This window comes from Priestia sp. FSL W8-0524 (assembly GCF_038005965.1).
GTDB lineage: Bacteria > Bacillota > Bacilli > Bacillales > Bacillaceae_H > Priestia > Priestia zanthoxyli.
Map to the genome: position 1 here is coordinate 749,728 of NZ_JBBOUG010000001.1, position 57,671 is coordinate 807,398.

The following is a 57,671-nucleotide window of genomic DNA, read 5'->3' on the forward strand; positions in this document are numbered from 1 at the left end:
AGAATGGATTCAAAAAGAAAATCCAACGTTTGGAGACGATATCGGAAGCCGCTTTCAATGGGCGAGCACTCTTACCTTATTAAATATGAATTATATAGAAGAAAAGCGTCGTGAACTTCGCTATTTTATGTACTCACAGCTTGGAGAAGACGGAATATTAGTGCTTCCTACAGCTCCAGGACCCGCGCCTGTAAAAGATGCAAAAGGACCGGAGTTAGAAAACAGAAGATTGCGAACACTTCAAATGACGTGTATTGCCGGACTAAGCGGACTTCCGCAAGTTACGATACCTGCAGGAGAACTAGACGGTTTGCCAATCGGCTTATCTTTTATTGCAGGATACAACCAAGATGAAAAATTATTAAATTGGGTAAAAGAAAACAGCGATCATATCATTCAAGCATCGGTAAGGAGCGTATCATGAAGTTAGTAAATATAATAGAGCAAGGGAAAGAACAAGCAGCTATTTTAGACAATGACAGCATTCTGCTTATAGAAGATATTAATGCTAAATATTTAACAAACTGGTCTACAACAATTTGGGATCTTATTCAATATAAAGAACTTCGCCACCTTGAAACATGGTACGCCCATAATAAATTTGGTATGAACAGCTCTTTTCCCGCACTGCACTTGCAGGGCAGAAAAACAGCTCCTATCATTAGTAATCCGTCAAAATTGTTAGGCATTGGATTTAATTATGCAGCTTCTGAAGAAAAACTAAAAGACTACGACCGTGCCATTGATCCAGTTAGTTTTTTGAAACCCGCAACCGCCATTATTGGACCAGATGACAGCATTCGTATTCCAAAGCAGTCCTATAAAACAACGGCTGAAGCGGAACTAGCGGTGGTAATCGGCGAAACGTGTAAGGATATAGAGCCAGATGAAGCCATGAACGTAATTGCTGGTTATACGTCAGCCATTGACGTAACCGCAGCTGATATTCACGCGGCGAATCATCGCTACTTAATGCGAGCGAAAAGCTTTGATACATTTTGCAGTATAGGCTCAGAATTTATCACAAAAGAAAGCATATCAAACGTGAAATCACTTCAAGTGCGCACATTGCTAAACGGAGACATGCAGCATGAAAATACCGTGTCTAATATGATTTACGACATCGCATACTGTGTTTCATTTTTCTCAAAAGTCATGACGCTGCATCCAGGTGATATCATCTTAACCGGAACGCCGGGACCCGCTGTTATTGAAGACGGGGACTGTATTGAATGCCATATTGAAGGCATGCTTCCATTAAAAAATAAAGTGAAAGATATGAAGAAAGTGCCTCAGCAAATCTAGTAAATAACCCCTGTAAAGAACAGGGGTTACATGACTGTTTATTTCGAAACTGGAAGTGTTTGTCCACTGTCCTTTTTCGGAATAGGAAACGCACCTAAAAATAATGCGTTTGTAAGAAGAAATTGTTTGAACAATACATGACATATCAAAGGAATCAATGTTCCCATTACTATGTATAAAAAGACGGTAGATATGCCGGTGTATTTTTCTATTAAAATAGTAACCGGTACGTGCAAAAACATAATGGTAAACGAGGATTTCCCCACGTATTCAAAAGGCTTACTCCACTTTGTTAAGCTCATTTTTTTGCTTATATATACAAGAATGCTTGCCGCGCAAAGAGGAATAATCAAATCAAGCAGCCATGTATAAACGTTTGCTTTAATATCTAATGTATAAGAAAGAACGCTGAGCTTTTCTAAAACTACAATCAATAAAATGATCAAGCTGCTCAGAATTACGGTGCTTTTTCTCTCAACAAACGAAAAAGCTTGTCTGCTGTAATATCCAATTGCGTAATAACAAATGGATAGCAAAACGGAATTGGCGCTCCATATAATGTTTTTTTGCTGAAGAAATGGAAAGCTGACATAAATATGAGCGATGAAATAGCATAGAGCTAAGAAAAGAACCATTGAGCTTTTTCTTTTAATCAGTAGAGCTGCATAGGCAAAAACAAGGTGAGTTAAGAATAAACAAGTGACAAACCAAAAAACACCGTAATAATATCCGAGAGTTCTCCCGCCAATACATAAATGGTAGATGTTTAGTAACACTTCCCGAACGTTAAATGTTTGAACAAAAATAAGGGCTGCTATTAACAGGCCAAATGAAAAATAAGGGATAAGTAAACGCATCCATTTTTTCAAAATCCATTCTCGTACTTCTTGTATTCTAGAACGTGAGTGAAACAGATAGCCGCTAATCATAAAAAAGAGAGGCATGTGAAACCAAAAGAAATAATGATGAAAAAAAGGGCTGCCAGAATGCCCTGCCACTACTGTAAGAATACATAATCCTTTTAGCGCATCTAGCCATGAATGGTGTTTGCTCATTAAGCTTTCATTCCTTTAATAAGTAAATTAGTTCCTGCTATATTATCTAATTCTCTGTGAAAAAGAGCAATAAAAATTTCCTTCCCTTTTCTTCATAATGAGTTCATATTGATTGTCTATACTAATAAAAAATATAACCGTATCGCTGCAGGATACTGAAAAATGAAATATTTACAAATGGAAAAGAAACGGGTACGATATCTGTAGCGACACTTAATAAAAAGGAGCTGACTGACAGTATGATTTTAGTCATCGGAGGAGCAGGCTATATCGGAAGCCACCTAGTAAAAGAATTAGTGAAAACAAATGAAGTTGTGGTACTTGATAATCTATCAACGGGTCACCGCTGGGCAATCGATGAGAAAGCGGTATTCGTAGAAGGAAATCTAGGTAATGAGAAAGATTTAGAAAGCGTATTCACAAATCATAAAATTGATGCTGTCATGCATTTTGCTGCTAATAGTTTAGTAGGGGAGTCAGTAACAGATCCTCTTAAATATTATCAAAATAACGTAGCTGCGACGTTAACCCTTTTACAAACGATGATGAAGCACAATGTGAAAAAGTTTATTTTTTCATCTACTGCTGCTACATACGGGATTCCTTCTGTAGATATCATTACAGAAGATACGGCAACAAACCCAATTAATCCGTACGGACGTTCAAAGTTAATGATCGAACAGATTTTAGCTGACTTTGCAAGTGCTTACGACATGGAATATGTTGTGCTTCGTTACTTCAACGCAGCGGGTGCTTACGAAACAGCAGAAATTGGCGAGTGCCATGATCCTGAAACGCACTTAATTCCAATCATTCTTCAGCACCTGCTTGGTGAACGTGAAAACATCTCTGTATTCGGCTCAGACTACGATACTGCAGACGGAACGTGCATCCGTGACTACATTCACGTAACGGACCTAGCAAATGCTCACATTTCAGCGCTTCAGGCACTGTTAGACGGCACGAAGAAAACAGCAACGTACAACCTTGGAAACGGCCTTGGCTACTCTGTAAAAGAAGTGATCGAAACGTGTGAAAAAGTAACGGGTAAAAAAGCGAATGTTGTAATGGCAGACCGCCGCGCTGGAGATCCGGCACGCTTAGTCGCATCTTCTGATAAAATTCACGCAGAATTAGGCTGGAAAGCGCAAATTTCATTAGAAAAAATCATCGCATCAGCTTGGAAATGGCATCAAAACAGCGCAAAAGTAACAAATTAACAAAAAGGCCTCTTTTTTCTTTGAAAGAGGCTTTTTTGTTACGATTAAGTTGATTTATGTTCTAAATAATCATTTTTAAAATCCAGTGTTTTAGCCCACGAACAAGCCTTCTTCTTTTTGGACATTTTCGCTAAACAAGCACGACTTTTATTCTTTTCCATATGCTATAGGTAAATATACCACTCACAACTATCCCCGTTTATAAAATAGCCCGCAAGGAGGTTATGATATGTATTACTGTGTAAGATGCTCCAAATTTCATGACGAACAGGAAAAAGAAAACATCTTTCAAAATGGTTTTTACATTGATCCCTATTTGCTTCAAAAAGTCCATCTAGGCATGTGCGTCCACAAATCCCCATCAATCAAACAAATGAGAGCCGTAGAACGATTCGAAACGAAAAAAATGTAGAATTCACATTCACCAATAAGAAGCTAGATCTAACCAGGTCTAGTTTTTTCAGTGAATAACAGCTTTCTTCAGCTATCTTTCATGTAATATTAAGAGAAATTTAAGACAAGCCCGCTATACTAGTTAGTAGACGTATACATAGGATATGGTACGTTAAGAAATTGAAACAGCAGTCCGTTTTATAAACTAGAAAGGATGGCGTCAAATGATTTCTGAAAAACAATCACTTTTGTTGAAAGAACAAGCAAAGCTTCTCGCATTAAAAGAACATAAAGGCATTGTCAAATCCATATCGCTGAGTAAAATACTCACTCTTCCTATTTATACAGTAGACATCCTTACGTTAAACGGAGAAGAGCACAAAGTAAAAATTAACGCCGAAACCGGCAATGTTTTGAAAGAAAAAACGATTCCTTTAACCAAAAGCCGTGCAAAAGCATACGCGTTAAGACAGCATAAAGGTATTATCGAATCGATTGTTCTCACTAACAAGCAGTATGAAATTGTGATTCTTGGACTTGATGGGAAAACCCACAGCGTGAAAATTGACGCTGAAATTGATGTGCTGGCACAAGGAGAGCGAAACATTCAGTAAACGTCCTATATTATGTAATCAACCTCACTTTGTTGAAAGTGGGGTTTTCTTTATTGAGAGAAATCATTAATAAAGGTAACAATGATAAAAAAAGAAGTGATTATTTCTTTAATAGAAAGGGTAAGTGATAGTAAAAAATAACCACTTCCTAATTATGGTTCTTTGATTCGTTCTGCTTATGACTCTCCCATTATAAGTATGATAGTATCGAACATGTATAAAACATAGGTTATAACATAACTAAAAGGGTGTGCGACAATGAAAAAACGTACGAAGACCATTATTGCAGTCATTGCAGGAGCTGCTATTTTAATAGGAGGAATATGGATGATAAACGAAAGCCGATACCCAAACGTCCCTGCTTTTGATGATCACTTTACGCGTGAATTCTTAAACAAAGATAAAAAAGTGGACGATGGATTTTATGAGTTTAAGTCGAAGACCGGGCAGTATACGATGTGGTTTCCGGAGGAGTATCAGTTGTTGCATGAAAATGAGCAACAGTATGTTAAAGAAGGGAAATTATATGAACGTTATAGAGCTGTATCTAACAGCAATGAACTAGAATATATGACAGTTGAATTTTCAAACAAAATAAAAAAGAATGAATCTATTTACGTTGAAAGACTGTTTCAAGAGCAATTTAATATAAATAAGCCTCATAAAGTAGAAACTAAAAATGTGAGTATTTATTATGATAAGGCCTATTCTTATTTTAAAGGTACCCATAGGCAAGTAATTAGAGGAAAAGAGGGTTATACACCTAATACATATGTAGCTTATATAGCAGATAAACATTCTAATTCAGTTATTAAATTTTATTTTGATAACGTAAAAGAAAAACTAACTGAAAAACAAGGAGAAGAGCAGGATAAACGTATTATGAAAATATTAAAAAGCGTTAAGTTTAATGAGGTTAAAAATAATGCAGAATAAAAGCTTGTTAAGTGATAGTTTAAGGAATAAATTAACCCAACTTGAATATAAGGGACTAAAAGGAAAAGAAGCAAAAATAACAAAGCTTTTTAAAGAAGAAATGGGCGAAAAACCACCAAAATTTGAGATTTATACAAGTGAAGAAATAGGAGTTGGCCAAGCCTCAGGTTTCGATGGAGCAGCCATTCATTTTTATGATGAAGAGCGTAAAATTAATCAAGTGTACTATATTTTTAGGGGAACAGAACCAAAAAAAGATTTTGGAGATGTTGTATATGATGCACTAGGTATTGGAGTTGGAAAACAGAACACTCAAATTGACGATGCTCAAGAAATGTATGATGTTGTAGAAACTAATATCAATAGACAGGTTAAAGGATCAAGTTTAAAAGTTGAGAGATATGGAGATGGACACTCATTAGGCGGGAATTTGATTTCGACTTTGGCTTTGCTGAAAAAAAATTTTGTTGACGTAAGAGGTTTAAATGATGCTCCTGTAAATGTGAAACAATTATTAGAGAAAGATCCTGGATTTTCGCGATATGCTACTGAAAAAATAGGTGAAACTAGAAATATATCTACTGAAAAAATAGTTAGCTTAGCCAATGTGTACTACAAAAAACAAAAAGCTACCATTAGCCATACCTGGGTGAAAGGAGAACCAATGCATGCACAATCATTTCCTGGCAGCTGGTATGCAGGTAACAAAGTAACCATGCTTGGAGATTTAGATACAGAAGAAATGATTAACATTGGGAAATATCCTTTTCAGAAAGAAGCAAAATGGAACCCAGTGTATATGATAGACCAATTCCGTTATAACCTTGGAGTAAAGACAACATTAGGCGGTTTAGGGTTTGTTAATGATCATGTGAAACAAGAAACGTTGCTTAACCTGCCAGAAACACGTGATCAATACCTTGAGAGTGTAAAAAGATATCCTTTTCTTCATTTTGGAGAGATTAAAGCAGGTATAGGAGTAGGAGCAGTAGTAATGGTAAATACATTTACTAGCCCTGGAGCAACATTTCAGCTTGTTAAAGGAATATCTCAAAGTAAACAAGCAAAACTCCACGGAATTAATTACGTTGTCAAATACACAGAAGCTAATGCTATGAAGACGTATTATCAGGTTTTTGATTCAGGATCTCAGGAAGAAATCTTGCTAGATTATGAACAAATGAAGAAGTTTGTTTATTACTGTGCTAATGCTATTAAAGACAAAGAAGCAAACTTAAATACGCTAAAGCAGTATTTACATAGTGAAATTAACGAAGTCTTCGAAGCTAAGAAGAAAAAGTTAAAAATGAAGATATCCAGAGAAGAAGCTTCTCCCCAGTCATTTATGGAAAAGGCAGATAAAGACGGCGCTACCCTCGCATGGTTTGGACAAAAGCGTGTGGCTGAAAAAGTGACGTTTGACAAAACGTTTGACCCGCTAGACGATAGTGTATTTACCCCTGTTGAAGAGATTATTTCTTCTATTCAAGAGGAAGTTACATACTATCAAAAGTTTCTTGAAGCGTTCTTCCAAAATTTCGAGAAGATGATGGAAGCTGACGAATCGGTAGCTTCAGATATTAAAAGCATGAAAGAAGTAGTAGGGGGGATTTAATTGTTTGATTTTGATTTTACACACACAGGAACAACGAGCGGCAAATACACGTTTGAATTTGATGGTGATGACTTCAAAGACGAGCAGGCAAAAAGGATTAAAGAGTTAATCAAAAAGGATCAAGAAGTAAATGAAAAGCTTTGGCATGCTAAAAGCTATTTAGAAAACCAAACGGGTGAGTTTGCGGATGCGGTTAAAAGTAAATTAGAAGCAGCAGAGCGGGGATATACGCTAAGGGCTCAGCAGTATGATACTGGAGCATTTCAGCATATTATGAGTTTTATGCATTCTGTTAAAGATATGCACAAGAGAGAGTACGAACTTCGATATAAAGAATCAATGGATGAAAGTGAATTAACATAAGGGATACTGCTATTCCTCAGACAGTGGTCTGAGGGATTTTTATATGTTGAACAATTTACATTAAGTCCTATTTATTTCAAAAGAGTAATAGAGGGAGTGTAGGACAATGAAAAAACGTACGAAGACCCTTTCCGCAATCATTACAGGAGTTGCTATTTTAATAGGAGGAATATGGCTGATAAACGAAAGCCGCTACCCAAACGTCCCTGCTTTTGATAATCACTTTACGCGTGAATTCTTAAACAAAGATAAAAAAGTGGCCAGCGGGTTTTATGAGTTTAAGTCGAAGACAGGGCAGTATACGATGTGGTTTCCGGAGGAGTATACATTACTGAGTGAAAATGGTGATTACGCTAAAGATAATAAAGATTTTGAACAATGGGAAGCTGTTCCCTCAAGTGAAACCAAGGCGTATAGAGGAGCTATATATGTCAGGATGGCTAAAGATAACAAGAGAAATCACCAAGATTATCTTGAAAGCTTTTTTAAAGATCATTTAATTTCTGAACAGCCAAAGCTTATTAAAACAGGTAAAACTGAAATTTATTTTTCAAGTGCTCATTTTGAGATAAATGAAAAGAATCAAGTAGTAGAAGATATTAAGCAAAAACCCAATAGCTTTTATGCATATATTATAGATAAAGCTTCTAACAAAGTAATTGAATTTTCTTTTGAAACGAGCGGATTTAAAAATAAACAATTTGAGGAAGAGAAACAGAGAAAATGGTTAATGGAAATTTTAAGAAGTGTTCAATTTTACGGTTAAGTTAGCTATACATCACGAAGCAATTTCGGGTAATAGTATTCGGTAAAAACTATTTAATAAATAGGAAAAGAAGTTTGTTTCAAATAATGAAGAAGGGTGTGCAGCTATGAAACAGCATACAAAGACTATTATCGTAGTAATTACAGGGGCAACTATTTTAATAGGCGGAATATGGATCATAAATGAAAGCCGCTACCCAAATGTTCCAGCTTTTAAAGATCATTTCACTCGTGAGTTTTTGAATAAAGATAAAAAAGTAGACGATGGGTTTTATGAGTTTAAATCAAGGACAGGACAGTATACGATGTGGTTTCCAGAAGAATTTGTAATAGCGAATGACGATGGTCAAGGCTATTCAAAGAACGGACAAAATTATGAAGATTGGAGAGCCTTATCGACTAAAAAATACAAAGGGGAGAATCTAATTGGTCAACTGAACTTGAAATTTTTTGAGCGGAGTATCAAAGATGAAGCTGTGTTTGTAGAGTCTACTTTTAAAAGAAGATTTCACGCCAATAAACCAAAGGTAATAGAAACGAAAGATAAAAAAATCTACTATGATAATGCCTATACTTACTTCAAGGGTACGGAGGAGAAAGTAATTGAGGATAAAAGTAGTTACATACCCAATACATATGTTGCCTACGTAGTTGATGAACATTCAAATAAGACAATTGAAATATCTTATGACTCTATAGGTAATAACTTATCAAAAAATGAAGGTGACAAAACAAATAAGCAATTTTTAAAAATGTTAAAAAGTATTCATTTTAGACCAGAAAACAACGGAGATGTCAGAGGATGAAGAAACGTACGAAGACTATTATTGCAACTATTGCAGGAACGGTTACTTTAACAGGAGCAATATGGCTAATAAACGAAAGCCGCTATCCAAATGTCCCAGCTTTTAATGATCACTTCACGTGTAAGTTCTTGAACAAAGATAAAAAAGTGGATGATGGTTTTTATGAGTTTAAGTCAAAAACTGAGCAGTATACGATGTGGTTTCCTAAAGGCTATCAGCTTATAAAGGAGAACGGAGAAGATTACGTAATAAACGGTAATTCTTATGAAAGGTGGATAGCGAAAGAGGTAAATAACAAAGCTGAAAATGCTGGGGGAAGTTATATCGAAATGACATTTTCAAACGCAAGAAAGGCTGAAAATGAATCCTTTACTGTAGACAATATGTTTAAAGAACAGCTAAATGTTACTAAGCCTAATACGTTTGAAACTTCTAGTACAAGAATCTACTATGATTCAGCTTATACATATTTTAAAGGAACACAAGAAGTAATTATGCATCCTAATAAAGAACATGCTCCAAATACATATATAGCATATGTAGCGGATAAACATTCTAATAATGCAATTGAACTGTGGTTTGATAAAAGTGAAAAAAGCAGAAAGAATGATGAAGTAGCAGAGAAAAAATGGTTCCTAACAATATTAAAAAATATTAAGTTCCGTGAGGGAAATGAAGCTTAATAAAGCTCATGTTGAACGATAATTTAAGAAATAAATCAATTTAACTTAAATACCAAAACCTATCTAGTAAAAATAAAGAGGATGTGCAGATATGAAAAAAAGGATGAAGACCATTATTGCAGTCCTTGCAGGAACGGTTATTTTAACAAGAGCAATATGGCTAATAAACGAAAGCCGCTATCCAAATGTCCCAGCTTTTAATGATCACTTCACGCGTAAGTTCTTGAACAAAGATAAAAAAGTGGATGATGGTTTTTATGAGTTTAAGTCAAAAACTGGGCAGTATACGATGTGGTTTCCAAAGGAGTATCAATTAATACATGAAAATGATGAAGATTATGTCGTAAGTGGAAAAATGTACGAAAGATGGGTAGCAGCTTATACCAAAGAGCATAAAAAGGAACATCAAATTAATTCTATCAGTTTAAAGTTTTCAGAAGGAAGAGATCCAGGAGATGAATCTTTTAGCGTAGAAAGTCTTATGAAGAATCGTTTTAATGTAAGTGAACCAAAGGTAATAGAAACTTCTAATACTAGAATTTACTATCAATCTGCTTACATTTATTTTAAAGGGCCCGAGAAGCATGTGATAAATGACAGTAAAGAACATGTTCCAAATACATACGTAGCCTATGTGGCTGATAAGGAATCGACAAATGTCATTCAATTATCAATGGATCAAGTTGGAGATTTTATAGAAGATAGTAACTTGGAAAAGAATACGTGGGTTTTAAATATGTTAAAGAGTATCCATTTTAAAGCAGAAAATAACGGAGATGCCAGAAGATGAAAAAGCATACTAAAACTATTATTGCAGTCATTATAGGAATAACTATTTTAATAGGCGGGGTATGGCTGATAAACGAAGAACGTTGCCCCAATGCCCCAGCTTTTGATGACCGCTTTACACGTAAGTTCTTGAATAAAGATAAAAAAGTGGACGGCGGGTTTTATGAGTTTAAGTCGAAGACCGGGCAGTATACAATTTGGTTTCCAGAGGAGTACCAGCTGTTGCATGAAAATGAACAGCAGTATGTTAAAGAAGGAAAGTTATATGAGCGTTATAGAGCTGTATCTAATAGCAATGAATTAGAATATATGACAGTTGAATTTTCAAACAAAATAAAAAAAATGAATCTATTTACGTTGAAAGACTGTTTCAAGAGCAATTTAATTCAAATAAACCTTATAAAATAGAAACTAGAAATGTAAGTATTTATTATGATAAGGCCTATACTTATTTTAAAGGTACTCATAAGCAAGTAAATAGAGAAAAAGAGGGCTACGTGCCTAATGAATATGTAGCCTATATAGCGGATAAACATTCTAATTCAGTTATTAAATTTTATTTTGATAACGTAAAAGCAGAATTAAACGAGAGGCAAGGAAGAGAGCAAGATAAGAGGATTATGAAAATCTTAAAAAGTGTTCAATTTGATGATTTTAAAGATACTAGAAATTAAAATCTTTTTTTGTGGAATAAGAGCGAATCAAAAAAATATATACTATCCAATTTATAATAAGTCCCGTTTATTTCAAAAGAATGAAGGGAGGGTATAACGATGAAAAAGCGTATAAAACTCATTACTGCAGTTATTGCAGGAACAGCTATTTTACTAGGAGCCGTATGGCTAATAAACGAAAGCCGCTACCCCAATGTTCAAGCTTTTGATGATCACTTTACACGTAAGTTCTTGAACAAAGATAAAAAAGTGAACGACGGGTTTTATGAGTTTAAGTCAAAGACAGGGCAGTATACGATGTGGTTTCCCGAGGAGTATCAGCTGTTGCATGAAAATGAACAACAGTATGTAAGAGACGGTAATTTCTATGAAAGATGGAGAGCTTCATCTATTAAAAAGTATAAAGGTGAAAACCAAATAAACAATATACAAGCTACATTTTCAGAAGCAAGAAAACAAGAAAACGAAGAATTTAGTGCAGAAAGTTTATTAAGGAGACGCTTCAATGTCAGTAAACTGGAAAAGCTAGAAACAGATGAAGTTCGAATCTACTATCAATCAGCTTATATCTACTTTAGAGGGGCAGAAAAATACGTTATAAATGATAAAAATAAGCATGCCCCTAATACATATGTGGCATATGTAGCTGATAAAAACTCTAAAAAAGTTATTCAGCTGTCTTTTAATAGTATTGGTGGGCGTTCAGATAACTCTGAGCCTATAAAAGAAGAGTGGTTTATAAAACTTTGTAAAAGTATCAATTTTAATAAGCCAAACAACGGAGATGTAAGAGGATGAAAAAACATACGAAGACTATTATTCTAGTCATTGTAGGAGCCGCTATTTTAATAGGCGGCATATGGGGCGTAAACGAAAGCCGTTATCCCAACGCCCCAGCTTTTGATGACCATTTTACACGTAAGTTCTTAAACAAAGATAAAAAAGCGGATGATGAGTTTTATGAATTTAAGTCTAAGACAGGTCAGTATACGATGTGGTTTCCAGAGGAGTATCAAATGCTACATGATGCTTCAGAGTATTACTCTGTAAATGGAAAATCATATGAAAATTGGTCTGCTTCATATAGGAAGATGGCTGGAAAAAATAAATCAATCCACTATATTAAGGTTGAATTTTCAAAGAATGATAAGAACTCTGAGCCTATTTATGTGAAGGGATTATTTGAAGAGCAATTAAAAGATAGTAATCCTAAAGAAATAGAAACTTCACGTACTCGCATATATTATGACTATGCTTATGCATATTTCAAGGGAACTGAAAGGCATGTAGTACATAACAGTAAAGTTCATTTACCTAATACCTATACAGCTTATGTAGCAGATAAAAATTCTAATAAGGTTATAAAATTCTCATACGACAGTATAGGTGAAGGTACAGAAACTAGCCAAGAAAAAAGGAAGTTATGGTTTTTGACAATATTAAAAAGTATTAATTTTAGCGAGGATAAAAGTCGTGAGTGAAAACCTTTATTAAGTAACGATATAAGAAACAAAATAACTCTGCTTGAGTACAGTGGATTATAGGGATGAAAGTGAATGAACATAAGAGATGCAGCTATTGCTCAGACAATGATTTGAGCAATTTTTATATGTTTAATAACTACAAATAGATGAGTAAGCAGTATGTAGCATACATAGCAGTAGATTTAAATAAAACTATTCAAATAATATTAAATGTGGTTTATTTCAAGCAATGAAGGGAGTGTGTAACAATGAAAAAACGTACCAAGGCCATTATTGCAGTTATTGTAGGAGCCGCTATTTTAATAGGTGGCATACGGGGCGTAAACGAAAGTCGCTATCCTAACGCCCCAGCTTTTGATGACCACTTTACACGTAAGTTCTTGAACAAAGATAAAAAAGTGGACGACGGGTTTTATGAGTTTAAGTCGAAGACAGGTCAGTATACGATGTGGTTTCCAGAGGAGTATCAAGTTTTACATAAATATCGCGAAGATTACACTAGAAATGGCGAATCATATGAAAATTGGTCAGCCTCTTATATTAAACCCTACGAAAATGATCAACAAACATACGCTATCAAGGCTGAATTTTCCGAGAACGACATGAAATCAGAATTAATTTATGTAGAGAGTTTATTTAAAGAACAATTAGACAGTAAAAAACCTAAACAGTTAGAAACCTCTCATACAAGAATTTATTATGATTATGCCTATACATATTTTCGTGGTACTAACCAACATATAGTACATGACAGTAAAGAAAATCCGCCCAACCTTTATGTAGCATATGTAGCAGATAAAAACTCTGATAAGGTAATCAAATTAATATACGATAGTGTAGGCGAAAATACAGAAACAAATAAAATGGATAGAAAGAAATGGTTTTTTAAAATGTTGCAAAGTATTAAATTTGTTAAGGGAAATTAATTATAAGCAAAAGCTTTTTTTAGCATAAGGGCAACAAATCAAAATGCTAAAGACTATTCAATATATAAGGATTAAAGTTTGTTCCAAACGATAAAGTAGAGGGGACGCCGATGAAAAAACGTTCGAAAGTTATCATGATAGTTATCACAGGAGCCGCTATTTTAATAGGATCAATATGGCTGATAAACGAAAGCAGCTACCCAAACGTCCCAGCTTTTGATGACCACTTTACACGTAAGTTCTTAAACAAAGATGAAAAAGCGGATGATGGGTTTTATGAGTTTAAGTCAAAGACAGGGCAGTATACGATGTGGTTTCCAGAAGAGTATCAAGTTTTACATAAAAATAGAGAGGATTATGCTATCAATAATGATTCTTACGAGAGCTGGTGGGCTGTCTACAATGAAGAAGTTGAAGGTAAAACACAAGCGAATTATATAAAAACTGAGTTTTTAACCAGTAATCCTGCAGATGAGAGTATTCACGTTGAGGCTTTATTTAAAAGAAGATTTGGATTAAGTATTCCTAATAAGATTGAAAACTCACAGACGAGGATTTACTACCAATCAGCTTATATTTATTTCAAAGGAACAGAAAAGCGTGTAATAGTAGATAAGAAGAAACATATTCCTAATACATACTTGGCATATGTAGCAGATAAGCGTTCTAATAAAATAGTACAGATTTCCTTCGATAGCAGCGATAAATATAAAAGCGGTGATGAAGAAAAAAAGCAAGAATGGTTTTTAAAAATGCTAAAAAATATTCGTTTTAATGAAGGGAAATAGTAGAGAATTTATAGAGAAGAAGAGGTAACAAGTTAGATGAAGAAAGTTATAGGATTTGCTTAGCTGTAGGTGCAATATTTTTTGTAATGTCTTGAATGGGCTGTTATCCTTGGTGTCCCAAGCAATCTATACTAGTCCCTTTATTTAATTTGCTCATCTTTAGATGGTGCTGAGCTGCTTATGTCTCAATCTCTTGTTTGAAACATCCTTTACAGCCTATCTATCAAAAGCATAAAAGTCTCTAAAACACTTCTTTGTTGCTATCGTAAGCCTCCAGCAATTCCAAAAATACTAAATCACTTAATGGAATATCTTACTTTTAATGGACAATTATCTGTTTTTAGGATATATTTTTATAAGTTTAGATTATGGAAGAAATAGTATATTGAAAACGAAAGGTGATTAAACGAAAGAATGGATGCTCATGTTTTAAAGGAACTGACGTATGAAGACTTTCAGTTTGTATATCAGCCTATTTATGCGCTGGATTCGTGGGAGACGCTGGGTTTTGAGGCTTTGCTGCGCACGTCTTTCGCAAAAGGGCAAATTGAAGAGTTGTTTTCACTGGCAAGACGCCATAATTATTTGTACAAGCTTGATACGATGGCAATTGAAGGGGCTATAAAGAACTTTCCGTTTGAGGTATTGAAATCTGAGGATTTATTTATCAATGTGTTTCCCTCTACTCTTCTCCACCCGCATTTCCAACGGTTTTTAACATATCTGTTGAACACCTATAAAAACGCGAAACATCGTATTGTATGGGAGTTAAATGAAACGCTTCATGAAAAAAAATTATGGGAATCGCCTGCTCTTTTTGCCCGAGCAATGAGTTTGAAAGAGGCCGGTTTCAAAATTGCGATTGATGATTTTGGAGCAGGGGCCGCAGCGATGAGACAGGTAAGCATGTATGAGCCTCACTATATGAAATTGGACCGAAGCTATGCGGAAGGACTAGCCGACTGCAAGCAAAAGAAAGATCTGATTGATTTGCTTGTTAACTATTATCCGCATACGAATCTCATTTTAGAAGGTGTTGAACGAGATAAAGATTTAGCCGCAGCGATTTCGTTAAACCTACATGCTGCTCAAGGCTATTTGCTGGGCATGCCGCAGTCGATCTCTTCCTACTTAACTTATAATAAGTACCGCAGTTTATTCAGACGAGAAAGGCTGTTGAACTCTTAAACCATACACTTCACTAAATAGATAATTTATCGTAATATAAAAGCGAGTAATTAGACCTATATGAAACATAGATGCCTTGAATTTTTATAAAATTATGTGATTTTGTACTATTGTTAAAATATTTTAAGAGATAAAGAAGACGTGTTGGTTCGGGAGAATGAGTGAATTGCATATCAAAACAAGACGTTTAGTGAAATTCCAAAGGCAGATGGAGGATATTTAGTATGTATAGTGAAGGGGTATTCCAATTTTATTTTATGAATATGCCGCAGCCTGTTATTTTAATTCAGCAAGAAAAACATCAGCTGTATTATAAAGAATGTAACAAAGCAGCTCAGCAATTCTTTGACAAAATGGAAGACAAGATAATCAATAAAGAAGAAAATCTGCTTTTTTACACACTTTGTGAAAAAGCCATTGCCACGAAAGAACCGATTCAATATCAATACATACAGCTTTTTCAGCCCGACCGGCATGCATATGAAGTAACTTTTACTCCTCTTTTTAATCAAGCGACAGCCCCTTCACATGTCCTTGTCATGGCTCAAGAAATTCATTATAAAAAAACACAGGAAGAGAGCACGCGTTTACTCGATGCGTTTCTAGAAAATACGGTAGACGCCATTCTAATTGCTGATTGTGATGAGAAGGTCTTAACAGTCAATGGAGCATTCGAAAAGCTATTTCAGTGGAGAAAAGAAGAAGTTATCGGAAAAAGCCGTCAAGAGATGAACATCGTGTCAAAGAAAGAGGAACAAGAAAACCTTAAATTAATCGAAGAATTAAAAAATGGTAAGACGCTGTCTCCTTATGAAACAGTCAGGTACACAAAAAGCGGCGAAGGCGTGTGTGTATCTGTCAGCTGTTCACCGATTTATGACTATCAAAATCAACTGGTCGCCTATTCAGTGATTTACCGAGATATCACAGCTATTAAAAAATTAGAATTAGAGCTCATAAAAAGCAAACAGTGGTACAAATCGCTATTTACAAACCACCACCACGCAGTTTGTATGCTGAATTTGGACGGTGCGATTTTAAATATTAACAGCGCATTCTTAGAAACGCTGCAGCTTTCTGCAAGCGATGTGCTGCATAAAAATTACCGAGACATTGCTAAAAGACTGGGAGCCTGTAATTACAAACGTTGGAATGTATATGAAGAAATTAGTTATAGTACAGAGATAACATTCCGAAGAAGCCAACATTCTATACAACATGTTTATATTACAACGATTCCTGTCAAAGTAAATAATCAAACGGTTGGCGCCTATGCAATCTTACACGATATTACGCCTCAAAAAGAAGCAGCAGAACAGCTGGCGTATACGCTGAAAGAACTTGAAAATATAAAATATGCGCTTGATGAATCAGCTAGCGTTATGATTATAAATGCAAGTGGAACTATTACCTATGTAAATGATATGTATGTACAGTATTCAGGTTACGAAAAAGAAGATTTAGTAGGGAAGTATTATCGAGATGCAGGGCTTAATCATGATCATCATGAGCTGCTTGAAACAATAAAAAGCGGAAAAGTATGGCGAGGACAGCTTGAAATGGGGACGAAGCATCATCAGTCATACTGGGTATCGAAAACAATTGTGCCGTTAAAAGATATAGACGGAAATATTACTCATTATGTATCCATTCATAATGATATTACTGAACAAAAAGCGCTAGAAAATAAACTTCATTTTGAAGCCACTCACGATAGTTTAACAGGTCTTCCCAACCGGGCAATGTTATTAAAAGAGTTAAATAAAGTAATTGAAAAAGGGCAGCAAAAAAGCGATGAGTTTTTTGCGCTTTTGTTTCTTGACTGTGATAATTTTAAGCAGATTAACGATGAATATGGCCATCATATAGGCGACGAATTTCTAAAAGCATACACGAAGAGATTAAAGAGCTGTGTGAGGAAAGGCGATCGTATTTATCGTTTGGGCGGAGACGAGTTTATCATTATTTTAAACGTAACAAATGGACGAGAAATTGAACAAATTGCTAGGCGAATTCACGTATCTCTTCAGCAAAGCTGGAATGTACGGGGCTATTGTTTGCGCACCACAACTACCATCGGCGTCTCTATTTATCCAGAAGACGGGGAATCGGCTGCTTCATTATTAAAAAATGCAGATGATGCGTTATATAAAGGAAAAAGAGAAGGGAAAAATAATTATATCCTCTATCAAACGTAAAAAAAGCCTCCAAAGAGGCTTTTTTATTTTATCCATGTTTTTGCCCACTTGCTGACGGGTCCTAAGATCATACCAAGCTCTGATCCTTTTTTAGTTAAAATATATTCAATACGAACCGGACGTTCAGGAATAACGTGCCGGATTACAATTCCTTCTTCTTCTAACTCTTTCATTCGTTCGGTTAACATTCGTTTACTTAAAGAGGGAATGCTGCTGTGAATTTCACTAAAGCGTTTAGGACCGCTCATCAGGACATAAATAATTAATCCATTCCATCTTTTTCCTATTATATCAAACGTTTTCCACACTTTTGGACATAACTCATCAAATTCATTCATTCATGCCACCTACTTTATTGTATATAGGATATTAAAAGTAACCCTTATAATGTTATTATATACTAGCATTTGGATAATGAAAAGGCTATCTTTTTTTATTTTCAAAACTTTCAGTAGCTTGCAAACGCTGTATTGTAAAGTTTTTAAAAAAAGTCACAGAATCGACATATTATTATTGACGTATCAAGAAAAAAGGTCTAAGATTGGTTACATAAAGTTACCTAGTTAAATAAAAGGTACTTTAAATTTACAATTACATCAAGAGTTTGAGAAAGAAGGTTAGTATCAAATGGATATCCTTTTGGCTATTCTTCCTGCGATTTTCTGGGGAAGTATTGTCCTGTTCAACGTTAAATTGGGCGGAGGTCCTTACAGTCAAACGCTTGGGACTACAATTGGTGCGCTGATCTTTTCAGCCGTTATTTATTTCGTAGTTCATCCAGTTTTGACGCCGCTTATTTTTATTGTCGGAATCGTTTCAGGATTATTTTGGGCAGTTGGGCAAAGTAATCAGTTGAAAACGATTGATTATATTGGTGTTTCAAAAACCATGCCAATTTCAACTGGTATGCAGCTTGTGACAACATCACTATTTGGTGTTATCGTGTTTCACGAGTGGTCAACAACAACAACCGTTATTTTAGGCGTGTTAGCTCTTATTTTTATTGTTATTGGTATCGTGCTAACATCACTAGAAAGCGAAAAAAACCCAGAGCAATCTGGACAATTCAAAAAAGGGATTATTACCCTTATTGTTTCAACAATTGGATACTTAGTGTATGTAGTTGTCGCTCGTTTATTTAATGTAGACGGCTGGTCGGCACTATTCCCACAAGCTATTGGTATGTTAATTGGTGGACTTATACTTACTTATAAACACAAACCGTTTAATAAATATGCAATTCGCAACATTATTCCAGGCCTTATTTGGGCAGCTGGTAACATGTTCTTATTTATCTCTCAACCTAAAGTAGGGGTTGCAACAAGCTTCTCATTATCACAAATGGGAATCGTTATTTCAACGCTTGGCGGTATCTTCTTACTTGGAGAAAAGAAAACAAAGCGTCAGCTTATTTCAATTACGATTGGTATTGTGCTCATCATTTTAGGTGGCGTATTCCTCGGAATGGCTAAAAGTTAACGTTTACGTAAAAGTTAATGATAGTATGTATGAATAAATGAAAACACTAGGAGGATTTTATTATGTATACAGATTTAAAAGATAAAGTAGTTGTAATTACAGGTGGATCAACAGGTTTAGGTCGCGCAATGGCTGTTCGTTTCGGTCAAGAAGAAGCAAAAGTTGTTATTAACTATTACAACAATGAAGAAGAAGCTTTAGATGCGAAAAAAGAAGTAGAAGAAGCAGGCGGACAAGCAATCATCGTTCAAGGCGACGTAACAAAAGAAGAAGACGTTGTAAATCTTGTTCAAACAGCTATTAAAGAATTCGGTACATTAGACGTTATGATTAACAACGCTGGTGTTGAAAACCCAGTTCCTTCTCATGAGCTATCTTTAGACAACTGGAACAAAGTTATTGATACAAACTTAACAGGTGCATTCTTAGGAAGCCGTGAAGCAATTAAATATTTCGTTGAAAACGACATTAAAGGAAACGTTATTAACATGTCTAGTGTTCACGAAATGATTCCTTGGCCATTATTTGTTCACTACGCAGCAAGTAAAGGCGGTATGAAACTAATGACGGAAACATTGGCTCTTGAATATGCGCCAAAAGGTATCCGCATAAATAACATTGGACCAGGTGCGATGAACACACCAATCAACGCTGAAAAATTCGCAGATCCTGTACAACGTGCAGACGTAGAAAGCATGATTCCAATGGGTTACATCGGTAAACCAGAAGAAGTAGCATCAGTTGCAGCATTCTTAGCATCATCACAAGCAAGCTATGTAACAGGTATTACATTATTTGCTGATGGTGGTATGACGAAATATCCTTCTTTCCAAGCAGGAAGAGGCTAATAGTTTTTAATCGATGTAGAAAAAAAAGACATGGCAAAAGCGCCATGTCTTTTTTTCTATACCTAAGCGAATGCCACCCCCCTTGCGGGGTTGGTGGCATTCGCCTAGGTAAAACTTTTTAAGAACTTTTTAAAACCTTTTTGAGAAGAGTCAAGGGAGTTTTTTGATCCCTTATAAATTTGTTATATTAGCCAGCCATTTTTTTATCAGACGATGGCTGGTTTTTGTCTTTTAGTTTGCTGAAGATAAAGGCTAGCACTGAGCCTGAGATGTTGTGCCAGACGCTGAAGATGGCGCTTGGGACAGCGGCTAGCGGCGAAAAGTGAGTGGAAGCAATGGTAACGCCGAGCCCTGAGTTTTGCATGCCAACTTCCATTGCGACCGCTTTTTGTTTGGCTAACTCCATTCCGCATAAGCGGGCAAAGAAGAAGCCGATTGTGAAACCAAGAATGTTGTGAAGCACGACTACGGCAAAAATGATACCACCCGTTTTAGCAAGCTGCGCTTGGCTTCCTGCCACAACGGCAGATACAATCAAAACAATTGCGACTACTGAAACAAGGGGAAGAGCTTTGGAACTCGCTTCTGCAGCTTTTCCAAAAAACTTTTTGATCGTAAATCCAAGAGCAAGCGGAATGATGACAACTTGTATAATGGAAATAATAAGAGACATGATATCAATATCGACCCACTTGCTTGCAAATAATAAAATAAGAAGCGGTGTAACAATCGGTGCTAAAATGGTTGAAACAGAAGCGATAGCGACTGCGAGCGCAACGTTTCCTCGAGCCAAAAAGACCATTACGTTTGATGATGTGCCGCTTGGACAGCAGCCTACTAAAATAACGCCCACTGCTATTTCTTTTGGTAAATCTAAGCCAATCGCCAAACCGAATGCGAGAAGCGGCATAATGATAAAATGTCCTACCACGCCTAGTGCTACTTCTTTCGGTCTTCGAAATACTTCGCTGAAATCAGACGCTGACAGCGTTAATCCCATTCCAAACATGACAATTCCTAAAAGCGGAACGATATACTTTCCAATCCATACAAAGTGCTCTGGGAATGAATAGGCAATAACGGAAATTAAAATAACCCAAAGCGTAAATGTTTTTCCTGCAAATGTACTGATTTTCTCTATTGTTTTCATCTGTACGATACCTCCTGCGAACTATAAGAAGAAATTATACTATTTATTCAGAAAAATGAAAACAGTATTTTTGTAAAATAGTACAGAATATTTTATCTTTTGGAGATTATTTCAGTTTAAATGCAAGCATTCCTTCATTGAATGGACAGAATATGTGGTAATATAAAGAAGTTAGTTTTAGAAAGTCGGAGGAGTTTAGTCATGAAATTTATCTATATTTTGTCTGTCCTTCCGTTCGTAGGCATATTAGGGTTTCTTCCTTTTGTTAATCGAGTGACTCCGTTTGTTCTCGGTATGCCGTTCAATATGTTTTGGATGGTGATATGGGTGGTGCTTACGTCCATTATTTTAGGGGTTATGTATAAGCTTGATCCCAGAAATCGGGAAGGGGAAGAAGAATGAATAGTGCACTTATTATTATTTTACTATTTTTAGTGGCAGCTATTTTTCTTGGCATACGATCAACCAAAGGCAAGGATATGAACTTGGAGCAGTGGACGGTAGGCGGACGCGGTTTCGGGGCTATTTTAGTGTTTGTGCTGATGGCCGGAGAAATCTATACAACGTTTTCGTTTCTAGGCGGAAGCGGATGGGCTTATGGAAAAGGAGCTCCTGCACTTTATGTCTTAATTTATATTAGCTTATCATATGTCTTATCATACTGGCTTCTTCCTGTTATTTGGAAGTATGCAAGAGATCATAAGCTCGTCTCGCAGCCTGATTTTTTTGTAAGCAAATATAAAAGCCCTTACCTTGGTGTGCTTGTAGCTGCTGTAGGAGTGATTGCGGTCATTCCTGTTATTGTTGTGCAGTTAAAAGGATTGGGAATTATTGTATCACAAGCATCATACGGCGCCATTTCAATGCCGGCAGCCATTTGGATGGGAGCTATCAGTTTAACGCTGTATGTGATGATATCCGGTATCCACGGTTCTGCATGGACGGCCGTTATTAAAGACATTATGATGCTTGCTGTGATTGGATTTTTAGGTATTTATTTACCTTTTCATTATTACGGAGGATACGGTCCAATGTTTGAAGCTGTGAATACAGCGAAGCCAGGATTTTTAAAGTTTCCTGAGCAAGGATTAAGCGTCTCGTGGTTTATTTCGACCGTTATTTTACTAGTACTTGGTTTTTATATGTGGCCGCAGGTGTTTAGCTCAAGCTATACAGCGAAAAATGCAAAGGTATTTCGCAAGAATGCAATCATTAGTCCTCTTTATACCTTAATGCTGCTCTTTGTGTTTTTTGTTGGGTTTGCAGCTATTTTAAAAGTTCCTGGTTTAAGCGGAGGAGACGTGGATCTTGCGCTATTACGTATCTCAATCCAAACGTTTGATCCTTGGTTTATTGGAATTATAGGAGGAGCGGGTTTGCTGACAGCGCTTGTGCCGGGATCGATGCTGTTAATGAGTGCGTCAACGCTGCTGGCTAAAAACATATACAAACCGTTTGCGCCTCAAGCAAGCGAAGCGCGTATTGCTCGTTTAGCGAAAAGCTTTGTACCGGTTGTGGCACTCATTTCCGTTTACTTTACGCTAAACGGAGGAACGACGCTATCAACAATTATTTTGATGGGCTATAGTCTAATGACACAGCTGTTTCCATCTCTGCTTTTCAGTTTGAAGAAAAATAACTTTGTAACGAAACAAGGAGCAGCGTGGGGGATTGTTGCTGGAATTATTGTAGTGGCCTATATTACAATCAGCGGCTCTACGATTGGTACGTTGTTCCCGTCACTGCCTCAGCAAATGAAAGATATCAACGTCGGATTTATTGCGCTGCTTATCAACTTTATCGTAATGTGGGCAGTCAGTATGCTCACAAAGCAAAACGAGGCTGAGACAAAAGTATATTAGACGAAGTGAAAAACGAACCATTGATCAACACGTTTGATTAGTGGTTCGTTTTTTTGTTAGGGTCAACGGTAGACCCTTCTAGCAGTTGATTGGAGGGCAAGACGAAGACTCCTGCGGGAAAAGCGGAACAGGTGAGACCCCACAGGAGCGCAAGCGACGAGGAGGCTCAGCGGCCGCCCGCGGAAAGCGACGTCTTGCACGGAAATCAACTGCGGTGTCACAAGCGGTTCAGCTCATGTCTACCGTTTGTTCGTCTTTAGATTAGATTCATCTCATTATGTCTCAGCCTTGTTTTTTCTAATCAAACAGCAAAGAGCCAAAGGAATAGGATCATCCTTTGGCTCTTTACGTGGCTTTTAACCGATAATTTGTAAAATTTCCTACATCAACTGATTTACGCTAAAGCGGGAACTCGGTCGTTATAGTAAATAACTTCCGATAGGATCTTACACCCTTTAATCTCCTGAAATGTCTTTTTCGCCTCTACCTCTGATTCAAATTCAAACATAGTCGGACTTTGGTTTTTCGAGTAAACGGTAATGATCCACATTGTAAAATAAGCTCCCCCTGTAAAATAATAGTTTTCCTTTTTAGTGTAGCTATCAGGTGATGTAATAATAATTGAATAGTTGTGATACAGCCTCACATTTTAAAAGGTACTTCTACTATACAACAAAAATTACAAAATAAAACAAGAAAATCTAAAAAACTACAAAGAATAATGAAAGAGAATAAATAACCGTTTATATATGGGCTATATTTATAAATGGAAGTGGGAGTGCAAAAAATATAGGAAGAGCGATTGTCTTTTAGATTGCTAAACTATATACTTATGTTCAAAAAGTGCAGGACGTGAACGATGAAAGTTGATACGGTAGTAAAAAAAGATGTTTTACTCATTTTGGTGATGATAGTTGTTGTGCCGCTAGCAGGAGAGCTTAAATATTATCCTTTTCATGATACGTATAGAGTCAGCTTTGCTGTGCCCATTTTTTTCTTTTCACTGCTGCTTTTAAGAAAGGTATCTCCTGTAATACCAGGTATTTTAGTTGCGAGTGCTATAGTGGGCTTTCGAATGTACCTTGATTGGTATAATTACGAATCATTTGATTTTCTGCATTCTTTGCAGATTCGATGCTCAGCAGGGATTTATTATCTTGTTTATGCCATTGCTTTTTCTTGGTTTAAGATTAACGATTTTCATTCAAAGCCGTGGATTATTGGCATATGGAGCATCATCATCGAAACGGTTTCAGGCGGCATGGAACTGCTTTGTATGTATGTGATGGTTCACCATCATATTGTGTTTCCGGAGTTCATGCAAATTTTTATTGTAGGCGTCTTTCGAAGTTTCTTTGTTTTATGTCTGTTTAGCATGATCAAGCTTTACGAAGGGCAGCTGAGAGAACGGCAAATCTCTCAAAAAAATGATCAGCTGCTTGTTGTGCTTTCAAATTTGTATGAAGAATCCATTCATTTGAAAAAAACGCTGCAAGACGCTGAGAGAATTACGAAAAAGTCGTATGATTTATATGAAGAACTACACGAAGCAGATATCCACCAGCTTACTTCGCTGCACGAATTTAGCCAAAAAGCATTACAAATTGCAGGAGAAGTACATGATATTAAAAAAGACAACCAGCGGATATCAGCAGGGTTGTCCAAGGTCATTACAAAAGAGGAATTTTCTGAGTATATGGAAATCGAAAGTCTGCTTCAAATCGTCATGCGCAGCAATGAAAAGTATGCGGCGATGTTAGCAAAAGATATTCATTTTTCATATTCGGTTCTAGGAGAGCATCCTCGCTATCACGTGTACTTGTTTTTGTCATTAATTAATAACTTAGTAACGAATGCAGTCGAAGCGATTGAAAAAGAAGGCGCGATTATTATCGACGTCTGCCGAGAAGAAGACCGCATTTTACTATATGTAAGAGACAGCGGTCCCGGTGTAAAAAAAAGGCATGAACGTCTCATTTTTAAAGCGGGATTTACATCCAAATACGCAAAGGACGGGACGCCTTCTACAGGTCTTGGGCTTGTCTACGTTAAGCAAATGACCGAGCAGCTGGGCGGGAGTATTCAATTTATTAATCTGTCTCCAAGCCCCGGTGTTCAATTTACTATAGATTTACCTATTTCTACGTTAATGGGGGATAAGGACTAATATGCGATTTTATATCATAGATGATGACGAAGTCTTTCGTTCAATGTTAGCTGAAATTATTGAAGATAATGATTTAGGAGAGGTTATAGGGGAGGCAGAAGACGGAATTGTCTTAAATGATCAATCTTCTCTATTGCAGCAGATCGATATTTTATTTATTGATTTGTTGATGCCCATTCAAGACGGAATCGAAACCGTGCGCAAAATAAAAGATACTTTTAAAGGCAAAATTATTATGATGTCACAGGTAGAAACAAAAGATTTGATTGGAAAAGCCTACTCGCTTGGCATTGAATACTATATCACGAAGCCGCTTAATCGTATGGAAGTGCTCATGGTCATTCAAAAAGTAATTGAACGAATTCATGTTCAACAATCAATGGAGAAAATTCAAGAATCGTTAAATACCGTACTTAATATAGGAAACCAGCAAAAAACGCCTGCTTCTGGTAAAAAAGAAAGCGATCCGGCAGAAGCGTGCAGGTTTCTTTTAAGAGAACTTGGGATTTTAGGAGAAAGCGGAAGTAAAGATTTAATCGAAATCATCAATTACCTGCATCAAACGGAAAAGAGCACGATGTATGAACAGCATTTTCCTTCTCTCAAAGAAATTTTTGAGAAAATTACCGTTAGAAAGCTTGGTTCATCTTTTACAGAAGACGTGCTGCAAAAAGAAATGAAAGCAGCCGAACAGCGAGTAAGAAGAGCCATTTATCAGTCTTTAAATCATTTGACCTCTCTTGGGATGGTTGACTTCTTTAATCCTAAATTTGAAAATTACGCTTCTAAGTTTTTCGATTTTTCAATGGTGCATCAGCGCATGAGAGATATAGAAAAAGGAACGGGAAAAAGCAGTACTCCGAGCCGTATAAATGTAAAGAAATTTATCCAAATGCTCTATTATGAAGTCAAACAAACGCTGTAGTAAAAAAACTACAGCGTTTTCATTTTGTAATTTTCTAAAAACTTTTTTTGTTAGTTTCAGTAGGTTTGTGTTAGATTTTGTGATGCCTATGATAATGTAATCTTATGAATAAAAGAACTACTTAATAAACAGTTCTTAATGGAATTGTATCTGTTGAATACAGTAAGTGCAAATAAACAGCTTCGAGCTGTTAGAAAAAAGAAGGAAGGTGCAAAGATATGTTCAAAAAGCTTGGATTAGCAGGACAAATTTTAATTGGTTTGATTGCAGGTATTATTGTAGGGGCCATTTTTTACGGAAATCCTAAAGCAGTTGAAGTATTGCAGCCAATTGGAGACGTATTCATTCATTTAATTAAAATGATCGTGGTGCCGATTGTTATATCTAGTATCATTGTGGGCGTTGCGGGTGTTGGTGATATTAAGAAGCTTGGTAAATTAGGCGGAAAAACAATTCTTTACTTTGAAATCATTACAACGGTTGCCATTGTTGTAGGCTTATTGGCAGCTAACTTGCTTCACCCTGGTACTGGTGTGGACCGCAGCGGTCTTGAAAAATCAGATATCAGCAGCTACACATCAACGGCAGAAGCTACAGAGCAAAAAGGATTTGTAGAAACATTTGTTCACATCGTTCCAACGAATGTATTTGAATCAATTGCTGCAGGCGACATGCTGCCAATTATTTTCTTCTCGGTCCTATTTGGACTTGGAATTGCATCAATCGGTGAAAAAGGAAAGCCGGTTCTAAGATTTTTTGAAGGCACGGCAGAAGCGATGTTTTGGGTAACGAATTTAGTTATGAAGTTTGCACCGTTTGGCGTATTTGCATTAATCGGTGTAACCGTATCAAAATTTGGACTAGCGTCTCTGATTCCGCTTAGTAAGCTTGTAATTGTTGCTTACGGCACAATGATTTTCTTTGTATTAGTGGTACTAGGACTTGTAGCTAAATGGGCAGGCGTTAACATCTTCCATTTATTAAAAGTGCTAAAAGATGAACTGCTGCTAGCATTTTCAACTGCAAGTTCAGAAACAGTATTACCGCGTATTATTGCGAAAATGGAAAAGTTCGGATGTCCTAAAGCAATTACATCTTTTGTTATTCCGACGGGGTATTCGTTTAACTTAGATGGATCTACTCTTTATCAAGCGCTTGCTGCGATCTTTATTGCGCAAATGTACGGTATTGATATGAGCATCACACAGCAAATTTCACTGATATTAATTTTAATGGTTACATCTAAAGGAATTGCAGGAGTTCCGGGCGTATCGTTTGTTGTACTGCTTGCAACGCTTGGATCTGTAGGACTTCCGGTAGAAGGCCTTGCTTTTATCGCTGGAATCGACCGTTTGTTAGATATGGGACGTACAGCGGTAAACGTAATTGGAAACTCACTTGGTGCAATCGTCATTTCGAAGTGGGAAGGTCAATTTAACGATAAAGACAAGGAAGCTTATATTAACGAAGTAACGAAAAAAGTATCGTAATTACAAACGTATTTTAGTTGAAGGAAGATCCGAACGAGTAATCGTTCGGATTTTTTCGTTTGAATTTGCTTTGAAAAGTTGGGAATAGTAACTAAAGATGAAAAACAAATGATTGATACAAGGAGGTCACAACATGGGAAGAGCAAATAATCACAAATCATCACATAACAACAAAGGGTCACTGCCTCAAACACCAAAAGAGTTAAAAATTGCTCCGGATCAAGCAAATGAAGAATTTTCACGCGAGTTAGCGCAGCATCATGATGCTAAAGCGAAACAGGACTTAATTTTGAAACAGCAAAAAGAAAAGTAAAAGAAAAAAAACTGAGACATAATGAAATGAATCCAGCCTAAAGACGAATAAATGAGATACATGACCTGGACTGCTTGTGACACCGCAGTTGATTTCCGTACAAGGCTTCGCTTTCCGCGGGCGGGCGCTGAGCCTCCTCGTCGCTTGCTCTCCTGCGGGGTCTCACCTGCTCCGCTTTTCCCGCAGGAGTCTTCGCCTTATCCTCCAATCAACTGCTAGAAGGAACGAAACAAATAATACTATGTTCACAATCACAAAAAAACGAACCACTAATCAGACATGCTGATTAGTGGTTCGTTTTTCCCTAAGTGAAAAATGCTTTTGTCCCATCCTCTTTTTTATAAACAACTAAAGATAAAAATTCCTAAGTAACCATTTTGTAACATTATTTAATCATAGCGTAATAGTTTTTGAGGCTTTTTTCATTATAATTAAACCGAACACATTGAAAAATAGGTTCATAGAAACGTAACGTTCGGTTACATAATGGAGGAAAAAAATGAAAAAAGCCATCATTGGGTCTATAACGGCAGCTGCAGTTTTATTTAGCGGAGCCAGTCCGTTTATTGCACCTGCTCAAACAGTAGAAGCAGCGTCATATTCATATAAAGATACGGCTATTGCTACTGGTAAAAAATTAATGGGTGTTCCTTATAAATGGGGAGGCACAACAACAAAAGGTTTTGACTGCTCTGGATTTATTCAATACATTTTTAAAAAGGCTGGAAAAACACTTCCGCGCACAACGGAACAAATGTATCGAGTAGGGACAAGCGTTTCAAAAGCAAAGCTTCAAAAAGGAGATTTAGTTTTCTTTCAAACGTATAAAAAAGGTCCTTCACATGTAGGCGTGTACTTAGGAAATAATCAGTTTCTTCAAGCTTCTACGTCTAAAGGCGTGACGATTACATCTCTTAGCAACAGCTACTGGAAAGCACGTTATATTGGTGCAAAACGGATTTAACCATCCGTCATTTTTTTGGAAAACAACACTACATTGTGTAGTGTTGTTTTTGTTTGCATATACATAACGTATTGCCGATATTATTTTTAACGTTTTATACAAAAAAAACCATATTCTGTGAGATAATAACGTTAACACATTTTGTACTTTAACATAAGGAATATCCCACTCTATTCGAAAGTTTGGTGAGCGAAGATGAAGCGCTTAGTATGGAGTTATGGAATAGGTATTGTTGCAATAGTAGCAGTACTCTCATTTTTCTTTATGATGAAAGGTCAAACAGAGAAAGCCGTCGTTAGCGGAGATGTACCAAAAGCTCATGCACAGGGAGAAAGAGTGAAGCAGCCCATCTCACAGTTCCAAGCAGTACAGCCTCATGAAGCAGGTAATGAAGTAAAAAATGTAAAAAACAACATGCCTGCAAAAGCCGATCCGCCTCCTTTTTTAGTCTACATTGACCCTGGTCATCAAGCTCAGGCTAACCTAGAGAAAGAGCCAATCGGGCCGGGAGCAGCAGAAACAAAAAGTAAAGTTTCCGGAGGTACATCAGGTGTGGTGACCAAGAAGCCGGAATACAAGCTGACGTTGGAAGCCTCTATGATATTAAAACAGCTTCTCGAAGAAAAAGGCATAACCGTAAAGCTTACTCGCAGTTCTCACGATGTGAATATCAGCAACCGGGAACGAGCGGAGCTTGCGAATAATTCAAAAGCTGACTTACACGTACGTATCCATGCAGATGGTTCTGAAAATACTTCTGTAAAAGGATTTTCTGTGCTCACTCCTGCAGAAGATAATTCCTATACAAAGTCTATTTATCAAAGCAGTTTACAAGCATCTCAAGCTATTCTGACAGAGGTGGAAAAAGATCAGTTTGTCGAAGTGGACGGCATTCGCTATCGCAGTGATCTTTCAGGATTTAACTGGTCGACTGTACCCGTAACGCTAGTAGAGCTTGGGTATATGACGAATTCAGAAGAAGACCGGAACCTGTCTGATCAGGCTTACCTTACAAAGCTGATGAATCATGTTGCAGACGGTATCGTGGCATATGAAGGAATGACAAAATAAAAGGTGGAAAGACCTATAAAAGCGTGTGACTAAATCAATTGATTTATGTCACACGTTTTTTTTGTCGTTCATATGATATAAAAAAGCGTTTTTTCGACAAAAAAATGGACGAGCAGAAAAGAAAACTAGGTAAAATGCTTTAATTTTTATAGAACTGTGTCGATATAACGAGAGATATTAAAATGCGTTAGACAGTACACGAAAATGGGGGAACAAGATGAGAAAGTTAACGGCATTAGCTTTAGTACTAAGCGTACTGCTGTTTCAATTCACGCCGCTTGCTAGCGTGAAAGCTGAAACGGTAGAACCAGTTGTGTCTGTAAAATTAGTAAACTATTTAGGAGATCAGCATGCAATTACAATTAAGCCGTCTTATTTATACACTATTAAAAACTCGGATTTGGTCTTAAATGCAAATACAGAGTATACGGTAACCGCAACAACTCAAGGTGTCACTTTAAAACAAGGAAGCACGGTCTTAGGTGAATTTACAAGCTTTGAAATTACACCTTCTCTTTATAAAAATCCCGTATCTATTAACGGCAGACAGTATTTAGGGGACGTGGCGTTTACAAATGAAAAGGGAACGTATGTCAGACCTGTTAATACGCTCCCGATTGAAGACTATTTAAAAGGCGTTGTGCCAAATGAAGTCTATACATCTTGGAATCTGCAAGCTTTAAAAACTCAGGCGGTTGCAGCAAGAACATACGCAATGAGCTATGCAGGAAAAGTAATCAATGACACGGTAAGCTATCAAGTATACGGTGGCTATACGTGGTATGACAGTACAAACCAAGCAGTAGATCAGACATTCGGACAAGTAGTTACCTACAACAATAAATTAATCAACGCCGTTTTCTCATCAAGCAACGGGGGAAGAACCGAATCAAACAGCAACGCTTGGGGAGGGACTCAGCTTTCTTATTTCCCGGTGAAAGAAGATCCATACGATAAGCAGACGCCGTGGACGTTAGCTATTCAAAAAACGCAAATTGATTTAACAGGAAAAGATTTAGCTAACTATAGCGCTTGGTGGAATACGGTTTCTGAAAAAGATAAAACCGTTACAGATAATTTGAAGTCATGGTTAGTAGCCAATAAGCATCCTGGTAAAACGATTAAAATTACGTCTATTCCAAAGGTGAGTTTTTATGCTCCTTCATCAGGAGGTCGTGTGACTAAAGGTGCAATTACAGTGGACTACCTCGTTAAAGGAGATGTAGACAGTTCGCAAAAACTAGTGGTTCATCATTTGGAATTAAAAGATTTAACATCGACGAAGCTAAAATCAATGTTAAACAGCCGTGCGATGCTTAGTCTGCTTGTAACGGAAACAAATGAAACAAGCACATCAACAACTTTTAATGGGAAAGGAAATGGACACGGTGTTGGAATGAGTCAATACGGTGCTCAAAAAATGGCAAGCCTAGGCAAAGACTATCGTGAAATTTTAGATTTTTATTATCCAACGACTACTCTTTTAAGTTTTTATACAACAAAATATCCGCGAAAAGAGCAGGAGCAAGAAGCACCGAAAGATACGGTTGCGCCTGATGCACCTTCAGTTAATGCACTAGGAGACAACCAAATATCGCTTACGGGCGTGACAGAACCAAATGCTTCTGTTATTGCAAAAGTGGAAAATGAAGTAATTGGAACGGGTCTTGCTGATGAAGCTGGAAAATTTGCAATTACGATTGCCAAGCAGCCAGCAGATACAAAAGTGTCTGTAACGTCTAAAGATGCAGCTGAAAATGAAAGCACGGCTACAGTAGTGAGCGTAACGGATCAAACGCCGCCTTCTGTTCCAATTGTAAATGAAGTAAGTGACCAAGATACGACCGTAACAGGCGTAACAGAAGCAAACGCCGCCGTTACGGTAAAAGCAGGCAATGCAACGTTCTCTGCAGTAGCGGATGGTAACGGTACATTTACTGTTTCAATTCCAGTACAAATAGGCGGAACAACAATAGCGGTAAGTGCAAAAGATAAAGCAGGAAACGAAAGCCAAGCGCCTTCTTTTGCGGTTAAATCTACGTTAAAAGCACCGCTTGCACCCAAAGTAAATGAAGTAAGTGATCAAGACACAATGATCAAAGGAACGGCTGAAGCAAATGCGACGGTCATCGTTAAAAACGGAAGTCTTCAGCTTGCAGCAGGCAACGCAGATGCGAAAGGAAATTACAGCATCTCGATTGCGAAACAAAAAGCAGGAAGCACGCTGTACGTGACGGTTCAAAATGCAGGTGGAACAAGTTCAGCCGCTGCGGTGAACGTACAGGATAAAACGGCACCAGCTGCGCCAAAAGTAAATGCAGTAAGTGATCAAGATACAAAAGTTACAGGTGCAGCAGAAGCAAATTCTACAGTTACGGTAAAAGTAGGAACTACAACTGTAGGAACGGCTAAAGCAGGTGCAAATGGAGCGTTTTCTGTTTCCATTTCTCATCAAAAAGCGAATACAAAGCTAAGCGTACAAGCAAAAGATGCAGCAGGAAATAGCAGTACTGTATCGACTGTAACGACTGTAACTGTTACGGCAAAGCAAAAAGCTCCGCTCAAACCGACAGTGAATGAAGTGAGTGATCGAAGCACAGCCGTTACGGGTACCGCAGAAGCAAATGCAACGGTTGTCATTAAAAACGGAAGTCTTCAGCTTGCAGCTGGTAAAGCAGATGCTAAAGGAAATTACAGCATCTCGATTGCGAAACAAAAAGCAGGAAGCACCCTGTCTGTAACGGCTGGAAACACAGCGGGCGTGAGTCCAGCTGTAACTGTAACCGTGCAGGATAAAACAGCACCCGTTACACCAAAAGTGAACGCTGTAAGCAATCAAGATACAGTCGTAACGGGAAGCACAGAAGCGGGCGCGGAAGTGCATGTGAAAATTGATAAAAAAGTAATTGGCAAAGGAAATGCGAAATCGGATGGAACGTTCAGCATCACCATTCCAAAGCAGCTTGCTGCTACAAAATTAGCTGTTATTGCAAAAGATGCAGCTAATAACTACAGCTCCAATGCGTTTGTAACGGTTAGTGCCGTACAGACAAAACCAGTGCTTCCAACCGTTAATACGCTTACTGAAAAAAGTACAGCAGTAACGGGAACAGGAGAAAAAAATGCGTCCATTTATATTAAAGTAGGCGGAAAAATTATTGCAAGTGGGAAAATTGATGGAAACGGCAAGTTCAGCGTGAAAATTCCTGCTCAAAAAGCAGGAACAGAAGTGACGGCGGTACTGCAAAATAAAGTCGGATACAGTCCGTATAAAATTGTAAAAGTGCAAGATACAACGCCGCCGGCACCTCCGGCAGTTGATGCCGTTACGTCTTTGTCCACATTTATCTCGGGAAAAACAGAAGCAAATGCCCTGATTACGATTAAAAGCGGTACAAAGCTAATCGCGTCAGGCAAAGCAGATACTAAAGGGCAATTTAAAGTAACGATTCCAAAACAAACAGCAGGCGTAAAGCTGGCTGTTACAGCAAAAGATGCAGCTAATAACTACAGCTCCGATGCGTTTGTAACAGTTAGCGCTGTGCAGACAAAACCAGCGCTTCCAACCGTTAATACGCTTACTGAAAAAAGTACAGCAGTAACGGGAACAGGAGAAAAAAATGCGTCTATTTATATTAAAGTAGGCGGAAAGATTATTGCGAGTGGAAAAATTGATGGAAACGGCAAGTTCAGCGTGAAAATTCCTGCTCAAAAAGCAGGAACGGAAGTGACGGCAGTTCTGCAAAATAAAGTCGGATACAGTCCGTATAAAATTGTAAAAGTACAAGACACAACCCCTCCGGCACCTCCTGCAGTGAATGCCGTTACGTCTTTGTCCACGTTTCTCTCTGGAAAAACGGAAGCAAATGCTGTGATTACGATTAAAAGCGGTACAAAAGTAATCGGATCAGGCAAAGCAGATAGCAAAGGCCAGTTTAAAGTAACGATTCCAAGACAAAAAGCAGGCGTAAAACTGGCTGTTACAGCAAAAGATGCCGCTGGAAACACAAGTTCAGCAGTCAATATAAACGTTAAATAAAAACAAAAAAGAATTCTCCGCGGAGGATTCTTTTTTTAGTGATTTTTAAGAGGGATAGAAGGTTACTAAAAGGTTACCTTAGAACTTTGAAGTGCCTAACTTACTTTAAAGTGGGTTCTATCTTTTTCTTTTTTTCTGTTTCATAATAACAAATGTAAAGAAATTAGCAGGGGGTTTTTTATAATGAGCAATCATTTGCAAGATACAGTAACACTTCATAACGGAGTCAAAATGCCTTGGTTTGGATTAGGTGTATTTAAAGTAGAAGAAGGGCCTGAATTAGTGAACGCCGTGAAAACAGCTATCGTCAAAGGCTATCGCAGCATTGATACGGCAGCTATTTATGGAAATGAAGAAGGTGTAGGAGAAGGAATTCGCCAAGGTCTGAAAGAAGCAGGTCTTTCACGCGAAGACATTTTTGTTACATCAAAAGTTTGGAACGCAGATTTAGGCTATGAAGAGACGCTAGCTGCTTACGAAACAAGCTTACAAAAGCTTGGCTTAGAATATTTAGATCTATACTTAATTCACTGGCCGGTAGAAGGCAAGTATAAAGCAGCGTGGAAAGCATTAGAAACGCTGTATAAAGAAGAAAAAGTAAGAGCTGTAGGCGTAAGTAATTTTCAAATTCATCATTTAGAAGACTTAATGAAAGATGGAGAGGTTAAGCCTGTTATTAACCAAGTGGAATATCATCCTCGTTTGACGCAAAAAGAGCTGCATGCTTTTTGTCAAAAGCACGATATTCAGCTAGAAGCATGGTCTCCGCTTATGCAAGGAGAATTGCTAGATAACGATGTGTTAAAAGAAATTGCTGAAAAACACGGTAAATCAGTTGCTCAAATTATTCTGCGATGGGATCTGCAAAACGGAGTTATAACGATTCCAAAATCGACAAAAGAACATCGTATTGTTGAAAATTCATTGGTATTTGATTTTGAATTGGATGCTGAAGACGTAAGTAAAATTAATGAATTAAACCAAAATCACCGAGTAGGTCCAGATCCGGACAACTTTGATTTTTAATAGAAGAACTAAGAGGCTGGGAGAAACGTATTTTAGCCCAAGTGAAAAACGAACCATTGATCAACAAGTTTGATTAGTGGTTCGTTTTTTTTATGGTGAATACAGCTTCATCTGTTTCGTCTTTCCAGTAGTTGATTGAAGGGAAAGGCGAAGACTCCTGCGGGAAAAGCGGGACAGATGAGACCCAGCAGGAGTCAAGCGACGAGGAGGCTCAGCGCCCGCCCGCGGAAAGCGAAGCCTTGCATGGAAATCAACGGCGGTGTCATAAGCGGTTCAGCTCATGTATCTCATTTGTTCGTCTTTAGGTTGGATTCAGTTAGTTATGTCCCGGCCTCTTCTTATGCATTATTACATAAATTTAACATTTTCTTCACAGTGAGCTAAAGGACGGGCCGTATCATAAAGAAAGGTCGTGAAAGATAGAGAAATCATTTCATTTTTAAGCGTAAAATAGGCGGTGTAACGATGACAAAACAAGCTTACTCTCACATACAATGTAAAAAAACATCAATGATTGATTTATTGCTGGATGCAGGGATTTATAAAAAAGGAAACAAGCAGCTATACGAGCTTACGCTTCAAGAGCTAGAATCAGAATACGAAGCTGTTTCACAGCAGCGCATATCTCAATGAAATTTTGATACATTGCTAGAATTTGTTATAATAGAGGAAAGGATAGGAGTTGATTTATATCGAAAAGCACCCGACAGACTCGCAGCCCATCCGTATGGATATCCTCGATTCTATATTTGCTAAAATGGTATTAAATAAGGCTATCCGAGATTTTAGAAGAGACCAAATTTTACGTGAAGTCGATCAAACATTAGAAGAAAGAAACAAAGAAAAATTTTTTCAATTAATTGAAGAATTAAAATCAATTTCGTAAAGGGCGTTCGCGCGATAGAATTTGATTTTATCATTTTAGCATATAAAAACAGGTAAGAAGCGGCATGCTTAGTTACCTGTTTTTTTGTCGTTTTATTGTAAAACAAGGCCTTACATAAGAAGTGCACCTTGCTAGTAAACAGACAAAAAGAGCAAGTCTAATGTACTCACTCTTTTCAGAAAGGTATGGGTGTTAATGAGAAAATGAATGTCACTCTCTAAATGTTGCGTGTGGGGTTTAGAAAGTTCTATGCATCTGCATATTTTCTACTTCATTCGCTCTATGTATTGTTAAAGTAACAATATAACCATATCTTATCACATGAAGGAAATTCGATTCAATATATTTATTGATTTTCTTTTTAAATTGTTCTAAATAATTAGTGAATGTAAAAAAATGTTTTTATTGGGTGAATGTATATCTATAAAAAACAATAGAAAAATATGGTGGGGTTTTTATGGGAGACATTTGTTTATTTCTGACGGACTGTAAGCTTCAAAAGAGTACAATCCGTCCTGTAAATCAGTATTAAGAAAAAATGAGCTGAACCCAGTAGAATAGGAGGAAAAGAGTAACGATCGTGGTAAGCGGGATAACAATAAGTGATACTTTTAAATAATCTTTCCATTTTACCTTGATATGATTTTCTTTTAAAATATGCATCCAAATAAGAGAAGCCAGTGTTCCAATCGGCAATAAAAGCGAGCCCATATCACTTCCAATAATATTAGCAAGATAAATGGTTTTAAGAGTAATAGGATCGAGCCCCATTTCAGTCAAGGTAATGGTTCCGACCATCAGGGCAGGGTGATTGTTAAACAAGTTAGAGAGAATAGAAACAAGTCCTCCCATGATAAAGCTTGCTTCAAAAAGTCCTCGATTTACGATTGGCTCGCAAACTTTTACAAGCAGCTCCGTCAACCCTACGTTATGCAGTCCGTAAATAATAACGTACATCGAAAAGGCAAAAACGAAAATGTGCCACGGCGTTTTCTTTAAAATATCAATCGGGTTTGTACGTAAGTGATACCATCTCCAAACAAGTAAGGTCAGTGAGCCCAGTACAGCAACCAATTCGATTGGTATGCCGAAATAAGAGGCGACAAATAGGAGACAGCGCATAACAAACACAAATAATAAAACTTTCAGCATAAATTGTGTGCGTTTACGTTTTGTTTCAACAGAAATGCTTCCTTTTAAGGGGTGAAACTGTTTCGTAAAGAAACTTTCTTCTATATCTTTTGAAGCATGCGGCAGTTTTTTTGGCAAATGGCGTTTTACGACCGTATACATGAGCCAAGACATAAATAATAAACCAAGTGTCGCCGGTACAAACATCATCGCTGTGTGCATATAAAGCGACATATGAACAATTTTTAAGGCAATCAAATTGACAATATTACTTACACCTATAGGCGCGCTGGAAGCGGTAGCAATAAGCGCTCCACTTAAAAGGTAGGGGATCTGCTGGTGGGGTTTTAGCTGAAGGTTTTTCAAAAGTAGAATTAAAATTGGAGTGGTAATTAAAATACTGCCGTCATTATTAAATAGTAAAGTCATTAAAAAGCAAAGCAGTTGAATGTACCAATATAATCGGTACCCTGAGCCTTTGGATAAACTCACTAGTCGTGCAGCTGCCCAGTGGAAGAATCCAAAACTTTCTAATATGACGGCCATGACAATGGTGGCAATAATGGTGATAGAAGCGCCGCTTATCTTTGCAAAAATATCAACAATGTCTGATTTGGATACAATCCCTGTAAGCAGGATAATGGCTGCTCCTATGGCTGCCGGCCATGCTTCGTTGATGCCGTTTGGCCTCCAAAAAATGACGAGCATTGTCATTGTAAACACGAAAATGGCAATTCCAATTTCAATATTCATCAGTATGCTCCTTTCTTCTAAAATTTGTAATGAATATACCCTTGCATGTCCCTTACACTCTATTTATATTCATTTATTACTAGAAGGATTGTGCATAAGACCATTTTTGCTAATATGTTTGTTTATCTTGCCAAGGCACGTATCATCTCGGGAGAGGAGCCTATAAAAAAGAGGCTGGGGCATAACTAAATCCATCCAATCTAAAAAGAAATCAATTGAATAAAGGAGCTAGTATGCGTTGCTTTTTACACCGCTGTTGATTTTCGTGCAAGACTCCGCTTTCCGCGGGCGGTAGAGCCTGGTCCTCCAATCCACAGTTAGAAGCCACTACATACATGAAACCTACGTTCACGTTTATCATCACAATAAAAAGATCCGAACGGTGTACCGTTCGGATTTTCCTTCAACTAACATACTTTTGTTCCAGCCTGTTTAAGATTAGCAAGTATAGGTTTTTTCGTGTAAAGTTAGCGCTTTTATCTGATCGTGATCAGGTTCATAGCCAATGCCCGGTGTATCAGGAACGGAAATAATGCCGTTGTCTACCGTGATTTCCGGATGAACAATATCACGCGGCCAGTATTTAGAGGATGCGGCCGTATCTCCGGGAAGCGTAAAATTGGCAAGTGTGGTAATGGCAATATTATGTGCTCGCCCTACACCTGATTCCAGCATGCCGCCGCACCATACGGGAATACCGTGAGCTTGGCAAAGGTCATGAATTTTTTTGGCTTCGGTTAGTCCGCCTACGCGTCCAATTTTAATATTAATAATTTGCGTGCTTCCAAGTTTAATAGCTTTTCGAACGTCTTCAGCTGAATGAATGCTTTCATCTAAGCAAATAGGGGTGCTCATGCGGGCCTGCAGTTCAGCGTGATCAATTAAATCATCATGAGCCAACGGCTGTTCAATCATCATTAAATCAAACTCATCAAGCTGAGCAAGGTGATTAGCATCTGCAAGCGTATAAGCAGAGTTCGCATCAACCATTAGGGGAATAGAAGGAAATTCGTTTCGAACCGCGCGCGTCAAGTTAAGATCCCAGCCCGGCTTAATTTTAATTTTGATTCGCTTATATCCTTCATTCAAGCCGGCTTCAATTTTGCGAAGCGTTTTGTCAATCGTAGGCTGAATGCCAACGCTAAGACCAACTTCAATTTGATTTTTAATGCCTCCTAGCGCTTTAGATAGAGAAAGGTTTTGCCTGCGCGCATACAAATCCCAAACTGCGCCTTCTAACGCCGCTTTTGCCATGTAATTGCCTCGAATATGAGCAAAGCGTTGGGATACTTCGTCAGGATGCTGAATGTCTTTCTGTTGAAGCAAAGGAATTAAAAAATCCTCCATAATGTGCCAGTTTGTTTTAAGCGTTTCTTCTTTATAAAAAGGGTCCGCGCACGCTACGGATTCAGCCCAGCCGGATTGTCCGTCTTCGTCTTGAATTTCTACTAAAATAAAATCTCGATCTACTTCTTTTCCAAGACTTGTCGTAAACGGATGAAGTAAATCCATTTTTAAATGCCGTAAAATGACATGTTTTATCTTCATTTTTGCACCTCTTTTTTCGTTAAAATATAAAAATGAACGGGTGCGCTGCTTTCTGGATGCTTTATAAAACCTGTTACTTGGAATCCTTTTGCAAAACACGTTTGAAATACGTATCTTGTACGCATCCGCCAGTCCAATGCGAGAGAAGGAGAGACTTCTTTCATTTGCTGAAACGCAGACGGAATAGCTACAGACACGACGTCACAATCCAACCATTTTTCATCAATATCTGTAACAGAAGGAAACCCTTCATCCGTTAACGTCCATTGAGTAAGCGATGCCTCCATTATTTGATCTGGCGTATAAAGAGGCTGAGCTCGTGTTGTATCTTCTGCGGATGCCCATTCTACAACGAATCGATCAGAAGGCAAGTCAGCATTTAACGGATCATTCATATCTCCGTAGCAGTTTTCAATATATATAGAACAAACGGCTCCAAGCTTTCCAATATTTAAATACCCGTTGGCGCTTTCTAACGGATCGTACGTCCAGCTGATATATGAATACCCCTTTTTTTTACTTTCCTGTCTCTGCGCATGCTTAAGCTTAGCTCCGATACCCATGCTGCGATAGGCAGAGTCAACTGCTAATATATGAGAACATAAGTAGACGCACGTTCCGTCAAACCCGGGGAAACTATATTGAAAGCCAATCAGCTTTTCATTTAGAAACGCACCGAGCACAAGACCTCCGTTTTTAACAGCGGTCAAAGTTTGATGAACGGGCGTTGCTTCTTCTTCTCCCCAGACGCGGCTTTCTAATGCGCGTACGTCTTCTAGTTCATTGGTTGTTGTAAGTGAACGAATCGTTAAAGCTTCAGTCATATGTTTACTTCCTTTCTTTTAATCATTTATTCTAAAAAGATGCCTTGCTCGGTATAGAGCTTTTCCAAGTGTTCTTGTCTTTTTCCAGCCGTTTTTTCATCTCTTTTTTGCATGCTGCTAATGACAATTTGAGACAGGGCAAGAAGCGATAAAATATGTTCGGTTGTTCCGGCTAAAAGCGTGATATCAGCGATTTGACCTACCGGAGACAGACGGCGGTCTGTAATGGCAATGACTTTCGCTCCTTGTTTTTTAGCCTGCTGAGCTACTTCGAGCGCTTCTTTTGTATAGCGCGGCAGTGAAAATACAACAACCGTTGATGCGCTTGTGAGATTGCATAGCGTTTCAAGCAAAAATCCAGTTGGAAAAGATAAAAGAACATGATTGCGAAGCTGATTCATTTTATAATACAGCCAGTACGCTGCCGTATGAGATTCACGGAAACCCGCAATATACACTTGATCACTTTTGATGAGCACATCTACAGCTTGAGATAACTCCTTTTCGTCAACGGGGGAAAGCCATTCACTAAAAGGTTTCTTTTCTTCCGCTGCCCAATCAGCTGCAGGCTTGCTAGCTGCTTCTTTTGATTCGGCAGAAGAAAGCCATTCTTTTCGCATTAGCTCCTGCAAATCTGAAAAACCATTTAACCCAAGTGCGTAAGCTAGACGAATAACAGTTGTTTCACTGACACCTGCTTCTTTGCCAATTTGCCCGGCCGTGTACAGCGAGCCTTTTTCCATAAAATTAACGAGAAACTCCGCCACTTTTTTTTGACCGCGAGAAAGGTCAGGAAATTTATGTTTAATTAATTCTTGAAATGATTGATTCATATACCCTCCTAATAAAAGAAGTTATAACTTCATAAAAATATATTAATGCATTTTTAACTTCATTTCAATTACTGTTTCAAAATAAAAAGAAGCCTTCGTGATATAATAAATTGATTATTCAAAAATAAATGCCGTTATTCAAAAACGAATTGTATTTTATTCAAAAGTGAATAGAAAGCGGGGAGCATACATGAATTCAGAATGGAATGAAAATCAGTGGATCCTTCATTCGTTAAAAGATGATTTGCTTGTGACGGATGAAAAAGGCATCATTGTCCGAATACATGAAGGAACGGGAAACATTTACGATGTAAAAGCTGAAAAACTGCTCGGAAAGTCTGTGTATGAACTTGAAAAACAAGGACTGTTTACCCCAATCGTTACCCCAATTGTGCTTGAAACAAAGAAGAAAATTACGCTTGTACAAACAACTAAACAAGGCAAGCAAGTGCTCGTTACTGGCATTCCGGTCAAAGATGAAAAAGGCGAGATTAAAAGAATCGTCAGCTATTCTCACGATGTGACGGAGCTGATGGAAATGAAAACATATCTTGATGCGATGGAAGGCGAAATGCAGCGCGTAAAGAGCGAGCTTATGCTGCTGCGAAACCAAAATCTATCAACAGAAGGAATTGTATGCAACAGCGATAAGATGCAGCACGTTCTTCGTACGGCTGTTCACGTTTCGAATGTAGACGTAAATATTTTACTTTTAGGGCAGTCAGGAGTAGGAAAAACGCACTTAGCCAAGCTGATACATAACAAAAGTACAAGAAGCAAAGGGCCGTTTATCGAAGTGAACTGCGGGGCGATTCCAGACCATTTATTTGAAGCGGAACTGTTTGGATATGAAGCAGGGGCTTTTACGGGTGCATCGAAAAACGGAAAAGTGGGACTGGTCGAATTAGCAGACGGGGGCACGCTTTTTTTAGATGAAGTGGGAGAGCTGTCACCGGCGCATCAAGTGAAAATTTTAAAGCTCATTCAAGAAAAACAGTTTTATTCCGTTGGAGGAAGAAAGCCCAAAACCGTGGACTTTCGCTTAATTGCAGCGACGAACAAAGATTTAGAAAAAGCCGTCGCTGAAAAAGAATTTCGAGAAGATTTGTATTTTCGTTTAAGCGTTGTACCGATTACCATTCCATCTTTGAACGAGCGTCCTGAAGATATTTTTCCGCTGCTCACACATTTTGCCGAGCAGTTTGAAAAGAAATACAACCGAAAAAGAACGTTTGATAATGCGGTTATTCACGCACTGCTTGCACATGAGTGGAAAGGAAACGTACGAGAGTTAATCAATGTGATTGAACACGCGGTGGTTGTGTCTTCACAAACGCTGATTACAATGGAGCATTTGCCGCATTCTCTGCATAGGAAAAAACGGATTCAACACGTTGAAGAACATGGGGAAATGAAGCTTAATGACGCGTTAAACGAGCTGGAAAAAGAGATATTAGTAAGAGCAAAAAAACAGTATAAAACGACAACAGAAATAGGTGAAGCACTCGGAATCAGTCAGCCTTCAGTTGTTAGAAAATTAAAAAAACATTCTGTTTTTTAACGTCTTTGGCACGCTCTTTGCATGTAAAACAAGTACAAACACATTACTTGATAGATTGCGAGGAGGAAGTCAGATGACGCAGGCATCACTTACACAGTTAATGAACAGTTTACCGGATTTACTAGCACCAAGCATGGCGAAAGATCATCCTAATTTACCGGTGGTAAAAGCAGAGGGCTGCTACTACTACGGAGCGGACGGAAAAACGTATTTAGATTTTACATCAGGTATTGCAACAGCGAATACAGGTCATCGTCACCCTAAAGTTGTACAAGCGATTAAAGATAGCGTTGATCATCTTATGCACGGCCCGTCAGGTGTGATTATGTACAAATCTATTTTACAGCTTGCTGAAGAATTAAAAACAGTATTGCCAAGAGGCCTGGACTGCTTTTTCTTTGCTAACAGCGGAACTGAAGCAATAGAAGGAGCGTTAAAGCTAGCAAAATACGTGACGCAAAGACCTTATACGGTTTCGTTTATGGGCTGCTTTCACGGCCGTTCTCTCGGAGCGCTTAGCGTGACAACATCAAAAAGCAAATACCGGAAATTTCTTCAGCCATCGGGCTTAACGTATCAAGTGCCTTATGCAGACGTGACTCAGTGTCCAAAAGGAGAAGATCCGGAAATCTACTGTGTGGAAAAGCTGGAAAAAGATTTTGACACGTTGTTTAAGCATCAAGTAACGCCGGAAGAAGTGGCGTGCATGATTGTAGAGCCGGTTCTTGGAGAAGGCGGCTACGTGATCCCGCCGAAAGCATGGCTGCAAAAAATAAGGGAAGTGTGTGACAGACACGGCATTCTGCTTATTTTTGACGAAGTGCAAACCGGCTTTGGACGTACCGGCGAGTGGTTTGCAGCTCAAACGTTTGACGTGACGCCTGACATTATGGCAATCGCAAAAGGCATAGCATCAGGACTTCCGCTAAGTGCTACCGTAGCTTCCAAGCAGCTCATGGAAAAGTGGCCGATTGGTACACACGGAACAACTTTTGGAGGCAACCCCATCGCTTGTTCAGCAGCACTTGCGACGCTAGACGTACTAAAAGAAGAAAAGCTGATTGAAAACTCAAAAGCAATGGGGAAATATGCAGCGGATCAGCTTCAGCATTTAAAAGCGAAGCATGAAGTGATCGGAAGCATTCGTTCAGTAGGACTAATGATTGGAATTGAAATTATTAATCCGAAAACAAAGCAAGGTGACGGAAATCTTCTTCTTGAGATTTTAGACAAATGTTTGGAAAAAGGGGTGCTGTTTTACCTTTGCGGAAATAGCGGAGAAGTGATTCGAATGATTCCTCCTTTAACGATTACAAAGGAAGAAATTGACGCCGGGCTTCGCGTGTTAGACGAAGCATTAACAGAAATCACAAGTCTTCACGTGATCTAAAGCTTTAAGAAGCTCTTTGTTTCAACGAAAGATAGATTGACCCATAATAAGACCTGCGGTAGTATGTCAACTGAAAAATGAAAGAACGTAAAGTTATCAAAGGGCAATTTACTTAAAAAAAGCATCACGAAACTAGACCAGTAACGAATGTTATTTACTGGAAAATATTTGAAAGGTAGCGATGACAAGTTTTATGTCATATTTTCACGCCCCTTTCTGGCGTAAAGAGTTGGTGACTGCGTAGTAGCGCATCCACCAATCGCACGAGTTTTCTTGCGGTTAGAACGAGTGCACGTTTGTGTTGATGTTTTGGTACTTCACTGTACTTTTTCACGTAGTAATCCCGGTAATCTGGAACTTGCTTTCGTACGGAGTTGGCGGCTTCAACTAAGTAATATCGCAAGTAGTGGTTACCGTTACGTGATAGGGACGTGTCTTCGGCAGTAAAGCGCCCAGACTGATGCTTTCGCCAGTATAGACCTGCGTATTTTGCTACTTTAGCTTCATCATCAAACCGGTCTATTTGGCCAATTTCAGCTATGATACCCGCAGCGAATACGGGACCAATTCCAGGGATGGATTCAAGCGTGTGTGTCAATCCAGCCATCAGTTTTTTGATCGCTTTGTCAATTTCTTTTATCTGCTTTTGGAAGGTGCGAATGACCTCGATCGAGGTCCCAAGTATCACATCCATGGAATCTTCCACTACCTTGTCCAAGCGATACGAAGATCGCACGGCTTTCTGAATGGAGGTTGCCACACATTTCGGGTCACCAAATCGGTTTTTCCCTTTCTCTTGAAGGAATGCTGCTAGTTCCTCCAGTGGTAGGTGGGCTAGTTCTTCCAAGCTGTATTTCTCTAAGAAAAGCTCCATCATTGCGTTACCGAAGACCGAGGAGTCTACTTCTTGAGAGAAAGTATTACACTTATAGCTTAGGTGTTGAAGAAAATGCTGCTTTTCTTTTGTCATCATACGAATGAGTTGGTAACGGGACCGAGTCAGTTGTTGTAAGGCCACGTATTGGCTTTCTTTGACCACTGACATCTGGTTACGTCCAAAACGTAAGTAATCCGCAATGATAAAGGCATCGATTTCATCTGTTTTGTTCATGTCCGAATAGCTTTTCTTAAAATTAGCTATTTGTTTAGGGTTCATGACAAACACCTTGGCACCGAAGACTTTTAAGTCTTCATCATGATGGAGAAACATCGACGGGTGAAAACTATAGACCGATGTAGATTCTAAGCCAATCTTTAAGACGTCAACTTCTTGATCGCCTATGCAGTCCAATAAACGCTCTTTAAGCAACGTCGCGCCTGGTAAGTCATTGGTGACGGTAAAGGCATTCAGCTTTTCTCCTTCACCATTTAAAATGCATACTTTCATATCAAACGAACTTACATCTAAACCAACAAATAATCTCACGGGAGAGACCTCCTTTCGATTTAGAATCACTTGGCATTTCCTTGGACGTCTCGAGATATCTCTAGTGTGTACGCCGACCAACAACCTCGTGTATCAGAGCTTCCCCTGCATTCGAAAGCCGCCATAGAGCTACTACCCTCTAGGTTCGAATGACAGGCTGCTCAGCCTGCGAGTAGGGAGTCCCGCGCGTTCACTGAGAAACAGTCTTACATTGTGGTTAATCCACAGGAGAAAGAAGAATTGTCCCAAATGATCCTATGATCATTATCTAGAAATATCTTGAGACGTCCAAGTAATATGTTATTTAGTTTATTAATTAATATGGAAACAGATCTTAGCTCCTAAATAGGGCTTAAATATAATATACGAGGAGGAATCTGTTATGAACGGACTGGATATGACGGTTATGTTTGTCTATTTTGGCGTATTGGTTGTAGCGGGTATCATTGGCTCATTAAAAGCAAAGTCATCAGAAGATTTTATTTTAGCCGGGCGAAACTTGGGGATGTTTATGTATTTAGGATGTTTGTCTGCCGTTATTTTAGGCGGGGCGTCAACGATTGGAACCGCTCAGCTTGGCTACGAGCACGGGCTGTCTGGCATTTGGTTTGTGACGATGATTGGACTTGGAATCATTACGCTTGGCACGATTTTTATTAAGCGGATTTCGTCGTTGAAAGTGACTACTATTAGTGAGCTGCTAGGAAAAAGATATAACGCTCAAGCGCAAATTATCAGCGCCGTTGTTGCCGCTATTTATACACTCATGGTATCGGTCACTCAAGTGATTGGAATGGGAACGATCATTCATGCATTGCTTGGATGGAACATGACGGCCTCGATGCTAATTGGCGGTTCGATTGTTTTGTTCTATACGATTTTAGGCGGAATGTGGAGCGTAACGGTTACTGATATTATTCAATTTGTTGTGATGACGGTGGCGATTTTTGGATTTATGCTTCCGATGAGTGTATCAGAAGCAGGAGGTTTCAAAGCCCTTACCGGAGATTTACCATCATCGTATTTTGATTTTTCATCGATTGGATACGGTCAAATTTTTCAGTATTTCCTTCTATATACGCTTGGTATGGCAGTTTCTCAAGATATTTGGCAGCGGGTATTTACGGCGCGAACAGAAAAAATTGCGCGAAACGGCTCTATTTTTGCAGGGGTGTACAGCATTGCCTACGCAATTGCGGGAAGTGTAATTGGAATGTGTGCATATTTGCTGCTGCCAAACGCAGAAAGCAGTCAAAGCATTTTTGCGACGCTTGCGATTCAAATTCTGCCTCAAGGGTTATTAGGTCTCGTACTTGCAGGCGTTTGTTCGGCGCTGATGTCAACTGCTTCAGGGACACTGCTTGCGTCTTCTACGCTCATTAGCAACGATATCATTAAAAAAGTGTGGCTTAAAAATATTTCAGAGAAAAATTATTTAATTTTAACCCGTGTGAATACACTTATTGTGGGCGTGCTTGCTATTATTTTTGCTCTTTGGATTCAAGACGTGCTTGTTGCTCTAGACGTGGCGTATGCCATCTTATCAGGAGCGATTTTTGTTCCGTTTGTTGTCTCGCTGTTTTGGAAAGACATTCATCCAAAAGCCGGAGTTTCAGCGATTGTTGTTAGTACGCTAGTAGTGCTTGGAGGTCTATTGATTGAAGGACTTTCTTCTACTACGCCAATTCTATACGGCATTTCAAGCAGCATCATTGTAATGGCTGGGTTTGCGGTTATGGCTCGAAACAAAGAACTGTCTGATCAAGAAAAGGTTCAAGAAGATATGTGAATAAGGGGGTAAAAAGCTTCTCATAGTAAAGTGAGAAGCTTTTTAGCATTTTGTATGCATAAGTATAGACAACAAACGGCAAGGAGGAGTACACTAGACGCTCAGATTATAGAGATAAGGAGATTGGTACATGAAGAGCAGAACGTCCGTAATGGTTAGTATTGTGCTGGCAATGCTAGTGGCTTCGCTTGATTCAACGATTATGAATACGACGATGCCCGTTATTGCAAAAGAGCTTGGAAGATTTGATTTGTACGCGTGGTCGTTTGCTTCGTACATGATTGCAAGTACGATTTTATCTCCGGTAGCGGGAAGATTATCGGATTTATTTGGCCGCAAAAAAGTATTTGGGTTTGGAATTATTGCTTTTTTAATTGGTTCGATGCTTTGCGGAGTGGCAAATACGATGATTCAGCTTGTTCTTTTCCGTGCGGTTCAAGGAATAGGAGCCGGGTTTATGGTGGCCTTTCCCGCTATTATTGCCGGAGACTTATTTCCAGTGGAGAAACGAGGGAAAATTCAGGCGCTCTTTACAACGATGTGGGGATTATCAGCTGTGTTAGCACCGCTTTTAGGCGCTTTTTTTGTGGATTATTTAACGTGGAGATGGATTTTCTTTATTAATTTACCGGTATGTATCGTCGCGTTTCTAGCGTTAATGCCGTATCAAGAAAGCTATGAGCCGAAAAGAGCAAAAGTCGATTACATCGGCGCTATTTTGTTTGGAGCGGGCGTTACCTCACTGCTGCTCGTAACAGTAGTGGAACAAAACCGAATTGTGTATGCAGTCGTTGGACTTATTTTATTAGTGATTTTTTATCTCCATGAACGAAAACATGTTTCTCCGATTGTACCGCTGTCTATGTTCCAAAACAAAACGCTGTCATGGATTAACATCAATGCGTTTATTGGAACGGTGGCTTTATTCGGAACGTCAAGCTACATTCCGTTATTTTTGCAGCGAGTAGCGCATTTGTCACTGTTTATGAGCGGAGTGGCGCTGTTAGGAACAGCGGTTGGATGGATGTCTGTGTCCGTGCCTGCAGGTAAATGGATTTTAAAATACGGCTACAGAAAGCTGTTGTTAATCGGGAATGTGCTGCTGGTTGGCTCAGGAACACTTCTGCTTATGCTAAATGAAAGTCACGGCTTCTTTTATGTGTTTTGCGTCATGATTGTACAAGGACTGTCGTTTGGTCTGCTTTCTACGGTTGGAGTCATTGGTGTACAGCAATTAGTAGGAGGACATGAAAGAGGTATTTCAACGTCATTTTTTATGTTTTGCCGAAACATGGGAACAGCAATCGGCGTTACGATTATGGGTGCGTTGCTGACTTCAGGCGGAAGCTTTATGGCAGGCATTCATCACTTGTTTTTATTTGGCTTTGCCGGAAGCATCGTGGCGTTATTAACGTCGTTAAAGATTCAAAACGATACGGAAACAAAGCACAGTCGAGCTGCTAGTTGAGGGAATTTATTCTAAATATGTTTATTTCATAAAAAAACGGGAAGAAACCAAATAAGGTCATAGAATTGCCTGAGAAATCGTAGGCATATTCTTCTTCTTCTTTCACTTACTACATGTGGGACGCCGGGTATCGGCGTCTTTTTTTTTGCTGTAAAAGAGCTGATTATATAATCAAACGCATATACATAAATGATTTTGTTCAAATAATGGGACTTTTTACAAAAATAAGTCTTTAAATGGTAAGTTACATTAGGTATAATTTAGGAGTTATTTAGCATATTTTAGAAATGTTTGACTGAGTTTGTACGAAAAAGTGAAAGGGGATATTTCATGTCATGGCTCACCAAATGGTCGTTTAAAAACAAAGCGGCTATTACCATTATGTCTATTTTAATTTTAGCTTTAGGAGTTATTAGTTATTTTACACTTCCGATGGAGTTCCTGCCGACCGCTGATCAGCCTCAAGTGTCAGTAGTAGTTATGGGGCAAGGAACGGATGCGGATTCTATGGAAAAACAAGTTACGTCACCAATTGAAGAAGCGGTAGCCGGTGTTAAAGGAAAAAGCAACGTGTATTCGACAACGGGAGACGGCTATTCCAAAATCGATATTTCATTTGAATCCAAAACGGATATGAAAGAAGCAAAAACAAACGTCCAAGAAGCGCTGTCTTCGGTGCAGCTTCCAGCCAGCGTATCAAAGCCTAATGTTATTCAATTAAACACCTCTATGATTCCCATCGCAGATATTTCACTCACATTTAAAGAAGGATTAACAAGAGATAATCTGGATCTTGCAGAGAAAAAACTGATCCCTAAATATAAAGACATTAAAGGCATTGCCAGTGTTCAAACATATGGAACAGCGGATTCCTACGTGTCTATTAAAGTTGACAATAAAAAATTGTCACAAAAGAACGTGACGATTGATAAAGTCATCAGCGTGTTAGAAGGAAAAAACACGTCGCTTGCAGTTGGAGAAAAAGTCATTAATAACAAGTCGAGCAACATCAATGTAACAGGTAAAGTTGACAGCTTGGACAAAGTGAAAAAGCTGCCGGTTGCACAGGGTGTAACGCTAGGCGACCTTGCAAAAGTAGAGGTCAAAAAGCCTGAAGGCGTCGTGACGCATATTAACGGAAAAGATGCACTTTTACTTATTGTGACAAAAGACAGTCACTCAAACGCCGTTAGCATTACAAAAGAAGTAAAAAAACTTTCTCAGCAAATTAACAAAGACTATAACGATGTGAATGCTTCTGTATTTTTTGCAACAGGGGATAGCGTACAAAACTCTGTTCATTCCATGATGAAAGAAGTGTTGCTAGGCGCACTTTTTGCGACTATTGTCATCATGCTGTTTTTACGCAGCGTTCGCTCTACGTTTATCACAATTGTATCCATTCCGCTATCGCTTTGCTTTACGCTTTTTTTATTATCCAAATCAGGCGTCACGCTTAATATTTTAACACTTGGAGGAGTAGCGGTAGCGATTGGGAGATTGGTAGATGATAGTATCGTTGTCATTGAAAACATCTTCCGCAAAATGCAAAAAGAAGAGTTTTCGCTTGGACTGATTATTGATGCCACAAAAGAAGTAGGCTCTGCTATTACCGCTTCTACGTTAACGACAGTAGCCGTCTTTTTACCAATCGGCCTTGTAAACGGAGGACTTCAAGACTTTATGCTTCCGTTTGCTCTAACGCTGACGTATTCGCTGCTGTCTTCATTAATTGTGGCGCTTACCGTTGTACCGTTAATGAGTGCAGGATTATTAAAAAATGAAAAACTTCGCAAGCACAAGCAGCCGGTTCGTTTTACAAAGTTTATTACATGGTCGCTTAATCATAAATGGGTTGTACTGCTGCTTTCGCTGCTTTTATTTGTCGGATCTATTGGCGCGTACACGATGATGCCTAAAGGAGCGGTTGATAACTCTTCATCTGACTTTGTAGGCACAACGTTAAGCTATCCAAATAACACGCCAATTAAAACCGTAGAAGAAAAATCACTGCAGCTTGAACGCTATATTTTAGCTCAAAAAGAAGTGAAAGAAGTATACATGCAGCTTGGTAATACGGCCGAAGGAGCCAAGTGGGGAGACGTTGGTTCGCCTACTGAAGCTACGTATACGATTACCGTAAAAGACGGTGAAAACACGGATTCGCTAATGAAACGAATTCAAAATCAAAAGAAACTCTATGACGGAGGAGATCTTAGCGTCAGTGCTGCTTCATTAATGGGAGCGTCTACTACTTCCATTACCGTTGATGTAATTGGAAACGACATGAACAAGTTAGAAAAAACAGCAAGCAGCATTAAGAAAGAAATCAACGATATAAAAGGAGTAGACAAAGTTTCTACGAACCAAGACGAAAAGAAAACGATTTACTCTTTAGACGTAGATCCAACAAAAGCGAATACACAGCAAGTAGCGCAGCAGCTTGGCGTTATGCTGAATAAAACGCCGATTGGAGCGGTAGATTTAGAAGGCAAGCAAGCAAACGTATTTCTTGAATCTGTCTTAAATCCAACGTCACCAAAAGAGTTAAAAGATATTTCTATTATGACAGAGACAGGACCGTCACCTGTTTCAAAAGTGGCTTCGCTAACGCAAGCTGAAAAGCCAACAAATCAGTTTCATAAAAATGGAGACCCATATATTCAAATAACAGCAGATGTCAATCCAGAAAAGCTTTCAGAGATTAATAAAAACATCCAAACAACCATTTTTGGAGACAGTAATAATAAAGGACTCTCCATTTCAAAAGATGTTGACGTTGTAATTGGAGGAGCAAGCACTCAGCAAGGAGAAGATTTCTCTGACTTGTTCATTACGATGCTCGTTTCGATTGGTATTGTGTTCTTAATTATGGTCATCACGTTTAAAACAATCCGTACGCCGTTTGCCATTTTATTTTCACTTCCGCTTGCTGCCATCGGTGCCGTTTTAGGATTATTAATCAGCCGTATTCCAGTAGACGTAACGGCTTTACTTGGAGCACTGATGCTGATTGGTATTGTTGTAACCAACGCCATTGTACTATTAGACCGCGTGAAGCAAAATGAAAAGAAAATGATTATGCGCGATGCCATTGTAGAAGCAGCCGCTACGCGTATGCGTCCAATTGTCATGACGTCTGCTGCTACGATTTGTGCGATGCTGCCGCTTTTATTTAAACAAAGCGAAAGCGGAAGCCTCGTTTCTCAAAGTCTTGCAGTCGTTGTAATCGGAGGATTGGCTGTTGCAACTCTTCTTACGCTTGTAGTCATTCCAGTTGTATATGAACTGCTTCATTTTAGAAAATCGAAAAAGCAAAGAATACAGCAAAAACAGCAGGAAGACGTAACGCCGCTATAATGTTTAAAAGAGGTTAGGACATAAGTAATTTAGTTGAAGGAAGAGGCTGGGACAAAAGGATTTTAGACAAAGTGAAAACCGAACCATTAATCAAGATGTTTGATTCGTGGTTCGGTTTTTTTGTTAGGGTAAACATAGGTTTCATGTGTGTAAGTCTTTCTAGCAGTTGATTGGAGGGCAAGGCGAAGACTCCTGCGGGAAAAGCGGAACAGGTGAGACCCCGCAGGAGCATATGCGACGAGGAGGCTCAGCGGCCGCCCGCGGAAAGCGAAGCCTTGCACGGAAATCAACTGCGGTGTCACAAGCGGCTCAGCTCATTCTCTCATTTGTTTGTCTTTAGCTGGAATTGATTTGGTTACGTTCCAGCCTCTTTTTTATGAAACTTTTTGACTAGTCAAACGTATAGTTAGATAAAGAAATGGAGGGGTAGTATGTTTCGAATAAAAGAGCGATGTTCCGTTTGTCAAAAAGAAATTCAGCCGAATGAAGAAGTATGGATGAGAATGAAGTATCCAAGTAAAAGAGGAATGACCGAAATCAAAGCTTTTTTACATCAAGAAGCGCAGTTTGTATGCATGGACTGCTTTGAAAAAACAAAAAAATGAGTCAAATGCACGTGTTCTCTTTTCAAAATATTGACATATTATATTTTATAGTTTAATATTTAGATAATTATCTAAATACTTAAATATGATGGAGATGAACTTTAATTGAATGAAACGTTTAAAGCCTTAGCGGATCCCACTCGCAGGAAGATTTTAGAGCTACTAAAAGAGCGGGATTTAACCGCAGGAGAAATTTCCGAGTATTTTAATATGACCAAACCAAGCATCTCAAATCATTTAAAAATCTTGAAGCAAGCGGACCTCGTTCAAGATGAAAAAAGAGGGCAGTTTGTGATTTATTCATTAAATACAACCGTTTTTCAAGATTTAATCGGCTGGTTTTTCAGCTTTCAGAAAGGAGAGAGTTAAATGAAAAAACACGTATTTCCTTTAAGTATTACTCTTTTAACACTGGTTGCATGGATAATTGCACTGCCGCATCTTCCAGCTACGATGCCCATTCACTGGGGAGCAAATGGAGAAGCAGACGGATTTGCAACGAAGATCAATGCAATGATCTTAACAGTAGGCATCATGGTACTTATTTATTTTATCATTGCATTTGTTCCGCGAATTGACCCTCGTAAAGAAAATTATAAGTACTTTTCAAAAACGTATAATATCCTGTTAAACGCCGTACTGCTATTATTCTTTTTTGTAAATATGAGCACTATTTTACAGGGGCTTGGCTATAACGTGCCGATGTCGTACATTGCTCCGATTATGGCTGGACTCGTTTTTATCATTATCGGAAACTACTTGCAGCGCGTACGCTCTAACTATTTTATGGGGATTCGTACACCGTGGACATTGAGCAATGAAAACGTATGGAAAAAGACGCATCGTTTATCTGGAAAGATCTTTTTTATCGGCGGACTGCTGATTCTTATTAGCGCTTTTTTACCTGATGGATACAAGTCAGTTATCATGTGGGGGAGTATCGTTCTGTGCGTGGCGATTCCTTATCTGTATTCGTACTTGGCGTATAAAAAAGAAATGAATATGTAAGCATACCAAAAAATCCGGTGAACACACCGGATTTTTTTATGGATAACATATCAGCCGTAACGCCACCGTTCGTGTCACGCCGGCTGATGAGAATAAATACAGCATAAAGTATGAAACGCGTTTCAGGTCAAGAGCTGCTATGAAAAAACTTACATTTGCTTGCGGTCGCTTGCTTCAGGCGGCTTTTCAATCCAGCCGTTTTTAATCATCACTTCGCTGCAGCGCCCCGCTACTTTTAAGTCCCGTAAAATACACGCTTCACAGTGCCCGACAATATCAAGCCTCATGCTGGTAGTCATTGCCGTTGCGTAATAGGTAATGGCTACTTTAAACATCGCTCCTGCGTGAAACGTCATCAGCTTTTCTGAAAAAGGCGCGTGCGTAGACGTTGTGATTTCATTATCCAAAAGCGGAGGCGTATGAAGGTTTTCTTCGTGCATAATGGAAGAATAAAGCTCAATATGCTTATGCGCCACATCAAGCCCCGTCTCCATGACTTTCCGCACGTCTTTTCGTTTACTTACTTGTTTAAAGGCAATTAAAAGCGCTTTGGTTGCCATGCTTTTGCGCAAATTAAAATAAATATTTCCGGCTTCCGTTGCGTTTAAAAGGCGCTGCTTTCCTACAAAATCAAGAGCGTAAGTCAAATCTGTGATGTGCTCTTGTTGTTTCGGGTTTAAAAAATAAGGAGCCGGCACATAAAGATTTTTTGCTAAAAGCAGGTCGAGAGACCGATTATATACTTCCATCACGTCCAAATTACACTGATGATAATAATCTCGAAGATCTCGGCGAACGGACACGCTAAATGAAATGCCGTATCCTGCCAAGCCATGAATCGTCATGTCATGAAGATATTTCAGCCAAAACGAGTCTGTAAAAAGCGGAGGTGCGTGCAAGTCCACATCTTCATCTGTAAATCCTTTTGGCAACGGAAAATGCTCGGCATGAAAAATGGCAGTCAGCAGCTCAATATGCTTTTTTGATAGCTCTAGCGAAAAGGCAAACAGCGCCCGAATCTCTGCATCCGTGACCGTTGCAAGAACGTGTTTCGCTACACAAACCGCCAGCGTATCCTGCTGATACTGCGCGCATAGACTCGTTATTTCAGGCGAAGTCAAACGCTTGCTTTCTGCGTTCAATAGGCTTTCCTCCTATCTATAAAAATGGTACGTATTTATAAAAAACAGATAAGTATAGTGTGGACAAGGATGTGTTAAATTATTCCATGAGTAAAGAAGGATAAAAATAGAAAAAAGACCTGCCCGGCAAAAAGCAGATCTCTATGTAAAGCGTTTATTTTTTATTGAATGCTTTTTCAATTTCAGGGTAGGTAATGCCGTATTTTTTAGAGACGGTAACTAAACTCATAATTTCTTCTTCAGCAGGTGGTCCCACTTGCGGCAGAGGAGCACTTTCTGGAACGGAAATACCAAGTTCTTTAACGAATGAATCAAAGCCTGCAGGAGAAGCAGTAAGGATAAATTCTGTTTCTTCTGGTCCGGTCACAAAGCGGTGCTGAATACCTCGAGGAGCAAAAACATAATCGCCTGCTTTTGCTTCAATTATTTTTTCTCCTATGTAGAAAATCATTGAGCCGCGCTTTACATAAAACGTTTCGTCTTCATGTTCGTGAAGGTGAAGCGGGGGACCTTGGTTTGCTGGTTTCACTACGTGCGCTACAGCGTAAGCTCCGTTTGTGTCTTCACCTGATACAAGAAGCGTTACTTTTTCATCAAGAAAATGAAATGTGTTTTGATCGTGCGGCGTACGGTGAAAAGCGTTTGTTAGCTGATTATGAGTTGCTGTCATCCTTTTATCTCCTCAAAAAACATATTTTGAGATTATTGTATACTAATATGAACGTTTTGTGTGTAAATTAATAGTTAAAAAGAATTATTTATTTACATTTATTATCTTTTTATAGTTCTATTGTTATTGATTATGGATTTTCCATATAATTTCCTTTGTCTATTTTCCAAAACTACCCAGTATGCTAACATAAAGATAGAACCCTTAAATGGATAAGTCATGTATGAGATGTAAAAGGAGAGTTTCGATGAAGTTGTTTAAAGATGCGTCTAAACGAGAGCATCAAAATTGGAATAAAGCTGTGTCGGCAGGTTTTTATATCCTTTTATTGTTGCTGTTTGTGAACGTAATAATGTATACCTATAAAGGTGCCGAGTTAGTGTCGTCATTTTCTATGTTTTGGACAGGGATCATTGTGACGTTTGGCTATCAGTTCATTTTAAATAGAAAAAGTGAGGAAAAATGAATAAACAGCCTTGGCACCGTTCAGAAAAATTTTTGCTGCTGCTGTGCTTTTTTGCACCACCCATCGGTTATATAGCGGTGGTAGTAAATAAGAAAAAGCTCAGCCGAGAGCAGTGGCTGAGTAACTTAACGGTAGCGACTATTATCATGTCCATATGGATGCTGAAGTTTTTACCTCATCAGTGGGGAACGATTATTTTATTCACGGGCGTGGGAATCTATTGGTATCACCGAATGTTGAAGAAGTTTAAGAAGTAGCGGCAGGGATAAAGAAAGTTAAATTTTCCCCCTTTGATATTTTGAAAAAAGAAGTTAAAATATTATAGTAATACAAATTTGTCCTACCCATGTAAATAAAAGTATGTATTTACTATGTTTTATAATTAGTTAAGAATAGAGCCAACCAAAGCGGTTGGTTTTTTGTATGAGTTCATTCTTTTTTTGTGGAAATTGAAGAATAGTATCCGATGTAAAGCTAGAGCATATAGGCAGGTTTTAAAACTGTCGGATCAGTTCTTTAAACAGGAGGCCATCACTAGTGTCGATAAAGAAAAAGTTGTCCGTATTCTTTACTTTGCTGGTATTGTGTATTCTACTAGCAAATAACACCTTGCACTACATTAGATCAAAAAATAGATTAACAGAGTTTAATCAAAGGGAAATCACGCTGGTCACAGAAGAAATTGCGTACGAAGTCGAAAATTCTAAAAATAGTGCTTCCTATATGGAAAATCGGATGGCACAGGAATTACGAACGGCTTCAATTGCAATTCAACAGTCTTTGCCTGCTGATTACCGAGACGTTACCAATGACGAGTTAAAACAGTTGGCTAAAAAACTGATGGTATCTCATATTACACTATTAGCACCCGTAGCAGGTGATATTATAGGCGTGAAATCTTCTGACCCTAAGGAAATTAATATGTCTACAAAAGAGTGGGGCTATTGGTATACCTCCTTTCAGCAGCTTCTTTCTCAGCAGCCGGTCACGACAACAAAAGGATTGACTTTACCTCACTATTGGAGCGGGCCGATTGAAGTAGCTTCTAGCAACCCTAATCACATTGACAAATGGGGCTATTATTATGACGGGTCTACTAATTATATTATTGATCCTTATTTCCGGGATCAGCACGTCCTCGATTTTGAAAAAAGGTTTGGCCCTACGAACGTGATGGACCGCTTTACAGAAAATCTTGAAGGCGTTCTTGAACTAACGGCTTTTAACCCGAAAAACTTCGGGAAAAGAAATCAAAACGTATATTTAAACGGCAATAAATATATTAGAATAAAAGATCAGCCGATTTGGTACGGTACATACACGTATCGAAATACCGAACGTGATAAAAAGTCCATTCAAAAGGCCTTGGAAACGGGAAAATCACAAAGCTATACTGCTGAAATTAACGATAAAAAAGTATTAAAAACATTGGTACCGATTAAAGAAAAAAACTCTCCAGCTTACGTGATAGGTGTAGTGTATGACTACGGACTTATTAAAAAAGAGCTGCAGCAAGAATTAATCAAACATTTACTGCTGTCTCTTCCGTTTATCTTTATTGTCCTTATTATCAGCTTTGTTTTCTCTACATCCATTACGCGGCCGATTAAACATATTATGGAGCACGTAAATCAAATCGCCAAAGGCAATTTTGGCAAGGTGCTGAATGTAAGAA

Annotated in this window: 57 protein-coding genes and 1 pseudogene (2 of these 58 only partly in view); 48 read left to right on the forward strand and 10 right to left on the reverse strand. The window is 38.3% G+C overall.

The annotated features are described in order from the left end of the window. Positions 1-424, forward strand: the 3' end of a protein-coding gene (locus tag NST66_RS03750; RefSeq protein WP_323873835.1) for an amidase. It extends 776 nt beyond the left edge of the window; only the last 424 of its 1,200 coding nucleotides appear in the window; the start codon falls outside the window, past its left edge; it ends in the stop codon at positions 422-424. Then, entirely contained in the window at positions 421-1,305 is an 885-nt protein-coding gene (locus tag NST66_RS03755) for a fumarylacetoacetate hydrolase family protein (protein ID WP_028412267.1), read from the forward strand. Before NST66_RS03750 ends, NST66_RS03755 begins: the two co-directional genes overlap by 4 nt. A gap of 38 nt (positions 1,306-1,343) precedes the next feature. On the opposite strand, the gene NST66_RS03760 is transcribed toward NST66_RS03755, so the two are convergent. Continuing rightward, a complete protein-coding gene (locus tag NST66_RS03760; RefSeq protein ID WP_311265090.1) occupies positions 1,344-2,360 on the reverse strand; it encodes an acyltransferase family protein in 1,017 nt (338 codons plus the stop codon). A 239-nt stretch (positions 2,361-2,599) separates the two neighbouring features. Here NST66_RS03760 and galE point away from each other — a divergent pair, with 239 nt between their 5' ends. The 18 genes from galE (at position 2,600) to NST66_RS03850 (ending at position 17,802) form a co-directional block, all read left to right on the forward strand. Then, entirely contained in the window at positions 2,600-3,580 is a 981-nt protein-coding gene (gene galE, locus NST66_RS03765) for a UDP-glucose 4-epimerase GalE (protein WP_028412269.1), read from the forward strand. A gap of 229 nt (positions 3,581-3,809) precedes the next feature. Further along, a complete protein-coding gene (locus NST66_RS03770; protein WP_013055747.1) occupies positions 3,810-3,992 on the forward strand; it encodes a DUF3973 domain-containing protein in 183 nt (60 codons plus the stop codon). A gap of 205 nt (positions 3,993-4,197) precedes the next feature. Beyond that, the gene (locus NST66_RS03775; protein ID WP_340843069.1) at positions 4,198-4,587 is read left to right on the forward strand and encodes a PepSY domain-containing protein; all 390 of its coding nucleotides are present in this window, start codon (positions 4,198-4,200) and stop codon (positions 4,585-4,587) included. 258 nt (positions 4,588-4,845) lie between these two features. Continuing rightward, positions 4,846-5,523: a hypothetical protein gene (locus NST66_RS03780; RefSeq protein WP_033578227.1), complete on the forward strand. Its 678-nt coding sequence runs from the start codon at positions 4,846-4,848 to the stop codon at positions 5,521-5,523. After that, positions 5,513-7,138, forward strand: coding sequence for a DUF6792 domain-containing protein (locus tag NST66_RS03785; protein ID WP_033578228.1), 1,626 nt, complete (start codon positions 5,513-5,515; stop codon positions 7,136-7,138). The genes NST66_RS03780 and NST66_RS03785 overlap by 11 nt, the downstream gene beginning before the upstream one ends. Continuing rightward, complete coding sequence (locus tag NST66_RS03790) at positions 7,139-7,501, forward strand: hypothetical protein (RefSeq protein WP_028412274.1); 363 nt, start codon at positions 7,139-7,141, stop codon at positions 7,499-7,501. It begins immediately after the preceding gene. Positions 7,502-7,607: 106 nt separating this feature from the next. Continuing rightward, positions 7,608-8,267: a hypothetical protein gene (locus NST66_RS03795; RefSeq protein ID WP_033578229.1), complete on the forward strand. Its 660-nt coding sequence runs from the start codon at positions 7,608-7,610 to the stop codon at positions 8,265-8,267. A 106-nt stretch (positions 8,268-8,373) separates the two neighbouring features. Continuing rightward, positions 8,374-9,072, forward strand: coding sequence for a hypothetical protein (locus NST66_RS03800; RefSeq protein ID WP_028412276.1), 699 nt, complete (start codon positions 8,374-8,376; stop codon positions 9,070-9,072). Next, a complete protein-coding gene (locus tag NST66_RS03805; RefSeq protein WP_033578230.1) occupies positions 9,069-9,755 on the forward strand; it encodes a hypothetical protein in 687 nt (228 codons plus the stop codon). Before NST66_RS03800 ends, NST66_RS03805 begins: the two co-directional genes overlap by 4 nt. Before the next feature lie 91 nt (positions 9,756-9,846). Next, positions 9,847-10,545 carry a hypothetical protein gene (locus tag NST66_RS03810; protein WP_033578231.1) on the forward strand — a complete coding sequence of 233 codons (699 nt, stop codon included), beginning with the start codon at positions 9,847-9,849 and terminating at the stop codon, positions 10,543-10,545. After that, complete coding sequence (locus NST66_RS03815) at positions 10,542-10,952, forward strand: hypothetical protein (protein ID WP_329955518.1); 411 nt, start codon at positions 10,542-10,544, stop codon at positions 10,950-10,952. The genes NST66_RS03810 and NST66_RS03815 overlap by 4 nt, the downstream gene beginning before the upstream one ends. 89 nt (positions 10,953-11,041) lie before the next feature. After that, on the forward strand, positions 11,042-11,218 hold the full coding sequence (locus NST66_RS03820; protein ID WP_310877454.1) for a hypothetical protein: 177 nt from the start codon (positions 11,042-11,044) through the stop codon (positions 11,216-11,218). Between the two features lie 99 nt (positions 11,219-11,317). Next, on the forward strand, positions 11,318-12,016 hold the full coding sequence (locus NST66_RS03825; RefSeq protein WP_033578232.1) for a hypothetical protein: 699 nt from the start codon (positions 11,318-11,320) through the stop codon (positions 12,014-12,016). After that, the gene (locus NST66_RS03830) at positions 12,013-12,699 is read left to right on the forward strand and encodes a hypothetical protein (RefSeq protein WP_033578233.1); all 687 of its coding nucleotides are present in this window, start codon (positions 12,013-12,015) and stop codon (positions 12,697-12,699) included. Before NST66_RS03825 ends, NST66_RS03830 begins: the two co-directional genes overlap by 4 nt. 251 nt (positions 12,700-12,950) lie before the next feature. Continuing rightward, on the forward strand, positions 12,951-13,628 hold the full coding sequence (locus NST66_RS03835) for a hypothetical protein (protein ID WP_033578234.1): 678 nt from the start codon (positions 12,951-12,953) through the stop codon (positions 13,626-13,628). A 110-nt stretch (positions 13,629-13,738) separates the two neighbouring features. Continuing rightward, positions 13,739-14,416 (forward strand): hypothetical protein, encoded by a 678-nt coding sequence (locus NST66_RS03840; RefSeq protein WP_088048643.1) that lies wholly within the window; start codon positions 13,739-13,741, stop codon positions 14,414-14,416. A 414-nt stretch (positions 14,417-14,830) separates the two neighbouring features. Further along, on the forward strand, positions 14,831-15,604 hold the full coding sequence (locus NST66_RS03845; RefSeq protein WP_340843070.1) for an EAL domain-containing protein: 774 nt from the start codon (positions 14,831-14,833) through the stop codon (positions 15,602-15,604). 224 nt (positions 15,605-15,828) lie between these two features. Next, positions 15,829-17,802: a diguanylate cyclase domain-containing protein gene (locus tag NST66_RS03850; RefSeq protein ID WP_340843071.1), complete on the forward strand. Its 1,974-nt coding sequence runs from the start codon at positions 15,829-15,831 to the stop codon at positions 17,800-17,802. Between the two features lie 23 nt (positions 17,803-17,825). Here NST66_RS03850 and NST66_RS03855 read toward each other — a convergent pair whose 3' ends face one another. Next, positions 17,826-18,140, reverse strand: coding sequence for a winged helix-turn-helix transcriptional regulator (locus NST66_RS03855; RefSeq protein ID WP_013055757.1), 315 nt, complete (start codon positions 18,138-18,140; stop codon positions 17,826-17,828). A 289-nt stretch (positions 18,141-18,429) separates the two neighbouring features. Between NST66_RS03855 and NST66_RS03860 the strand changes: the two genes are divergently transcribed. Both NST66_RS03860 and gdh read left to right on the forward strand, forming a co-directional pair. After that, entirely contained in the window at positions 18,430-19,281 is an 852-nt protein-coding gene (locus tag NST66_RS03860) for a GRP family sugar transporter (RefSeq protein ID WP_028412283.1), read from the forward strand. Positions 19,282-19,343: 62 nt separating this feature from the next. Continuing rightward, complete coding sequence (gene gdh / locus NST66_RS03865; protein ID WP_340843072.1) at positions 19,344-20,129, forward strand: glucose 1-dehydrogenase; 786 nt, start codon at positions 19,344-19,346, stop codon at positions 20,127-20,129. Positions 20,130-20,316: 187 nt separating this feature from the next. Here gdh and NST66_RS03870 read toward each other — a convergent pair whose 3' ends face one another. After that, complete coding sequence (locus NST66_RS03870; protein WP_340843073.1) at positions 20,317-21,279, reverse strand: bile acid:sodium symporter family protein; 963 nt, start codon at positions 21,277-21,279, stop codon at positions 20,317-20,319. 201 nt (positions 21,280-21,480) lie between these two features. Here NST66_RS03870 and NST66_RS03875 point away from each other — a divergent pair, with 201 nt between their 5' ends. From NST66_RS03875 to NST66_RS03940, 14 genes and pseudogenes are all read left to right on the forward strand, one after another. Then, positions 21,481-21,681: a DUF3311 domain-containing protein gene (locus tag NST66_RS03875; RefSeq protein WP_013055761.1), complete on the forward strand. Its 201-nt coding sequence runs from the start codon at positions 21,481-21,483 to the stop codon at positions 21,679-21,681. After that, the gene (locus tag NST66_RS03880; RefSeq protein ID WP_028412714.1) at positions 21,678-23,141 is read left to right on the forward strand and encodes a sodium:solute symporter family protein; all 1,464 of its coding nucleotides are present in this window, start codon (positions 21,678-21,680) and stop codon (positions 23,139-23,141) included. Before NST66_RS03875 ends, NST66_RS03880 begins: the two co-directional genes overlap by 4 nt. An 85-nt stretch (positions 23,142-23,226) precedes the next feature. Next, positions 23,227-23,406, forward strand: a complete 180-nt coding sequence (locus NST66_RS03885; RefSeq protein WP_080754383.1) for a hypothetical protein — start codon at positions 23,227-23,229, stop codon at positions 23,404-23,406. A 594-nt stretch (positions 23,407-24,000) separates the two neighbouring features. Next, positions 24,001-25,308, forward strand: coding sequence for a sensor histidine kinase (locus NST66_RS03890; protein ID WP_033578240.1), 1,308 nt, complete (start codon positions 24,001-24,003; stop codon positions 25,306-25,308). A gap of 1 nt (position 25,309) precedes the next feature. Further along, positions 25,310-26,233 (forward strand): response regulator, encoded by a 924-nt coding sequence (locus tag NST66_RS03895; RefSeq protein WP_034269927.1) that lies wholly within the window; start codon positions 25,310-25,312, stop codon positions 26,231-26,233. A gap of 218 nt (positions 26,234-26,451) precedes the next feature. Continuing rightward, positions 26,452-27,723, forward strand: coding sequence for a cation:dicarboxylate symporter family transporter (locus NST66_RS03900; RefSeq protein ID WP_028407730.1), 1,272 nt, complete (start codon positions 26,452-26,454; stop codon positions 27,721-27,723). Between the two features lie 133 nt (positions 27,724-27,856). After that, on the forward strand, positions 27,857-28,036 hold the full coding sequence (locus NST66_RS03905) for a YfhD family protein (protein WP_013055768.1): 180 nt from the start codon (positions 27,857-27,859) through the stop codon (positions 28,034-28,036). A gap of 499 nt (positions 28,037-28,535) precedes the next feature. After that, positions 28,536-29,000 carry a C40 family peptidase gene (locus NST66_RS03910; protein WP_016766438.1) on the forward strand — a complete coding sequence of 155 codons (465 nt, stop codon included), beginning with the start codon at positions 28,536-28,538 and terminating at the stop codon, positions 28,998-29,000. Positions 29,001-29,195: 195 nt separating this feature from the next. Then, complete coding sequence (locus NST66_RS03915) at positions 29,196-30,071, forward strand: N-acetylmuramoyl-L-alanine amidase family protein (RefSeq protein ID WP_340843074.1); 876 nt, start codon at positions 29,196-29,198, stop codon at positions 30,069-30,071. Between the two features lie 217 nt (positions 30,072-30,288). Continuing rightward, on the forward strand, positions 30,289-34,110 hold the full coding sequence (locus NST66_RS03920; protein ID WP_340843075.1) for an Ig-like domain-containing protein: 3,822 nt from the start codon (positions 30,289-30,291) through the stop codon (positions 34,108-34,110). A gap of 183 nt (positions 34,111-34,293) precedes the next feature. Further along, positions 34,294-35,136 carry an aldo/keto reductase gene (locus tag NST66_RS03925; protein WP_116741425.1) on the forward strand — a complete coding sequence of 281 codons (843 nt, stop codon included), beginning with the start codon at positions 34,294-34,296 and terminating at the stop codon, positions 35,134-35,136. 131 nt (positions 35,137-35,267) lie between these two features. Beyond that, positions 35,268-35,515 (forward strand): annotated as a pseudogene (locus tag NST66_RS03930) (hypothetical protein). An 86-nt stretch (positions 35,516-35,601) separates the two neighbouring features. Beyond that, positions 35,602-35,769, forward strand: a complete 168-nt coding sequence (locus tag NST66_RS03935) for a Fur-regulated basic protein FbpA (protein WP_116741427.1) — start codon at positions 35,602-35,604, stop codon at positions 35,767-35,769. 49 nt (positions 35,770-35,818) lie between these two features. After that, positions 35,819-36,022: an IDEAL domain-containing protein gene (locus NST66_RS03940; protein WP_016766443.1), complete on the forward strand. Its 204-nt coding sequence runs from the start codon at positions 35,819-35,821 to the stop codon at positions 36,020-36,022. 528 nt (positions 36,023-36,550) lie between these two features. Here the strand turns inward: NST66_RS03940 and NST66_RS03945 are convergent. The 4 genes from NST66_RS03945 to NST66_RS03960 form a co-directional block, all read right to left on the reverse strand. Further along, positions 36,551-37,906 (reverse strand): arsenic transporter, encoded by a 1,356-nt coding sequence (locus NST66_RS03945; protein ID WP_116741429.1) that lies wholly within the window; start codon positions 37,904-37,906, stop codon positions 36,551-36,553. Between the two features lie 438 nt (positions 37,907-38,344). Continuing rightward, positions 38,345-39,454, reverse strand: coding sequence for an o-succinylbenzoate synthase (menC, locus tag NST66_RS03950; RefSeq protein WP_340843076.1), 1,110 nt, complete (start codon positions 39,452-39,454; stop codon positions 38,345-38,347). Next, on the reverse strand, positions 39,451-40,278 hold the full coding sequence (locus NST66_RS03955) for a GNAT family N-acetyltransferase (protein ID WP_340843077.1): 828 nt from the start codon (positions 40,276-40,278) through the stop codon (positions 39,451-39,453). Before NST66_RS03955 ends, menC begins: the two co-directional genes overlap by 4 nt. A 26-nt stretch (positions 40,279-40,304) precedes the next feature. Then, positions 40,305-41,111, reverse strand: a complete 807-nt coding sequence (locus NST66_RS03960) for an SIS domain-containing protein (protein ID WP_176344491.1) — start codon at positions 41,109-41,111, stop codon at positions 40,305-40,307. Between the two features lie 190 nt (positions 41,112-41,301). Between NST66_RS03960 and NST66_RS03965 the strand changes: the two genes are divergently transcribed. Beyond that, complete coding sequence (locus NST66_RS03965; RefSeq protein WP_028407737.1) at positions 41,302-42,672, forward strand: sigma-54 interaction domain-containing protein; 1,371 nt, start codon at positions 41,302-41,304, stop codon at positions 42,670-42,672. Between the two features lie 73 nt (positions 42,673-42,745). Continuing rightward, the gene (locus NST66_RS03970) at positions 42,746-44,062 is read left to right on the forward strand and encodes an aspartate aminotransferase family protein (RefSeq protein ID WP_034269959.1); all 1,317 of its coding nucleotides are present in this window, start codon (positions 42,746-42,748) and stop codon (positions 44,060-44,062) included. Positions 44,063-44,258: 196 nt separating this feature from the next. Here NST66_RS03970 and NST66_RS03975 read toward each other — a convergent pair whose 3' ends face one another. Continuing rightward, positions 44,259-45,488, reverse strand: a complete 1,230-nt coding sequence (locus tag NST66_RS03975) for an IS110 family transposase (protein ID WP_050691787.1) — start codon at positions 45,486-45,488, stop codon at positions 44,259-44,261. A 382-nt stretch (positions 45,489-45,870) separates the two neighbouring features. Here NST66_RS03975 and NST66_RS03980 point away from each other — a divergent pair, with 382 nt between their 5' ends. The 7 genes from NST66_RS03980 (at position 45,871) to NST66_RS04010 (ending at position 53,718) form a co-directional block, all read left to right on the forward strand. Further along, on the forward strand, positions 45,871-47,277 hold the full coding sequence (locus tag NST66_RS03980) for a sodium:solute symporter (RefSeq protein ID WP_034269962.1): 1,407 nt from the start codon (positions 45,871-45,873) through the stop codon (positions 47,275-47,277). Positions 47,278-47,407: 130 nt separating this feature from the next. Next, positions 47,408-48,745, forward strand: coding sequence for an MFS transporter (locus tag NST66_RS03985; RefSeq protein WP_340843078.1), 1,338 nt, complete (start codon positions 47,408-47,410; stop codon positions 48,743-48,745). A gap of 330 nt (positions 48,746-49,075) precedes the next feature. Beyond that, a complete protein-coding gene (locus NST66_RS03990) occupies positions 49,076-52,105 on the forward strand; it encodes an efflux RND transporter permease subunit (RefSeq protein WP_340843079.1) in 3,030 nt (1,009 codons plus the stop codon). A 166-nt stretch (positions 52,106-52,271) separates the two neighbouring features. After that, positions 52,272-52,445: a hypothetical protein gene (locus tag NST66_RS03995; RefSeq protein WP_182028386.1), complete on the forward strand. Its 174-nt coding sequence runs from the start codon at positions 52,272-52,274 to the stop codon at positions 52,443-52,445. A gap of 91 nt (positions 52,446-52,536) precedes the next feature. Further along, positions 52,537-52,710 carry a hypothetical protein gene (locus NST66_RS04000; RefSeq protein ID WP_063248207.1) on the forward strand — a complete coding sequence of 58 codons (174 nt, stop codon included), beginning with the start codon at positions 52,537-52,539 and terminating at the stop codon, positions 52,708-52,710. 105 nt (positions 52,711-52,815) lie between these two features. Next, on the forward strand, positions 52,816-53,079 hold the full coding sequence (locus NST66_RS04005) for an autorepressor SdpR family transcription factor (RefSeq protein ID WP_013082079.1): 264 nt from the start codon (positions 52,816-52,818) through the stop codon (positions 53,077-53,079). After that, positions 53,080-53,718, forward strand: a complete 639-nt coding sequence (locus NST66_RS04010; RefSeq protein ID WP_154991641.1) for an SdpI family protein — start codon at positions 53,080-53,082, stop codon at positions 53,716-53,718. It begins immediately after the preceding gene. Between the two features lie 149 nt (positions 53,719-53,867). Here NST66_RS04010 and NST66_RS04015 read toward each other — a convergent pair whose 3' ends face one another. After that, positions 53,868-54,860 carry a DUF3231 family protein gene (locus NST66_RS04015; protein WP_340843080.1) on the reverse strand — a complete coding sequence of 331 codons (993 nt, stop codon included), beginning with the start codon at positions 54,858-54,860 and terminating at the stop codon, positions 53,868-53,870. A 154-nt stretch (positions 54,861-55,014) separates the two neighbouring features. Then, on the reverse strand, positions 55,015-55,530 hold the full coding sequence (locus NST66_RS04020; RefSeq protein WP_328171275.1) for a cupin domain-containing protein: 516 nt from the start codon (positions 55,528-55,530) through the stop codon (positions 55,015-55,017). Positions 55,531-55,777: 247 nt separating this feature from the next. On the opposite strand from NST66_RS04020, the gene NST66_RS04025 reads away from it, so the two are divergent. The 3 genes from NST66_RS04025 to NST66_RS04035 form a co-directional block, all read left to right on the forward strand. Beyond that, positions 55,778-55,996: a hypothetical protein gene (locus NST66_RS04025; RefSeq protein WP_034269982.1), complete on the forward strand. Its 219-nt coding sequence runs from the start codon at positions 55,778-55,780 to the stop codon at positions 55,994-55,996. Next, positions 55,993-56,253, forward strand: coding sequence for a hypothetical protein (locus NST66_RS04030; RefSeq protein WP_028407747.1), 261 nt, complete (start codon positions 55,993-55,995; stop codon positions 56,251-56,253). Before NST66_RS04025 ends, NST66_RS04030 begins: the two co-directional genes overlap by 4 nt. A gap of 280 nt (positions 56,254-56,533) precedes the next feature. Further along, positions 56,534-57,671, forward strand: the beginning of a protein-coding gene (locus tag NST66_RS04035) for an EAL domain-containing protein (protein ID WP_340843081.1). It continues 1,394 nt past the right edge of the window; the window shows 1,138 of its 2,532 coding nt (coding positions 1-1,138); its start codon is at positions 56,534-56,536; its stop codon lies beyond the right edge, outside the window.

Coding starts and splice junctions, on each gene's coding strand:
- NST66_RS03755 (WP_028412267.1), top strand. CDS start 421: ATGAAGTTAGTAAATATAATAGAGCAAGGGAAAGAACAAGCAGCTATT.
- NST66_RS03760 (WP_311265090.1), bottom strand. CDS start 2,360: ATGAGCAAACACCATTCATGGCTAGATGCGCTAAAAGGATTATGTATT.
- galE (WP_028412269.1), top strand. CDS start 2,600: ATGATTTTAGTCATCGGAGGAGCAGGCTATATCGGAAGCCACCTAGTA.
- NST66_RS03770 (WP_013055747.1), top strand. CDS start 3,810: ATGTATTACTGTGTAAGATGCTCCAAATTTCATGACGAACAGGAAAAA.
- NST66_RS03775 (WP_340843069.1), top strand. CDS start 4,198: ATGATTTCTGAAAAACAATCACTTTTGTTGAAAGAACAAGCAAAGCTT.
- NST66_RS03780 (WP_033578227.1), top strand. CDS start 4,846: ATGAAAAAACGTACGAAGACCATTATTGCAGTCATTGCAGGAGCTGCT.
- NST66_RS03785 (WP_033578228.1), top strand. CDS start 5,513: ATGCAGAATAAAAGCTTGTTAAGTGATAGTTTAAGGAATAAATTAACC.
- NST66_RS03795 (WP_033578229.1), top strand. CDS start 7,608: ATGAAAAAACGTACGAAGACCCTTTCCGCAATCATTACAGGAGTTGCT.
- NST66_RS03800 (WP_028412276.1), top strand. CDS start 8,374: ATGAAACAGCATACAAAGACTATTATCGTAGTAATTACAGGGGCAACT.
- NST66_RS03805 (WP_033578230.1), top strand. CDS start 9,069: ATGAAGAAACGTACGAAGACTATTATTGCAACTATTGCAGGAACGGTT.
- NST66_RS03810 (WP_033578231.1), top strand. CDS start 9,847: ATGAAAAAAAGGATGAAGACCATTATTGCAGTCCTTGCAGGAACGGTT.
- NST66_RS03815 (WP_329955518.1), top strand. CDS start 10,542: ATGAAAAAGCATACTAAAACTATTATTGCAGTCATTATAGGAATAACT.
- NST66_RS03825 (WP_033578232.1), top strand. CDS start 11,318: ATGAAAAAGCGTATAAAACTCATTACTGCAGTTATTGCAGGAACAGCT.
- NST66_RS03830 (WP_033578233.1), top strand. CDS start 12,013: ATGAAAAAACATACGAAGACTATTATTCTAGTCATTGTAGGAGCCGCT.
- NST66_RS03835 (WP_033578234.1), top strand. CDS start 12,951: ATGAAAAAACGTACCAAGGCCATTATTGCAGTTATTGTAGGAGCCGCT.
- NST66_RS03840 (WP_088048643.1), top strand. CDS start 13,739: ATGAAAAAACGTTCGAAAGTTATCATGATAGTTATCACAGGAGCCGCT.
- NST66_RS03845 (WP_340843070.1), top strand. CDS start 14,831: ATGGATGCTCATGTTTTAAAGGAACTGACGTATGAAGACTTTCAGTTT.
- NST66_RS03850 (WP_340843071.1), top strand. CDS start 15,829: ATGTATAGTGAAGGGGTATTCCAATTTTATTTTATGAATATGCCGCAG.
- NST66_RS03855 (WP_013055757.1), bottom strand. CDS start 18,140: ATGAATGAATTTGATGAGTTATGTCCAAAAGTGTGGAAAACGTTTGAT.
- NST66_RS03860 (WP_028412283.1), top strand. CDS start 18,430: ATGGATATCCTTTTGGCTATTCTTCCTGCGATTTTCTGGGGAAGTATT.
- gdh (WP_340843072.1), top strand. CDS start 19,344: ATGTATACAGATTTAAAAGATAAAGTAGTTGTAATTACAGGTGGATCA.
- NST66_RS03870 (WP_340843073.1), bottom strand. CDS start 21,279: ATGAAAACAATAGAGAAAATCAGTACATTTGCAGGAAAAACATTTACG.
- NST66_RS03875 (WP_013055761.1), top strand. CDS start 21,481: ATGAAATTTATCTATATTTTGTCTGTCCTTCCGTTCGTAGGCATATTA.
- NST66_RS03880 (WP_028412714.1), top strand. CDS start 21,678: ATGAATAGTGCACTTATTATTATTTTACTATTTTTAGTGGCAGCTATT.
- NST66_RS03890 (WP_033578240.1), top strand. CDS start 24,001: ATGAAAGTTGATACGGTAGTAAAAAAAGATGTTTTACTCATTTTGGTG.
- NST66_RS03895 (WP_034269927.1), top strand. CDS start 25,310: ATGCGATTTTATATCATAGATGATGACGAAGTCTTTCGTTCAATGTTA.
- NST66_RS03900 (WP_028407730.1), top strand. CDS start 26,452: ATGTTCAAAAAGCTTGGATTAGCAGGACAAATTTTAATTGGTTTGATT.
- NST66_RS03905 (WP_013055768.1), top strand. CDS start 27,857: ATGGGAAGAGCAAATAATCACAAATCATCACATAACAACAAAGGGTCA.
- NST66_RS03910 (WP_016766438.1), top strand. CDS start 28,536: ATGAAAAAAGCCATCATTGGGTCTATAACGGCAGCTGCAGTTTTATTT.
- NST66_RS03915 (WP_340843074.1), top strand. CDS start 29,196: ATGAAGCGCTTAGTATGGAGTTATGGAATAGGTATTGTTGCAATAGTA.
- NST66_RS03920 (WP_340843075.1), top strand. CDS start 30,289: ATGAGAAAGTTAACGGCATTAGCTTTAGTACTAAGCGTACTGCTGTTT.
- NST66_RS03925 (WP_116741425.1), top strand. CDS start 34,294: ATGAGCAATCATTTGCAAGATACAGTAACACTTCATAACGGAGTCAAA.
- NST66_RS03935 (WP_116741427.1), top strand. CDS start 35,602: ATGACAAAACAAGCTTACTCTCACATACAATGTAAAAAAACATCAATG.
- NST66_RS03945 (WP_116741429.1), bottom strand. CDS start 37,906: ATGAATATTGAAATTGGAATTGCCATTTTCGTGTTTACAATGACAATG.
- menC (WP_340843076.1), bottom strand. CDS start 39,454: ATGAAGATAAAACATGTCATTTTACGGCATTTAAAAATGGATTTACTT.
- NST66_RS03955 (WP_340843077.1), bottom strand. CDS start 40,278: ATGACTGAAGCTTTAACGATTCGTTCACTTACAACAACCAATGAACTA.
- NST66_RS03960 (WP_176344491.1), bottom strand. CDS start 41,111: ATGAATCAATCATTTCAAGAATTAATTAAACATAAATTTCCTGACCTT.
- NST66_RS03965 (WP_028407737.1), top strand. CDS start 41,302: ATGAATTCAGAATGGAATGAAAATCAGTGGATCCTTCATTCGTTAAAA.
- NST66_RS03970 (WP_034269959.1), top strand. CDS start 42,746: ATGACGCAGGCATCACTTACACAGTTAATGAACAGTTTACCGGATTTA.
- NST66_RS03980 (WP_034269962.1), top strand. CDS start 45,871: ATGAACGGACTGGATATGACGGTTATGTTTGTCTATTTTGGCGTATTG.
- NST66_RS03985 (WP_340843078.1), top strand. CDS start 47,408: ATGAAGAGCAGAACGTCCGTAATGGTTAGTATTGTGCTGGCAATGCTA.
- NST66_RS03990 (WP_340843079.1), top strand. CDS start 49,076: ATGTCATGGCTCACCAAATGGTCGTTTAAAAACAAAGCGGCTATTACC.
- NST66_RS04000 (WP_063248207.1), top strand. CDS start 52,537: ATGTTTCGAATAAAAGAGCGATGTTCCGTTTGTCAAAAAGAAATTCAG.
- NST66_RS04010 (WP_154991641.1), top strand. CDS start 53,080: ATGAAAAAACACGTATTTCCTTTAAGTATTACTCTTTTAACACTGGTT.
- NST66_RS04020 (WP_328171275.1), bottom strand. CDS start 55,530: ATGACAGCAACTCATAATCAGCTAACAAACGCTTTTCACCGTACGCCG.
- NST66_RS04025 (WP_034269982.1), top strand. CDS start 55,778: ATGAAGTTGTTTAAAGATGCGTCTAAACGAGAGCATCAAAATTGGAAT.
- NST66_RS04030 (WP_028407747.1), top strand. CDS start 55,993: ATGAATAAACAGCCTTGGCACCGTTCAGAAAAATTTTTGCTGCTGCTG.